We start from the raw sequence: 57,671 nt of genomic DNA, 5'->3' as shown, positions 1-57,671 counted from the left end.
ATGGTCATCCAGAACTTCCAGGTTAGGGATTAAGGCTCTTGCATCAGCCAGTACCATCCCCGCTTCAATTCCTTTATCCATAGCTGCGGCACTGCAAGCTTTCACCACCATTCGCCCGCGTTCTGCAGCGGCCAGTACAAAGGGCTCCCCTTTCAGCTCCGGTTTACGGATAGCGAGTTGATCCGTTGTTAAATGACGGAACCATATCGTAAGGTATCGCCTTGACATACTATCCTGTTTGTTGAATAAAAGTATTTGATGTTGCTACAGTTGTTAAATGGCTAAACCGCCCTGCCGACCATTCCAATTGCCAGCTTCCGGGTTTGCCATTGCGAATCTTTTGCAGTTCTACATTCCAGCGGGGATAACCTACCCCCGGAACACCCGCTTCCAGATTGCTGGCGATAGGACTAATCTCCCAGCGGGAAACAGAGGCAATAGGATTTGTTTTTTGAGGATTGCAACGGTGCAGGAAACCGGTAACCCTGCTTTTTTCTACTGCAAGCTGTAGTCGCCTGGATTCAGTAAGACTGATTTCTTTGAGTTCAGCTACTACTGCAGTCAGGGCGCCACATTTCAGGGATTCTTCGATTGCCCAAAGGACATCCCTTTCGCGCTGCAGGTCTATAAAAATCACCCGGTCCGGAGAGATTCCGAAAGCCTTAAGGCCAGGCGGAAAAAGCTGGCGTCGCGCGCCTATCCAAAGGCAGGTGCCTTCTGTTTTCATTAAATGACTGATCAGGCCAGCCATAAAACCTGTTGTTGCTGCAGATGATGATGCATTGGCGCTCACAAATTCATGTACCGCAGCGGTCGGAAAAATATGGTTAGGAAAGGCTTTTTCCATTGGCCCAAGACCAATATCCGGGCGCCCATGATCTAAAACGGCAGAGAATCCCTGCATTAAAAGGATGTCCTTTTTCAGTTTTTCAATGATCTCACTTTTATTCGCCGCTGCTTCCATCACAATTAATTTTAAAATTAGTACATTTGACACGATTGGTGTCAAATATTTGACACTAATAATAACAATACAAAATGAATACTCAAAAAGTTTTTTTTTCCGCCAATATTAAGTTCCTCCGGGAGCGGAAGAAACTGAGCCAGGAAATGATGGCAGAAAGCCTTGGTATAGGCCGTTCTAAGCTGAATGCACTGGAAAGCGGGCAAACTAAAGCTCCCCAGCCGGAGGACCTCATTAATTGTTCAAATACTTTTAAGATCAGTATAGACAGCCTGCTGAAGGTGGAGCTTTCCAGAATTTCAGAACTCAAACTCCGGGAACTGGAGGCTGGAACCGACATTTATTTACAGGGAGGTCATCTCCGTGTACTGGCGATTACAGTGGATAAGGACAACAAAGAAAATATGGAATATATCCCTGTAAAAGCGAAGGCCGGTTATCAGGCCGGATATAAGGATCCTGAGTTCCTGGCCTCTTTGCCCAGATTTTCGCTTCCCAATCTTCCTGAATCCGGCACTTTCCGGATGTTCCCTACTACGGGTGCTTCCATGTTACCAATTCCGGAAGGTGCTGAAGTGATCTGTAGGTTTGTGGCCGACTGGCAGCATCTAAAAGCCCGCAGCCTTTGCATTGTCGTATTGAAAGGAGAACAGGAATTTGTATTTAAGCAGGTGACGCTTGAAAAAGAAGGAACAATACTGCTGGAATCTTTAAATAAGCTGTTCCAACCTTATCGTGTACCTGTTGCTGAAGTATTGGAATTGTGGCAGTTTCATAGTTACCAGAGCCAGGAAATTCCGGAACAGGAAAACGATCTGATGGAGATTAAGCACATGATCAGCTCATTGCAAAATCAGCTATTGAAAAGCTAACCTTACTTTTTTAAGGTGTCGATGATGTTTTGGTAGCTTTTTTTTGTGAAATTTCAGGACGGCTTTTTTATTTGAAAATTATATATATTTAGCTGAGCATTTCTAACTTAAATTTATTCATGAAATTAATTTTCTTTTTCTCCCTACTCATCGCGATGAGCACTTTGAAAGTTCAGGCCCAGACCAGACAGGATACGCTGGACATCAAAAGAGTAGCACTTGCTTATATTGAGTCTCAGCATACGCCAAATCCCAGGCAAATGCAGGATGCTTTACACCCCCGGGTAGTGAAAAGATCGGTCTTCAAAAACAAGAAGACACAAAAAGATTTTGTTTCTGAATATTCAGCCGAAAACCTGGTCATTCTTGCAGAAACCTATAATACCGCTGGTGATAAGTTCCCAAAAACGCCAAGGAAAGAGATTAAATTACTTGATGTATCTGCCTTAACCGCATCCGTAAAATTAATTGCCGACGAATGGTTTGACTATATGCACATCGTTAAGACAAATGGAGAGTGGAAAATCATCAATGTACTTTGGCAGTACAATAAGATATCAGAACATCAATAGTATATTGATATCTTTATATAACCCGTTTTTTCTTTAGGATTCCAAACCTTGCGTTCTTGAAATCAATGACAACGGTATCCTCAAAAAAGAGTGAATTTCCAACCAGAGCGAAGAGCGCTTCCGACTTATAAAAGTCTTCCAGGAGCGGATTGTCGGAATACCATGCAGCAGGATTTTTTAACTGGACCTTGCCAAGGCATACTTTCGACTTTATCATTCCTTTATAAAAATTTGTCTTTTTACCCCAGGAGCCTGCCACAAGGGAGTCCACAGGAAGTTGAGTTGCGGAGAGCTGCTGCCAGTTTTCCCTGGTCGTTCCCAGATCAAACAAACTCGCTCCGGTATCAAATAATACCCATTTCATCTGATCTGCAATTTTAAGGGGAAGCAACATTCTTCCTTTTTCTAATTTGCAATCGACAAAATCAATCTCCTTTTTCAGGTGGCTATCAAGCGTATCCAAAACACACATTCTGGCGCCTGCATAATCAATGATTAACACTTTATCTTTAGAAAAATCGGCACCAAGGCTTCCAACCAGATTTTCCTTTCCGGTACTCAGGGAATCTTGAGCGATCTTAGATCCATAATTGAGGAAGATCCCTGCATCAGTTTTGATGTTAGGCCCTATTTTCAGGGAAACTGGTTTTAAGGAGGCATGTAAGATTCCTGCAGAAGACCTTCCGGTATCCGGTTTAGCAGGTAATAATGCTTTAACTTCTTCCATGGTCCCGTAATAGCTTGCCAGACTATTTTCATACATTATTGTTGCATCACTTCCCAGGTCAAACTGCAAGAGCATATTCCCTTTTCTATCGTTAAAGGATACAGGTATAGCCATTGCCAGTTTAGCATGATATTTACCATTTATTTTGCTGCCTAACCATTGGAATGGAAACCATGGATAATGACTTGTTTCCGCCTTTTGGGCATAAGATAAATTGATGGTCCATGCCATCAGGAAAGAAAGTAAAAGCTTTTTAATATTGATGCTCATAAAAACCATTCATTATTTAAAAGCAATATACACGAAAAAGTAACCTATTTTATCTTTAGCTCCTCGTTTGTAAGTGCAAAATAAAGGTTCTGAAGCTGATGCACATATTGCAGTTTATAATCCAGCATGGCGATTTCCCCATCCATAGGCTGAAGATTGTCGCCCAGCACGAACTGATGACCATTCTTCTTTTCCAATACATAAGTGATCTCTATCCCCTCTTCATATTCAAATTCGAAACGCTCAAAACCAAACTTAACCACCCATTCTTCTGTCAATAAGATCGGGTCCATCAATCCTGCAGAATCAATATCAGATCCATAAGGGATTTGCTCAGGATGACCATGATCCATTGTATAATTCCCGATTCTTAGTTCAGTCGCTTCCATAATCTGTTCTTTGCCGGCAAAAGTACAATAAATAGTCAACTGTTTTCAGGACGTGACATCTTTATAAAAAAGCCCGGCTGAACTAAATCAACCGGGCTTTCAATGATATCTTTGCAGACTAAATCGGCTTCAATGTAATGCTGCTGATCTCCGGCATAGCTTTGCCAGTGATCCCTGTCGCCTTTAATTCCAGTCTTAGTGATGCTGCTCCTATCGCCTGTTGCGAAACCTCAATCACTCCAGCCTCAACATCTTTAAAACCTGCAGTATTTCCAGCTGGAATGGTATAATTAAGCAAATTACTTTCAAGCTTAAACTGAAGACTTCCAGCCGCATCCCCTGCCGCGAAATAATTGATCATCACCTTATACTTTCCTGGTTTCTGAATTTTCAGATCCCAATACGCATGATCATTTTTATTGGTCCAGAAAGCGATCGTATTCGGTCTGTTTGGATCATGGGTTGATGCTCCTTTTAACTTAATTCCTCCAGTGCCGGTTAGTTTTGCATTGTTCGCATTCAGCACAATACTTCCATCTTTCAGTGAGCTCAGTTGTTGAGCCAGCACGACCGGCTTTCCTTTGATCTCTGTAACAATCACCATTGGTTTAGGCCCGGAAAAATCAGCAGGAAGCTGAATCGTCTTGCCATTGGCACTTGTCTTAACCAGCAATGCTTTTCCTTTAGCCCCTAAGATGTACGCTTTGTTAATCGCGCTGGACAAAGGAAGGTCCAACACTCCATTTGCAGGAGGATTAAAGACTTCGAGGTACAACTTTCCCGGTTTCTGCGTAGCATATCCCCAATCCAGTGATGAAAAAGGGCTAGCCGTAGTGCCGTATACCGCTTCATTATTTACTTTCATCCATGCCCCAATTTCCTTCAGGATCTTTACGCCTTGTTCAGGAATCTGTCCTTCCCCATCCGGACCGATATTTAATAAGAAGTTTCCTCCCTTACTTACCGTCTCCAGGAACAGGTTCATCATCTTATCATAAGATTTCCAGTTCTGATCATGAGCACTATAGCCATAACTTTCATTCATCGTATGACTCACTTCCCAATCCATTCCAGGTAAACCTGCTGGCGGAACATATTTTTCAGGTGTCCCGATATCACCGTTTTTATTTTCCAGGCCATCCCAGAAACGGTTATTCACGATGATACCCGGCTGCCATTTAATCAGGTCTGTAAGAATGCGTTTGGTTCCCCAGGTTTCCCCCTGAGTATCTCTCCCGCTATAGTCCAGCCATAGCACATCCATTTTGCCATAATTCTGTGCCAGCTCTTTCACCTGATCGTACAGGTAATTTTTGTAAACCTCATGGTTCGGTTTCGTTCCCGGCACACGCGGATTATTTCTAAAAGTATGGTAAGAATCAGGATGCTGCCAGTCCAGCAAAGAATAATAGGCACCGGTTTTCAGTCCTGCCTTTTTAAAAGCAGCAACCGTTTCCCCATATAAATCCCTTCCTTTCGGAGAGATGTTTGTCCCCCCTGTGACCGGATTGTTCAAGGAATAAGGAGCTTTACTGTTGAAAATGCTGAAACCTTCATGATGTCTGGAGGTGATCACCATATATTTCATTCCTGCTTCTTTGGCCAGTGCTGCCCATACTTCCGGCTTAAACTTTGCCGCTGTAAACTTTGGCTTTAGGGTTTCGCTATATTCCTTACTCGGAACATTGGCCCAGGTTTCGATCCATTCTGCATAATGCTGAGGGTAGACCTTGCCATTCCAGGAGCCACCGGCAGCGCTATACAATCCCCAATGAATAAAGAGGCCAAACCGGGCTTCCCTAAACCATTTCATTCGCTGGTCTTTGGATGCTTCCCAACCGGGAACTCCTTCATACGGTTTAGATTCCTGAGCGAAGATGGACGTTGCTGTACTGAGCATCAGGATAAAAGATAAAGTGATTTTTTTCATTCTATATTAAGGTTTCATTTGTGGTCATATCACCTGCTAGAAAAATAAAGCTAAATGCTTTGTCTGAGATAATCTGCGAGATGCTAAAATTGTTGAATGTTATGTTGGTAGCGTACAATCAATTTTACAGATCTCCCCTTTTAAATGCTATCTTGCGACTTTTTCAGTAATAATGGACGATAAAATACACCCGAATTTTAAGCTTTCAGCCTATTTAATTTTTGCAGCCATCACTGTTGATGTGATTAGCGGATTCATTCAATGGGGGAAAAACCCAAATTTTGACATGACCGTCACCGCTGAAATGGCCTTAATGTTTATGACCTTCGGATATTTTGCTTTTATTGGAAAAGACTGGATCAAATGGGTCATTTTACTGGCAACGATACTGACCATATTCCCTTTGATTGCGACGTTGAATCAGGAAGCCAATGGGATCAGTTTGTTTTACATTTCTCAATTCTTCTCAAGTCTGTTAAAGTTTAGTGCGTTTATCGTACTGTCGTTGGTGAAGAAAAAACCCTGAATTTCTCCAGGGTCTTTCTATTCTATCTGATCACTGAAGATTTACCATCCAGTCGATTCCAAATTTATCCGTAAACATCCCAAAGCTTTTCGACCAGAATGTTTTGCTCAAAGGCATGGTAATGTTACCTCCTTCAGAGAGCCCGTCGAATATACGTTTGGCTTCTTCTTCCGTTTCAGGCTGAATGGCGATTGAAAAATTGCGCCCTTTTACTGGTGTAGGCATATTTCCCGGTGTATCGCTTCCCATCAAAACCGTATGTTTCCCGATGGGTAAAGCAACGTGCATCAGCTTCTGACTTTCACCTTCTGCAGGTTGATATTCAGCAGGCATTTCCCCGAATCTCATTAGGGTAAGGAACTCTCCTCCAAATACCGATTTATAAAAATTGAATACTTCTTCGCAATTGTCTGCAAAGTTTAGATAAGGATTTAATTCGGCCATGTTTTTCAGTTTTTAGATTAAATTAAACTTGGTTATTTATCAACTAAATTTAGCGGGAATAATATCAACTTTAGCGGTGCGTTTACGACAATTCATCAGGTAAATTGCGACTTGCCTGTTCCTGAAGCAATCGTGCTGCTACGAATTATTTTTCCAACCAATTCAACCCGGAGCATTCAATATATACTTTCGACCGGAAGGCCTCTGGCGATGTAGAAAAAAGATTAAGTTATTTCTCAACGGAATTCGGCGACTCAAAACATTAAAAACAAAGAAGATAAGGTTAGACACCGCTAAACAAGCGGTATTTTATTTAAAATATTTTCATTTTTATTAGGGAGACTAAACAAAAAATGATACCTTCGCGGCCTCTTCAGTTATAAAAAGAAGATGATTCCGTAGCTCAGCTGGTAGAGCATTACACTTTTAATGTAGTGGTCCTGGGTTCGAATCCCAGCGGGATCACAAACAACAGTATCAAAAGAAACTAAAAAACCTGCAAATCAAACGATTGCAGGTTTTTTGTTTTTTTACGGGACATATCAAAACATGCATTAAATCGCCTATAAAATGTACGTCATTAGGCGCATTGTTCTTTACCCTCCCCAGAATTATTTTCAGCTGAGCGAAGAAAAGCTCAAATGTTACACAAAGAAACAGTTAAACCAGGGATATTGGATCTGATCCAAAAACTGATGAAAGATCAACAACTCAAGTCCTTTTATTTTGTCGGTGGTACCGCGCTTTCGCGCAGGGCTGGACATAGGCAATCCATAGATATTGATCTATTCAATTCCTCTGATTTTGATGGAAATCAATTAGCCTTGCATCTGTAACATACTTACAACACCGATGTAAAACATCACAAAAGCAACCTTCGTTTGAAAATAAAAAATAAATTAAATATTTATTTTTTATTTGCTTATTTATATATAATAAATTATATTGCTTAAGAATTCAAGGGGATAGTTTGCTGTTTTATTTAATATCATCATATGTTAACGAAAAGAGATCCTATAAGTAGAAATTATCATGTTATTATAGCTTATTCATTGTATTATTTTATAATGAGTTTCATTACTTACACTTCAGTAAACAAAGCTTTAAATTTACAGTCGTTTAGAATCAATATATTAAAAACAGGTCTGTTTTCTGAAACATCTATATATTATATTTCGATTACAGTAATTGTATTAGAGATTGGTCTTGTCCTGATATTATTCCTTAATAAGAAATTAGGTTTCAGCTTGTTTCTCGTTATGATGTTGTTCTTTACCGGATATATTACTTATTTAAGGCTTAATGGACTCTATGAGGTTTGTGGCTGTGGAGGAATTTTAAATGGATTAAGTTACAGCTATCACTTATTAATTAATCTTTGTCTAATATCGGCGGGGTTGTATTGTTTCAATATTATAAGCAGATCAAAAGATGAAATTTAAGTATACCTGGATAACCTTAATTGTTTTGATTTCATTAGGATTTATTATTGTTGCTAATCTTGGAGCCCGAAATCATCTGCCCAAGTATGTATTTAGCAGAGATTTTAAAGAATCTAAACCATCATTTAAGCTGATTAAGGGAAATGTAAAAGTTAATAATGGAAAGTATACTAATGTAGTTCCGTCTGATAGTTGTATTATTTCTATGGATATCAATTATGAAGTTAATAAACCTTCTTTTATGTTGTACTTAAGTGATTTAAATCTAAATCTGAAGGAGACTTTAGCTTTGAACATACCCCAATATTCAAATATATTATTTGTCACAAATGAAGTGATTTTATATACAAATTCAAATAAATTCTTTGTTTATGATATTATAAAGAAAACGAGTTCAGTTCTTGAATCCGAAGGACTTAGAGTTTCATCATTAATACGTTTGTCCGATTCCAATTTCTTAATGTTCGGCGAAAGAAAGAACAATCATCGTTTTGAAGCAGGCTTCTTTAATTTAAATTTAAAAAGGAATTTAGAGATACTTCCGGTTAAAATATTAGAAGTTAATCAACTTACCAGAGCATCTGTGAACGGGCTGAGATATAGTGGTGCATTTACAAAAAGTGTTGACAAAGACCATATTCTTTACTATTGCAAAAAGTATTCTGGAATATTTTTATTTGATAAGAACGGGAAATTCTTTAAAGATTTTCACACAAAAGATCACGCTCCATTACCAGAAATAATAACCAGTAAAAACGGCACCAGTTATTATAAGAGAGGTAAAACTTTTACAGGAACCAATGCCGTGATAATGGAAGATAATTATATTAAGGTATTCTCCACCAGATCAGCCGAGAAGGATGACATCGTAATAGATAGTTATTCTACGAAAAATTATTCTTACCTATTCAGTCAGAAGTTGCATTTTGATGGTAAGAATTGTACAGATATTACCTCTGTAACAGCATTTAAGGATAAGATAATCATATCCTTTGATACTTCCCTTGCATCATTTAATATGTCGCGATAAATAGATGATTTCAATTAACCTTTAAAATTTAAACAAAATGAAAAAGTATTTAAAAATCACATTTGTTATGGCAGGACTTGCTGTCGCAGTAATCTGTAATGTTAAACCGGTAAATGCTCAGTCGACAAACCAGGCTAGTTTTGGTGGCAGCTGTATTGGTGACCGTAATTATGATTGTGGAGAAACTTCAACCGGTACAAAATTATACGGTACCTGGACTGAACAACAAACCTCTTAGTAATCACTTTTGTAGCTTTCCTTCTTTGGAAAGCTACTCTTAATAATTATCTATGAGAATACTTTACCTGCTTTTTCTTTTAGTAGTACCTCCTATTTTAAATACATCACACGCCTTCGCCCAATCTGTTGCTAAGTTGTCAGGAAAGATTACGATTGAGAATTTAACGATTCCAAATGTAATTGTCCAGCTGAAAATAGGCTCAGATAAGTATCACACATTAACTAATAATAATGGGGGCTTTATTTTTGAAAATTCTAGACTCTCTGATGTTGACACAGCTTTTGTTACAGTCCGGTATTTAGGATATAAAACAATTACCCGTGAGATTCTCAGATCTGAATTTGCAGTTCCCATTGATATTAAATTGACAGAGACAGATCAGGCTCAGTTGAAGGAAGTCGTTATAACAGGATCTAACCGGCAGAACAACGCTTATAAATCAACCTATAAAATTGACCATCGGAATTTTATCAAAAATGCTAAAGCCAATTCTGTTTTAGAGACTTTACCTAATTTATCCGTTCAGAATGATGAGATATTTGTTGAGGGCAATAGTAAAGCTTTGATTCTTATTAATGGAGTACAGGCTTCACCTATTGAGTTACGTACAATCGATGCGGAGGATGTTGACAGGGTTGAAATTATTTCGAACCCTACAACAGCTATGAGTACAGAGCATATAGGCTCTTTAATTAATGTTATACTTAAGAAGAAGAAAGGTTCCTTTGTAAAAGGAGTTATAGATGGTTCCATTGGAATACGGAATAATTACTATTCGACATTTCCTTCGTTATCTTATAAGAGCGGTGCATTCCTGGTGAAATCTTACTTCTCTAAAATTTATAATGAACAACTTATAGAAACTGAGCTGGAAAGAGCGCAGTCTAATGTTTTTTATAATGAAATCAGCGAAAGGAGGCCCAAAGGTGGACAATATTCATTTAATACCAGAATAAACTATGATCTGTCAAAGAAAACTGCACTAAATATGGTTTATGATATGGGAGGATATAGTTTCAATTCTTTGACTAGCGGCAGCTATATTACTCAGGCATCAAATGAGTTTATGACCTTTTTTAACCGGGCGAAAGAAAAACAAAACAGGATAACCCTAGGGCCAATTTTAACATATAATGTTAATTCGAACAATACCTTAACTTTTAAGGGGAAATTCTTCAAATATGATAATATTGATAATTATAATTTTATAAATGAACTAAATAATCTTGGGAAGAATGAAATTAAGTCTTCTACCAGAGAGGTATCCGGTGAATTTAATTTAGATAATAAAGAAGTGAAACTAGGCGATCTTAAAGTTGATTTTTATTCAGGCCTAAAGTATATCAATAGAAACTTCGATTTTAATACAGGAAATATAAAACAGTCCATATATAGTCTTTTCTCTGAGATGAATACAGACTTTAGCAGCAAGATTTCTTTTAATTTAGGACTTGATATTGAGAATACAGACAACAAAGGAGTGAATATAGATCAGAATTATTACAATCTTCTGCCTACGGTAAATTTGGTCTATCATTTTGCTAATAAACAGGATTTGAAATTTGGCTATTCAAGAAGAATGATCCGGCCAGGCGCTTACAATTTAAATGATGATTTGGTATATATTAATCCAGGACTCGCAAGAAAGGGAAATAACCAACTAAAAGCACAAATCCGAGATTATTATTCCATCACCTTTAATAAGGCATCTAAAATAAGTAATTTAAGTCTAAAGCTGTATAATGAACAAATTAAGAATGGCATCATTGAAACCTATACACAACAAGGTGATATTTTAGTCAATTCAATGGAAAATGTATCAAGATCTGACTCTTATGGATTGAATGTTGGATTTAGAACAAAACTCTTTAGGATTATCATGGCCAATTTTAATTCGGGCGTAGATTACAACACATTTGAAACTGATGCTTCAAATGTATTAGTAAATAGTAATAGTGGCTTTACGTTTAGAAATTCATTTAACTTAAGAACTAATATGCTGAAAAATAAGCTGACTGTTATTTTTTCAGGGTACAATACAACACCAGCTTATACCTTAATAAATAAGACAATTTCTTATCCTTCATTAAATTTAGAGATTGAGCGCAATTTTTTCAAAGACAAACTAAATGCACGGATAGGATATAGAGATATGTTTGCGCTGAACACAGTTAGGAAAATTTCCAGCAATTATGACAACTTCAGACAATTAATAAACAATCATAATAAAACCACCAACATTGTCTTTTCATTGGCTTATAACTTCGGAAAGGTATTCAATGACCGCATGAATAGCAGGGAAATTGAGAATAGTGACATCATTATTAAATGAGGTCTTCTCATGAAAGTATTTATTTTTCCACCCCAACAAGACAGTCATATGGATGGCCTGAATCAAGAGACCTACCAAATATTCAAATATGGAGCAATCAGAAAACAAACGACGGGCAATTATGCTGATTGCCCGTCGTTTGTTGTGACTAATTAGTTGGATTTTGTGTTAATTTTCCTGGATAGGAATTAATAGCACTTTGAGGAATGTAGTAAACAACTCTGAAATCGGTCGCCAATATACTTGTTGTTTGATTCTGAGGACCGGGATATTGACGGTCAAGAGACTTTCCGTTACGGAATACATCAAAACTGCGCTCTGCCTGATAGGCCAGTTCCAATTGCCTTTCTTTATCAATCAAATCTCCTGCATTTGCAGCAGTTAAAGTAGTATATCCACCGCCAACAATAGACCGTGTTCTGATCCTGTTTAAATCGTCTAGTGCCGAGGTATAATTTTGCAATTTAGCATAGGCTTCTGCCCTGTTCAGATACACTTCACCCAGCCTGCTGATCACCGGAGAATGCAATTGAGAGTCTTCTCCTTCACGGGAACATTTTACAATATAAAACTGAGGATAAACACGATTTAAGGTAATTAAATAGTCGATTACCCCGGTGTAAGTTTTACCATTTTTGTAATTTATGCTATAAATTTCCTGTGCGGCATCAACCGGCGTTAGCGTGTACACGTCTTTGCGTTCTTTACAGGTAATTGTACCTCCGCTTCTTGTTACAGTATCCTGAGCATAGTTCAATGTATTTCCGTTATCATCTTTAATAAATCTGAAGACTTCGGTATAGGCTCCTCCAGCACTTTTTGTGTAGGTAGGTTCGATAAACGCAGCCCTGGCATCTACTATTTTGTATTTATCTGGTCTCCAGTCATTTCTACCGGTTTCATTTAACAGGCCAATGTATTTTGCACTCGCATACATTTCTCCCCAGCCCATTCCACCAATATTTGAATACATTCCGCCAACACCATAATAATGATCGAAACCTGAAAATTCTGAAGCTACACGTTTAATGGCGAAAATTGTTTCTTTGTTATTTTCAGGGGTAAAGGTATTGTATTTCATGAACTCAGCTCTCGACAACAAGCTATATTTGGATGTAGCACCAATTACTTTATCCGCATAGTCTACAGATAGCTGTGCATAAGTCCGGTTGGGATTTTCATAAGTTCCGCTCATATAAAGATAAACTCTGGAAAGGATAGCCTGAGCAGCTTCTTTAGAAGCATAAATAGGGCCTCTGTTTACTGAAATCAACGTTTCAGCCTTTTTTAAGTCCGAAATCACCTGCTCATAGGTTTCTTTAACAGTTGCTCTGTCCGGTAATGTTAAATCAATTACATTAGGCGGAGTGCCGTTAACAATTGGTACTCCTAAATTGGTTTCAGGGCTTTGATAGTAAGGGCGTCCGTAGGCACGAACCAGATAGAAATACATCAACCCGCGCACAAAGTAACATTCACCCAACTTACTATCCATGGCTGCACTTTTACCTTGCGGAATCATATTAATGATATTAGAAGCCTGTGCCACTGCTTTATAACCGCTATCCCAAAAAGTGGTTAACCTGCTATTATTTGGCGTTCTGGCAAAGGAGACAAATTCGTAGAATGCATCTGTGGATGAGCCTCTGATCATCATGTTGTCGCCCGCGTACTCACCTAAACGGTGCATAGGATCAGACCAGGCTTTAAGCTGGCCATACACTCCGTTCAGTAAGCCATCTATAGCTTCTTCCGGGCTTTTATCTATTTTTTCAGATTCCATTGATCCGAAAGGCGTTCTATCAACCTTACAGGATGACAGGGCTATTGTCGCAAAAATTATAGCTAATATTTTTTTCATTTTTTTATACTCTTTAGAATGAAACGTTAAGTCCTAACATGAATTTCCTTGCCATAGGGTAAACAGCAGGGCCTGTAGTAAACAGAATCGCATTGTTATCTTCTTTAACAGGTATTTCCGGATCAACCCCCGAATATTTTGTGATCACAAATAAATTCTCTCCAGACACATACACTCTTAAATTCCTGACTTTATATTTTTTCAAATCGAAATTATATCCCAGGGCCAATGAACGCATTCTAAAAAAATCATTGCTTTCAAGATAACGTGAAGAGGTAGAATTTCCCTTATCCTGGTTATTGTATCGGGCTATAGGATGGGTTGCATTGTCTCCAGGTTTCTGCCATCTGCTCCAGCCATCCACTAATCTCATTTGGTTCCTGTCTGTATAGGTTCCATCCGAATCGTATTCCTGGCGGGAATAATTATAGACCTTACCTCCAACTGAGTATCCAAATACCGCATTAAAATCAAATTTTTTCCATGTTAAGGCAGTAGTAATGCCCCCAAATAGGTCAGGCGAAGCTTTGTCCAGCTTTTCCTCAGTAGCTTGTGCGTAGGTAGATGTTTTTGTCCTTTCTATTTCCTTACCGTTTGCGTCTCTTGTAACTTTATACCACATTGGCAAACCATTATCGGGATTAACACCTGCCCATTCCCTTAAATAGTAAGTATCCACAGGTAAGCCAATTTGTAAAACTCTGCTGGCAGAACCCGCTAATCCCAGGTCATCACCTATGATGACTGGTTTGGCCGAATAGCTGCCATCCGGGTTCCTGGTTTTGTAGAGGTCTGTAAGCTTATTGATATTGTGCCCAACATTTACATCCAGGCTCCACAACAAGTCATTGGTACGGATAATATCACCACCTAACGCTATTTCGATCCCTTTATTTTTCATTTTGCCCACGTTTTGCCAGATCCGGGTTACGCCCGTTAAGCCTGAAATAGGCACATTGTACAAAACGTTATCCGTATTTTTAACATAATAGTCTACTGTTAACCGGGCCCTGTTGTTAAAGGCATTCACATCTAAACCTAAACCGCTGGTATAGGTTTCTTCCCAAGTCAGGTTTTTGTTGCCAATCTGGCTGATCAAAAGGCCTGGAATTCCATTATAACCGGCGGATGGATTTACCGAATATAAATTGTATTGAGGGTACAGGGCGGAAGGACGGTTACCTACTGTACCATAGGCTGCCCGAAGTTTAAGCGTATTGATGTGGCCAACATTAAACCAATCTTCGCGATGGATATTCCAACCACCGCTAATGGAGAAGAAATCACCGTATTTTTTACCAAAATTTGAAGCACCATCCCTGCGAAGAGATACCTGCGCCAGGTATTTGCCATCATACGAATAATTGGAATTAAAAAGATAGGATTGCACTGCCCATTCGTCTATTCCCCCTTTGGTCCTTTCAGGTTTTGAGACCACATCCAGCACCTCGAAGCCTGGTACCAGGCCTGTTCCGTAGACATCTAATGTTTTACTTCTGTAATCATTAAACTCGTAACCTGCCAGGGCACTTACACTATGTTTCCCCCATGAATCGTTATAACGTAAGATTTGGTTGGTATAACGACGGGTATATTCAGATCTGTAATCTGTGATGCGACCGTTTACGCTTATTCCACCGTTTGAACGGGGGTCAGTATAACCACTGGCGGAGTACGTGTTGAACCGATAGTTGTTAACTGAAGAGAAAGTGAATTTTTTTGATAATTTGATGTCAAAATCAAAATTACCCATAAACTCATAATTGGTATTGGCAGCATGGTCCCATTGCAAATCGTATAAATAGTTCGTATTTACACTATTTACCCAGGTACTGGAACGGTGGCCGACTAAATTCCCATTGGCATCATAAGCGCTGTCCCAGGGAAGATTGGAATACATTGAAGTTACAGAGTATTGTTGATCGTTCACTGCGCGACGGGAACCCACTATGGAAGGCTTAACGGTTAACCATTCAAAAGGCTTGTAAGTGGTGTTTAACCTAAAGTTGTACCGTTCGTAATCGTATCCTTTGACAGGCCCTGATTCATCATAAAGGCCAACCGACAGGTAGGATTGCAGTTTTTCAGTTCCTCCACGTAAGGAGATGTTGTGATTTTGGTTAAAGCCATTTCTGGTCGCTACTTTCCACCAGTCGAAATTACTGTTGCGCAAATCTGCATTCCAGCGCGGAAAGCTAATGGTATTTGCGTTGGCGAAAGAAGAGAAGTAATCATACAATTCGGCTCCGTTCATCACTTTTAAGTTCCCATTGGTAAGCTGGGTAAAACCTGCTCTTGAAGCGACCTCTACAGTCATTTCTCCTGATTTGGCTCTTTTAGTGGTTACAATGATCACACCATTGGCACCCTGGGAACCGTAAATTGCAGTTGACGCGGCATCTTTTAATACCGTAATGGACTCGATATCCTCTGAATTTACTTCGCCCGGGCTGGAGCCCACGATTACCCCATCGATGACCCAAAGTGGACTGGTGGTACCATTCAGCGTAGCCTGACCACGGATGATCACCGCACCTGCAGTTCCTGGTTTTCCCGAACCAGGCGCAACGAACACACCTGGTGCTTTACCGGCAAGCATATTTTGTACGTTTGGCGAGGTAATGTTTTTTAGCTTGTCTCCGCCAATGGTATTCAAAGCTCCGGTAAGACTTTCCTTTTTCTGGACGCTGTAACCCACAACGACCAGCTCGCCCAATAGTTCAGGTGCTTCGCTTAGGATGATGTTTCCTAACGAAGGGCCGGTAACCGTAACTTGCTGAGGAGTAAAACCGATAGAACTGACTGTTAATATTTCGCCAACATTTGCTTCTATACTGAAAGTCCCCATGTTGCTGGTAGAGGTAACCCTGCTGGTCCCTTTTACAGTTACCGTAGCGCCCGGAATAGGACTACCACTTGCGTCTTTAACAGTGCCTGAAACCGTCTGTCTGATCATGGTTTCATCTGCCACCCAATTTTTTAGGGGTGTACTCAGAATTTTATTTACGGCAATGGTTTTGCCCTGAATATTATAGGTTAACGACAGGTCTTTTAATACCTGTTGCAATATGGTACTGATAGAACTTTCGTTGATATTAACATCAATGTTTTTTAGTCCTTTGAGGTCTTCGGTCTTGTAGAAAAAAGTATAGTCAGACTGTTTTTCAATTGCCGTTAAAACCTCGGTAAGTTGTACAGATTTCAAATTTAATCTGATGGTTTGAGAAAAAGTTTTGGCGTTTGTAATCGTTGAGATACAAATGGTTAGTATGGTCACAGCAGTCATCATCGCAAAAAAATGGCTAAAAGTATTTTTCCCTTTTAGATGCGGTGGCTGATGGTTTCTTTTTTGGTTAGTTTTTTGTTTCATGTGAAATAAAAATTTCAGGATTAAACGATTTGTTCGTAGTTGGTTTGTTGGCGCAGTTTACTGCATGAATTGGCTGGTCAGTTGTTTCGCATAGCGTTTGGTTTAGGTTTATATATTATTGAATTATCAATTTGTTGTCTTCTGTCAACTGGTATCTGACACGGGTTGCACCCAGTATTTTTAAGGCTTGTCGTAACGTTAAATCCTTTTGTATTTTTCCGGTAAAAGTGCCGGGAGGCTTGGTTCCTTCGTATATGACCTGAATGTTGTACCATCTGGCCAGTTCCAGCATTACATCGCCTATACTTGCCTGGTTAAAATGGAACAAATTGTTTTTCCAGGCTAAAATATCATCCGAGTTTACATTGTTGATGAGTAGTACCTGCTCAGAATCCGGCTGGCTAACAGCTTGCTGGTTGGGTTGCAATAAAAACTTCCGTTTCCCGGTACTTAATTTTATGCTGCCCTCCAGCAGGGTAGTTTTGTAGCTGCCATTATCAGCGTAAGTGTTGATATTGAAATGTGTTCCTAAAACTTCGATAGTGGTCTTTGAATTTTCGATGTTGACGAGGAATGGTTGCTGTGCATTTTTTGCGACTTCGAAATAAACTTCTCCGGATATGGTCACTGCTCTGTTCTTTCCGTTAAAGGCTATCGGATACTCAATGCTACTGGCGGCATTTAACCAAACTTTAGTGCCATCTGACAGGCTGAGCTGGTATTTCCGTCCTAAAGGCGTCCGGATACTATTGAGGCTGTTCTCCGCAGATTTTTTACCATCTAAATAAACCACCTGCCCATTACTGACTTTAATTTTTGAACCGTCATGACTGAGGATCTCCTTACTGCTGCCCGTACTGTCCAGTAAAACTTCCCTTCCGTCTGACAGTATCAATACCGCCCCGGTTTGCCCGGGCTGGACATCTTTCTGCTTTACATCGGCTATATTTGTCTGGTTGATGCCCTCCTTAAAATTTTGATAAAACAAATAAGAGCCGATCACTAGCATAACTGCAGCTGCGACACTGTATTTCAACCATCTTGTTCCTGGATGTTTAGCAATTGTGGTGACCTGAGGGTGCTTATCCAGAGATAAGATCTGGTTAACTTTGGCTTTGATTTCAGTTTCATCAATACTGATATCCTCATTTTCAGGTGCTGTAAAAGTATTTATGGTTTCGGTGAGCAGGGCAATCACTTCTTCATTCCCGGTTTTGTCAATAAGCTGAGACAGTTCCACAGTTTCTTCAACAGACAACGTATGGTTATAATATCCCTGTAATAAATCGAGGATTCTTTGTTTGTACACTTGGTTAGTTTTTAGTTTCGTAGGGTTTTCATCGCAATTATTAGGTATGAATACACTTTTTCGAACTACTACTATCCGGGGTAAGTTTTTTTTTACAAAAGTTCTAAAATGAGCAGAATGCTGAGATGGATGCCATAGCCAGATTTAGAAAGATCCTGGCGTATAGATTTTAGGGCTACCGTAAGGGTATTGTAAACGGTATTGATGGAGATATTTAGTTTTATTGCAATTTCCAGTGGGCTCAGCCCCTCCTCTCTGCTTAAAAGGTATATAGTTCTGCGTTGATGAGGCAGCCCCCGAACAGCCTGGTTAACTATTGCTTTTATTTCGGCAATTTCCAGGTGCTTTGGTGTCAATGTTTGCGCGTCAGTTTCCAGGGATGACTTTAATCTGTCGGCCTTTGTTTTGATATGAAGTTCTTTTCTGATCTGGGTTAATGCTTCCGTACTCACCACCTTATAAATCCAGGCTTGAAAATTCTCTATTTCCATTAACCTATCTCTATTGAGCCATACCCTTAAGAAGGCTTCCTGTAAAATATCTAAAGTTGACTCTTCCTGACCTTGGACGGTTTTTAGTAGAAATTTGTGTAGTTTTTGATAATAAAGTGTATATAAAACTTCAAATGCTTTTTCATTTCCATCGGCAACTGCACGAATAAGGTCTGACTCGATAATTTTTACTTTAGTCATTAAAGTGTTACACTTTTTATAGTGGACGAATATAGTTAAATTTCATGTCTGTACACATTGATGGCTTTTCCCTATGCTGATTATATTACCTTTGAATGGTATCCAATTGTAAGTACTTTGTAATTCAGTTCTTCTATTTGTGATGTCTATTGTATTATCTGATCATATCATCAACGCAATTTTTATATCGAAAATCGTGAAGAAAACACAGAACTATTATGTAAAAAATATCAATAAAGTATTGGACTATATTGATGTTCATATTGAGCATTCTTTTTCCCTGGAAGAGTTGGCGGCAATAACATCGTTTTCCAAGTTTCATTTTCACAGGATATTTCAGTCACTCATCGGAGAATCTGTTTTTCAGTACATAATGAGAATTCGTCTGGAAAAATGCGCCTCTAATATGATTTTGGAGCCAGATAGAAAATTATCCAACATAGCGCTTCAATATGGTTTCTCCGATCTTTCCATTTTTTCCAGACATTTTAAGAAACATTTTAACAGGTCTCCCTCATTATTTCGGGATCAATCCGAAAAAAATAGCAATAACAGTCAAACGGATAGCAATATTCAACGTATCAATGGTAAAGCCGACCTCTATTTTTGTTCAGATTTAAAAACAATTAAATGGACAAATTATATGGAAATTATTAAAAATGTTGAAGTACAGCATCTTTCTGAAATGACAGTTGCCTATGTCAGAAATTTTGGACCATATGTTGGAAAAAGCTTTTCTTATGAAAAAAGCCGGAACGACCTATTTGCCTGGTCTGCAGCAAAAGGTGTGATGCAAGATCCTAATTTCAAATATCTCATTCTTTATCACGACAATCCCAATGTGGCACTTAACGACAATCTTAGAATGAGCTTGTGTGTTACTATATCTGATGATACTGAAACAGATGGGGCAATTGGCAAAATGAAAATCAATGCAGGTATGTACCTGGTATGTGATTGTGAGCTGTCAGCTCCAGACTTCGGTAAGGTTTGGGAATGGATTTACGGAGAATGGTTCCCTAACAATCATTATATACCTGACGACAGTCCTTATTTTGAGCTTTATAAAGAACAACCTGAGACAGAGATTCTAAAAGTTTCTTTCTGCATTCCGGTAAAAATTAAGACCCTCTAAAATTCTATCCGATTTTAAATTATAGAAACAAACGCTAAATGATCAGGTGCTTAACCCGTTAAACAACTTGAGTCACAATGACCTCCAGATTACTTTTGTTAACCTTAAATCAGTTGATTATGAAAACGAGTTTCAGTCTGCTTTCTACCTGAAAAAGTCAAAGGAATAAAGTAAAGGTACTGTTCCTGTTTATTTAAGAATTACGGTTAAGGCACCTGGGCAAAGTAAGAAAAGTGCACGCCACCAATGTGCTATCAAACACCTTAAAAACTTAGGAAAGATGATCTGTATTTGTGTAAATAACACATGGGTCTGCAGCGCGGCCGTCTTTGGTTACGAATTGAAATCCAAAGATATGCATCGCAATTACCTGACAGCAGATGAACGACAAAGAATTGCACACTTCTAATCAAAAAACCTCAAAAACTCTTTGGCATAGCACAAATTATTTCTAATTTTATATTAAGACACAAACAAACCACAACAAATGAAACAAAATTTTAGTATGATTCTACTCAGGACCGTAATAATCCTGGGCTTACCCTTTATTTTTTTAGGAAGTTCAACAGAAAAAACCTCACCTATTCCAAAATGGAAACAACTTTTCGACGGAAAAAGTCTTAAAGGCTGGAATATTAAGATCAGAAAACACGATCTTAATGACAATTTCGGTAATACCTTTCAAGTTCAGGATGGAAATATCCAGGTAAGGTACGGACAATACACTGATTTTGACGGGCAATTTGGACACCTGTTTTATAAAAGCCCTTACTCCTATTACCTCATCGGTGTAGAATACCGCTTTGTTGGAGATCAGGTAAAAGGCGGACCTGGCTGGGCATTCCGTAACAGCGGCATTATGATTCACGGACAGGATCCGGTAACAATGCAAAAGGATCAGGAATTCCCGAACTCTATTGAAGTTCAACTATTAGGCGGATCTGATAATGGCGATCGGTCTACAGCAAATTTATGTACTCCAGGCACTCAGTTTGTAAAAGACGGCAAAGTGATTAAAGCGCATTGCATCGAATCGAACTCCAAAACATTTCGGGGAGATCAGTGGGTACGTGTAGAAGTATTGGCATTGGGAGATTCCCTGATCGCACATTATGTAAACGGAGAGGAAGTACTACGTTATAACAGACCGCAACTTGACGCCGTTGGAGGTGCAGCAGAAGGCACACTGCTTAAAGGCGGTAGCATTTCTCTTCAAAGTGAAAGCCATCCTATAGATTTCAGAAAAGTTGAAATCATAAATTTAGAAAAATATGCAAAAGATCCTGCCAAGCTACAAGAAGTTGTACAAAAACTAATGGCAGAAAAAAGAACCGCAAAACAATAACACAAACCAAACTTCATCGTACACACAAATGATTAAATTTACATTAGGTATCATCTATTCCACATTTTTTTTTCTGGGATTACATAACTTTTTCGACAAACCTGCAGGCCCGGCCGTTGCTCCACCTGAATTAACCATTACCCCATTTTCCGGACCAGAGGTTACCCCTAGCCCAGCTTGTCTGGCTGTAGCCCCTACAGGTGAAGTATTTGTAGGTATAGACATGATCGGATCGCTGGGTAAAGATCCGGGCAAAGGAAGAATCCTTAAACTCATTGACCAGAACAATGATGGAAAAATGGATCAGCATGTTGAATTTGCAACAGTCGACAATCCACGCGGCATCATTGCCAAGGGAGACCAGGTCTTTGTATTACACACTACTTTCTCCAAAGAAACAGGCAAAGCTACAGGAATGGCACTGGTTGTTTTTGAAGACAAGGATGGAGATGGAAAAGCAGATGGCCCATCAAAACCCTTAATTGAAAACCTGAGTAATACAAAATATATTCAGGAACGCGGTACCGACCATGCCACCAATGGCATCAGAATGGGTATTGATGGCTGGATTTACATTGCTGTAGGTGATTTTGGCTTCCACAATGCCACCGACCGCTCAGGCAAAAAGCTAACCATGCTTGGTGGCGGCATTGTGCGTGTACGTCCAGATGGCACAGAGATGGAAGTCTATACCCATGGTACCCGTAACGTATATGACGTTGCCATTGACCCTTACATGAATGTCTTCACCAGAGAAAACACCAATGATGGCGGAGGTTGGAACGTTCGTTTCTCACACCATATTCAATCCGGAGAATATGGTTACCCTCTATTATTTCAACATTTTACAGATGAAATGTTGCCAGCCCTTGCAGATTTAGGTGGTGGTTCGGGTACCGGGGCTTTATTTATGGATGAACCCAACTGGCCGGAAAAATATAACAATGTTCCAATGATGGCCGACTGGGGCCGTAGCATGCTCTATATTCACCGGGTTACAACCGATGGACCAACTTTTACCCAAAAGGAAGAAGACTTCATTAAACTCCCACAGATTACAGATTTGGACGTTGACGGATCTGGCAGACTTTACCTTTCGGCATGGGATGGTGCTGGTTATTCGGGTAGTCCAACTAAAGGATACATCGTCCGTGCAGTGCCAAAGAACTGGACTTATAAGGAATTTCCAAATTTGACAAAAGCTTCGGTTAAACAGTTGGCCGAATTGTTGAAATCAGCAAGTGCAGTTGCGCGTTTAAGTGCTTCTCAGGAGCTCATCTCCCGCCCAGCCAAACAAACAGCAAAAGCCTCCTTAAAAGTAGCTTCAGACCAAGAACTACCTTTATACGCTCGTGTAGCCGCGATCTTTACCTACGCACAGGCTATGGGAGAAAATTCAATCCCTGCTTTGGTACAGCTCAGCCAGGATGAATCTATCAGGGAATTTGCATTACGCGCGCTTACAGACCGTAAAAACTATCTGGAAAAAGTCCCTGTTGAACCCTTCTTATCAGGGCTAAAAGATCCTTCTGTACGCGTTCAGGCCATAGCTGCAATTGGTTTAGGCCGACTGGAACGTAAAGACGCAGCTGCAGCATTATTGCAAACCAAAACCCCTGCTTCGTTTGTAGCGCCTGAGAAAGACATTGAAGGCCCTCATGCTACACCAAATTCTGCCATTGTCCTGCCTCATTTAGCAGTTCAGGCACTAGTTAGGATGAACGCAGAGGAGGCTTGCATAGCTGCAATTAGCACTGAGAATTCCAGTCTTGCACTTTGGGCATTGCGTTATATGCACAGCAAAAAAACTGTTGATGGACTAATTTCTGCTTACAATCAATCCAAAAATGAGAACGTAAGAAAACAAATCCTGATCACTTTATCTCGTCTTTATAGAAAGGAATCTGCTTATGACGCTTCCTGGTGGTGGGGAACCAGACCAGATTCTCATGGTCCATATTATAAAACGGAGCTTTGGGAATCCTCTCCTGCTATCGAAAGCTTTTTAATAGAAGAATCGAAAAAAGCAGGTATCAATGGAAAACCATTCTTTGCTGATCTGAATGAGCGCCACCGCATGGACATTGCAGCCTTTGCTGTAGCCGAAAAACTTGCTGCTGCCGAAGAGCCTAAAGTTGACCTGGAGAAAATTAAAAACAAAAAGGGTCAGGTTGGAAAATCATCTATTGAAGATGTGCTGCTGGCCATCGCTAAACTGGAAGGTGATCCGGTTAAAGGTAAAGCTTTATTTACCAGTCAGGGTTGCATTGCCTGTCATAGCATTAATAAGGGCGAGAAAATGAAAGGGCCTTTTATGGGACAGGTCGGTTCAATTATGAATCGTGAACAGATTGCCGAATCTATCCTTAAACCCAACGCCTCTATTTCCCAAGGATTTGCTACCGTAATGATCTCTGCTAAAGGAGACAAAACGTATATGGGCTTTATTACCGAAGAGACAGCCACAAAAGTGGTCATGCGTAACATTGCAGGAGAAGTGTTTAACATCAAAGCAGCGGATATTCTTTCCCGCAAAGAAATGGACACTTCGATGATGCCTGCAGGCCTTGCCAATTCTTTGTCTTATGAGGAACTTGCATCACTGGTTACATTTCTATCTCAGCAAAAAAAATAACGCCGTTATTAAAAACGTAACATTTAAAAATGCCCCCAAAGTGAAGTCTAACTTTTTTGGGGGCATTTTTTTTGAACAAATCCAGAAACGTTAAATAAAATTCAAAACGTAACCTTTTCCTCAATTACATAGTCAAACAAATGCTGATTTGAAATCAATTGACTGTAAATATGAAAAAAACTGTATTCATCTTCACCTGCATTATGATCTCCATTTCTGTTTCCTCTGCACAAGAACTGAAACATAAAATGGCATTAGCTCATGAGTCTGTTAAGCTGCAAACTGATCACATTTTTAACAAGCTGGTTAAAATCAGGAGAGATCTTCATGAAAATCCAGAATTGGCAGGTAATGAAATACGGACCAAAAAAATCATCACACAATATTTACTTGACTTAGGACTTGAAGTGGATACCAATATTTATGGTCATGGCGTTGTAGGTATTCTAAGGGGAAGTAGAAAGGGAAAAAAAATCGCCTGGAGATCAGATATGGATGCCCTAGCTAATGATTTTGCTGATGAAGTTACTTTCAAGTCGAAAAACAAAGGTGTTCAGCACGGTTGTGGCCACGATATACACATGGCAATTGGACTGGGAATAGCTGAAGTTCTTTCAAAAAATAAAGCATCTTTAAATGGAACCGTATATTTTATATTTCAACCGGAAGAAGAAACCTTTATTGGCGCAAAAGCGATGATTAATGACGGTCTATTTTCCAAAATAAAGCCCGACGAGATTTATGGCTTGCATGTCTCTGCATTACCGGTTGGACAAATAATGGTCAAACCAAATGAGATGTTTGCCTATCAGAAAAGCGTACGAATTCAATTAAAAAATGAATTATCGAAAGAGGAAGCAAAGGCATTAACAAAAAAAATACGCAGTTTTCTACTACGTGTAACGAGCAACAGCAAGCCCTGGGAAATACAACATATGAGTGACCCCAAAATCGGACTGATGAACCCCAATACAATTTTTAAGGATTACCTGTTTATGGATGAGAATTTCAGCATTCATTCTAAAAATGACATCCTCTTCCTGCAAGCGTATTTATACGAGACGGATCCATCTAAGCTGAAAGACATCCTTCCTAAAATTAAACAGGCAATAGAAGAAAACAGTTATAAAGACCAACTGCTTTCCATTTCATATGTACAAGACAATCCGACGGTGATCAATAATGAAACGTTAACAAACATCGCATCAAAAACCCTCGAAAATATTTATGGAAAAGATGTAGTCACTACAGATTATGGTCAGGTTCCATATTTTAATGATGACTTTGCTTATTTTCAACAAAAAATACCCGGTGTTTACTTCTTTCTTGGGGGATCCAACATTGAAAAAGGAATTATTGCAATGAATCACGCACCGAACTTCCAAGTTGATCAAGAAAGCATTAGAACCGGGGTGAAATGTTTTTCGTCGCTAATCCTGGAGCGGCTGAATGGGAGCTCAATCATCGAAAAATAATTGCTTTTAGTACACAAAAATTGTAAATTGGACCATGTCTGATTCGCTTTACGAAAACAAAAATAGCTTTTACACCACTACTCTTCTACCTTTAACAGCAGAAGACAAGCAGGTAATCAAAAAGACGATAAATAATTATTATCAGGCCAATAATTTACTGATACCTGTTTTAATTTTAGTTTTTTTCCTTGGATTATGGTATTTTATCATCAGCCTGATCCTTGTCATTTTATATAACGTATCTGTTTTTTCTACCAACAAAAAAAATGAACAATCATTAAATAACCCGAAGGTTATACTCACCGGAAAAATCACCAAAAAGGAGCCTCCCGGGGATGGGACCTACATTTATTTAGGTCAGGAATGCTTTGAAATCACCTATGCAAATGTGACTTTCCCGGTTGAGGTGGGCGATACGGTTTCTCTTCATTATTCGCAATTCGATACGAAAGAAAGAGGTGTTCTTCTTGACGTAGAAAAGGAGAATTTACCAAGCCCATAAATCAAATGACCTATGGGCTTGTGTATGATGTTTACCTATATCGCATCCATTAACAGAGATACTGAAATTGTCGGATTGCCAAGTACTTTGAGCGGAACGGTGTCCCCATACATTTCTTTATTGTTCGGTTCTACACGGATGCTGAGTAAACCGCCTGTTACCGCAGCGAGCGGTAACCTGAAGTCAAAATGGACCTTTGGTATTTTCATACAATTGGAACATTTTTCTACTTCGTCCGGCTGGAAAAAGACAGACTTGTCCAGCACCTCCTCATTTCTGAGCAGGTACACCTTGAAAGTACCCGGAATCTTGGTTCTGTCCAGATCAGTCACCCGCACATTGACTTCCTGATCATCCGCCGTAAACGTACGTGCCATCCCTAGAAACAAGTGTTTGTTTGCCTGCGCCTGTGGCAGATCCAAAGTCATAGATTCATACGAAACATCGAAATTCGTGGCCAGATCTATAGTAAATTCTGCAGTCAGATCATCCCTTTTCAAGGTTTGTGCCCATGGGTTCATCTTACCCAGTGCAGCATTGGTAAACACGAGATAGCTGGAACTGGTTTTGTTTTTAATGGTTTTCATGAAACCATCAACGGTTTGAGCATCGTTATTGGCCTGCCATATCCACCACATTCTGTCCAGGTTGCAATGGTAAAACCAAAAGATGGGATCAAAAGCGGAAACATTTTGCTTACTCATCGTATCGCCTGTCGCATCGTGTCCGGAATCATGGCCCGATATGAAGTCGAGACTGGGCGTACCGTCAAGCAAACCATTGAAGTTGTCCCACCATACTTCCGTTTGCGCATTGGCATAGTACTTCATGACATCCGCATTGAAGTTGTTCATAATGGTCCGGGCATCGTAACGGTTTGTCTGGTAACCCGCTTTGTAATTGGGATTGGTACTTCCTGAGGCGGTACCGATGTCAATTGGCAAAGTATAGGAACCAAAGGGTGCGGCATACATCCAGTCGGGCAGCAGCTCATTAAAGTCCCAATAAGGCAGTGTTACCTCTTCGCAGCCCTCAATTGAACGCAGGCAATTTTCAAATGCCCACATCTGAACCCTGTGCCATGGCTGAAAACCCGGATCGTGATGCTGGCAGAATGCAAGCGGCAATCCGTGTATTGCTGCATTCTGAAAATATCCATTCAAATCATCGGTACCAAGATTCATGATTCCGATGAAAGCGGTTTTCAACTTTTCCAGTTCTTCGGCAGTCAGCGAGGTGAGGCTTTTCCTTACCCTGCCTGTTACCGGAGTGGCAGACATTTTTAGGAACGCCTTATTTTGATGTTCTGGTTCTCCTTCAGGATATCCGGCTACCATCCAGGCTAAAAAACTGCTGATCATTTCTTTGGACCATGGTGTTCCCGGATCCATCGGCATACGCCCTTGTGCATCTGGCGGTAAGGATACACGTTGATAAATATCCGGAGCATGGCTCACTACGAATGAATAGCTGCTCAGGTCGAATCCCCTGATGCTCCGCATTTGTGCAATATCAAAAGCGGTAAAATAATTTTTGACTTCCCCGTGCCATGTAGGCGCCTGGGCAATTTGTGAGGGTGTTAACATGATAAAAGGTGTTTTGAAAGCGTATAACTCTTTTGTTGGTTTAAATTTATTAATTACAATGTAAAAACCATATTTTTTATTTACCAAATATTATTTCCTTCTATTGATTGCGAATAATAATGCCGAAGAAATCAGGAAGAACCCATTGGCACAAACCAGCAGGCCACAGCTTTTTGAAGTTCCTTATGGTCCGGATCTTTTCCAGAAGCCCAGGCGACAATCCCGTCAGGGCGTATCAGTACCGCCCTCAGACCTAACTGCTCCTTTGCCCGGCCTGAAACATACTTCATTTGATCACCATACTCATCCGCCAAAGCTTTTAGTGATGCATTCCCATCAAAGTCAAGCAGCATCCCCCGGCCATCCTGCATCAGCTCTCCAAGCATGGTTCCCGCTTCCAACTCAAAATTGGGTACGCTATGACCTGTCAGCGGATGATTGCCAGGGAGATGATAATGTGTAAAAACACCCCAAACCCGTCCTGCGAAATAGGTTGCACCATCGCGCGTATTTATAAGATCCCGGACAATGGCATTTAGCGCAAAGGCAGCAGGATCCGGCTTCATGATGGCAACCTGGGCACGCGACCAATCCAACACCTGTGCGCCAACCGGATACCGTTCAGTTTCGTAACTATCCAGCAAGCCCTCCGGTGCTTTCTTTTGGATGACTGCTGCGAGTTTCCAGCCAAGGTTCATTGCATCACCCAGCCCAAGGTTAAGCCCCTGACCTCCCAGTGGCGCGTGAATATGTGCGGCATCGCCAGCTAAAAGCACCCTTTTGTCGCGGTAGGTTGTGGCCTGCCTTGCACGGTCAGTCCAGCTGGTTGCGAGATGCAGTGAAGTAATCGTAACGTCGGTATTCGAGATGCGGCGTAACAAATTCTGAACGTGTTCAAGCGTAACAGGCTTCCCCGATTGATGAAATGCCCCGGCATCGAAATCCTGCATGATCAGGTAATTCGGCTGCGATAGCATATACATACCTGCTGATGTGAGGTTTCTGCCAGGGCTGAGCTTCTCCGGGTCGGCAATAGTCACCTGAGTAGAGTAACCCGTAAATTCCGGTTCTGTACCAGCGAATTCAAAACCGCCGGTCTTGCGAACAATACTGCGGCTTCCATCACAGCCTGCGAGCCATTTACTTTGGAAAGAATGACCATCCGACTGAACAGTTAGCCCAAACTCATTTTGATGAAAGTTAGTAATGGCAAGGCCGCGCCTGATCACTACGCCCAGGGCTTCTGCCCGACTGGTCAGTATGATTTCCAATTCCTCCATTTCAGAAATCAAACTCACATCTGTCGCACTTGGAAGGCGGTATTTCCACTGTGACAGATCAATATGGTTAAAACTAAATGGAATGCCTGCAAAATGTCCTCCCAGACGTTGCGGCTCTGATAATTGTCCCGCTGCAGCGGAGCTGACATGAGGGCTTTTAATGCGTTTGTGCAGTTGTAGTTCATTTAGCAAACCGCGGCGGTAAAGTGCGTCAATAGTAGGTGCCGAAAGCCCCCGTATTCCGAAAGGAATCTGCTTTAACGGCGATTTCGGATGCGCTTCCTTTTCCAGTATCAGGACTGAACATTTGGCCAGGGCCAACTCACAGGCGAGGAAAAGACCTACTGGTCCTGCGCCGGAAATGATGACATCGTAAATAAAATGATTTGCTATGGATTTCTTCTCCTTAAGTGTTGTTTTCATATTGAATAATTGAAACACAAAACTCAGGAATACGCCTGCACTAGGCTTGTATAAATGCGACAAAATTACTGTTCAGCACCTGTTTTCCTTTCTTTGCTTTTCTTGCAAATGCCGCAGGTGTGCTGCCGCTGTAACGCTTAAATTCCCTGCTGAGGTGGGATTGATCCGTATAACCCAGCTCATGAGCTAAACCTGCGAGGTTTGATTCAGGATAAAGCCACAATTGGTTTCGTACCTGCTCGAAACGCATCAGACCAGACACATCTTTAACCGTATGACCGGAAGATTGCTTGAAGTTTCTTTCCAGTGTACGAACCGTTGTATGGGCCGCCTCCGCTACCTGGCTTACCGGCATCCTACCCTTTGCTTCATTTAACGCAACTCCTGCTTTGAAGAGCATACTGTCAATAGCAACCCGAGATCGTGCATCCAGAAAATATGCTTTCACCTGAGCCAGCGCTTCATCTATCCTGCCGGCAAGCATCAACTTACTTAAGCCAGGTTGAAGCTGAGTAACAGGATGCTCAAATATGCGTACTCCCTCTTTATCGGAAGGCAAGCCGAGCAAGTCAAAGACCGTCCAGGGAAAACACCTGATCCCAATGATTTCTAAGCGATTTTCCATGTAAAAAATAGCAGGCTGATTGAGCAGGCCCATCATAAATGGTGATGGCAACGGTTGCAACACTCCGTTATTAGAAATGCTGCAATTACCTCCAAAATGAAAGATAATTTCAGCATAGCCATCAGGTTGTACCTCAAAAGCAGATGCTGATGCTTCCGAATCTCTTCTATTGTGCCAAAAACACTTTATGGTATCCCGTAGTGCTTCAGGAGGTTCAAATTCTTGATGCTGCATATGGAAAGATAGGAATATTTGTGTTTTATACCGCCGAATAACACGAATTGCTACCTATAGTTGTTCATAACAACCATAAGTAGCGTAAATACAACCATAAGTTTCTGTATTTTTTTGATTCTGAAAATCCATCCGAATACCTTTGCAGTATCAAATAAATAAATAAATAGAAGGACGATGTTAAATACAAAAATGATTGGCAGTAGAATTGCCGGCGTACGAAAGAAAATGAATATGTCTCAGACCCAGCTTGCTCAGCGCCTATTCATCAGTCCACAGGCAGTCGGCAAGTGGGAACGCGGAGAATCCATGCCGGACATTACCACTTTTAACCGTCTCGCAGAAATTTTGAACGTTGATCTTAACCATTTTTCAGACAGCTTCCGGTCTGAGGTCACAGAGGAGACCATTCCTGAACCTCTGGCGAAACCATCCGATGAATTGCCATCTTCCGGCAAACAGGAGAAAAAGCCTGCATGGGATATGTCATACGGAAACTGGGTAGACGCTGACTTTTCCGGGTTGAAAAATCTCAATGAAAAATTCAGTTCTTCCAATATGCAACGCTGCAAATTCATCGGGTCAGATTTATCAGGGCTTCTTCTTAAAAGCAATAACCTTGATGGCTGTGACTTCTCCGGTTCTGACATCAGTAGCAGTCAGATTCAGACTTCCAGTTTAGACAATAATCTGTTTAAGGAGAGTTCCCTGAAACAAGCTAAATTTTTAAGAAGCCATGTCAGAAGCTGTGACTTCTCCGGTTCCGATATCAGCGGCAGTCATATTCAAAGTTCCCATCTTGGCAACAACCTATTTAAAGGCAGTTCCCTGAAAGCCGCTGAATTTTTAAAAAGCCATATCAAGAGTTGCGATTTCTCCGGCGCCGATTTCAGCGGAGTAAATTTTAAATCCAGCGCCTTTCAGCAAAACACAGTGGCAAACGCAGTGTGGAACCGCAGCGCTTTTATCGATACGCAGATTGACGACATCGTTTTCGATGGTATACTGGAGGACTGTTATTTTGAAAACTGCGTTTTTAACTGGGTCAAGTTCCAGAATGCAACACTCACCAATACCTTCTTTAAAAACAACAGGTTTAAACGCATGAAGTTTACAGACTGTCAGGCAGATCGGATCACCTACGAATTCCTCAGGAGCGGAAAAGCAGATTTAACCGGCATCACCTTATTAACCTCATAATGGAGGTGCTGCTATTTTTTATCGCTTTGCTGATACTCCTCAAAAGCGGCCTTCGTAACTTTTTCTCCCAAGAGGTAGTAGCTTTCGAAAAGAATGCTTCCATCGGGTTTGTACATGTGCGAAACACCGTGTCGTTTACCCTTTTCATAGGTGGCATCCATACTTTTTTTGCCCTGAGCATAAGTAGTTGACAAACCATTTTGCAAATCGTCCTTATAATTGTTTTCTGTTATGATTTTACCATTATTAAAAACACGGTGAGCACCATTTCGCAAATCATTTTCATAATAAGCCTCTGTAGTCAGCTGATCTCCGGAATAGGTTAAAGACAAACCATGTTTTTTACCAGCCTTATATCCTGATTTATTAATGATTTTGCTCCCCTTATACATTTCGCTTGTGCCATCTTGCTTACCGTCTTTATATTCCTGACGTAACCAAACGTTGTTATCACTATCGTAATTTTCCTTTAAGCCATTGCGTACCCCATTTTTATAGTGGAGTTTACATTCCATTCTTCCTCCCTGGGTGTACCAGAAAGCCTCTCCCGTAATGAATCCTTTGTTAATGGTATATAAAGCAAAACCACCTTCATCAGCAGGGATTTTATACTGGCCCTGCAATGGTTTATCATTTAAAGACAGGATCATTTCAGTACTATCCCTGTTGTAGGTTTTCAGCAGGTGTTCCCATTTAATTTCTTCAGGCAACTGCGCAAAAACATTTGCAGTCAGACCAAGAAAAACAAAAGTACAACTGAGTGTTTTAACAATTTTTTGATGGATTTTCATGTTTTTATAGGTTATAAGACCAACAGGCCGAAATCTCTTAAATTATAAATTGGATCTGAATACCAGAACAATTCAAAATGTTCCATGGTGGATTCAAAATCTGTTTTAATTTCCTGGAATGTATACACCTGGGTATTGGAAACGGCTATTTTCTGTAGGATGGAAACCAACCATTCTCCTTCATTTTTATTCGTCTGGACATCAAAGCTTTCCTTTTTGTCATGAAAAGTCAGGATGGTCATTTCCAAAGGCTTGTTCTTTTTATATTTTGTAAAGCCTTCCGCATCCGGCTTCCCTCCCAGCCAAACCACTTTAGCCGTTGGTTTGGTATTGAACTTACTTTCTTCCCTTATCGCTTTTTCAATAAAATCAGGAGGAACCGTTGTTTTTGGTATCTTAAAATCAAACCAATCCTGCAATTTATAATCGAAGCAAATGCCATGCATAAAATTGAAAAGCGATTTCTTTAAGCCAAAACTAAATTTATCATGATCTATCCCTGTTTTATCGGTATAGTTGATGTCATTATTGGCAAAGGTTCCGATCACCTCAGTTTCTTTTACTACGCCAAATCGCTCCGGATGCATGCCTACAGGACTATGTGCAGTCATGGCAAACTGATGCCAGAAACCAGATTGTAAAACCCCTGCTTCAAACAATTGTCTCACCATTTCCAGGCTGTCTACCGTTTCCTGAATCGTCTGCGTTGGATATCCATACATCAAATAAGCATGGACCAATACCCCTGCTTCCGTAAAATTCCGGGTCACCTGAGCTACCTGTTCCACTGTTACTCCTTTATCAATTAGTTTTAATAACCGATCTGATGCAACCTCTAAACCGCCGGAAACAGCGATACAGCCTGACGCTTTAAGTAAAATACACAGATCTCTGGTAAAGCTTTTCTCAAACCGGATATTTGTCCACCAGGTGACCGATATTTTTCTTCTTAAAATTTCCAGTGCAACTTCCCTCATCAGAGCGGGTGGAGCTGCTTCGTCTACAAAATGAAATCCGTTTTGTCCCGTTTTTTCGCTCAGCTCTTCAATACGGTCTACAATCAGTTTAGCTGCAACAGGTTCATAAACTTTAATATAATCCAAAGAAATATCACAAAATGTACATTTCCCCCAATAACAACCATGCGCCATCGTCAATTTGTTCCAACGGCCGTCGCTCCACATCCGATGCATTGGGTTTACGATTTCTATCACCGAGATATACCGGTCCAACAGGAGATCACTATAGTCTGGCGTCCCTACATCAAACTGCTTATAATCACTTCTTAAAGCATCATTTCTATAGGTCACTTCTCCATTCTCCAATAAAAAAGTTCTTTTATACAGATGAAAGTCCCCGCCTTTTGTGATCGAATTATAGATCAGCTCAATAGGTAATTCCCCATCATCGAGAGAGATAAAATCAAAAAATTCAAATACCCTTTTATCAGAAACAGAACGTAATTCTGTATTTGGAAAACCGCCTCCCATGGATACTTTAATCTCAGGATACTTTCTTTTCACATATTGTGCGCATCGGAAGGCAGCATACAAATTTCCTGGAAAAGGAACAGAAATGATCAACAACCTGGGCTGGATAACAGCAATTTTTGCTTCTAAAATCTTTATCAGAATATGATCCATATAGGTATACTCTTTATTCAAAGCTTCATAAAGCTCATCAAATGAGTTTGCACTCCGACCTAATCTTTCCGCATAACGACTAAAACCAAAATTCGGGTCAATACATTCAATGATAAAATCTGAAATATCCTCCAGGTATAATGTTGCCAAATGTTTAGCTTTATCCTGAGTTCCCATTGCACCAAATGCCCAATCCAGTTCTTCTAATTCCGAAAACCTGGATGCTTCGGGTAAAAAGTCTTCCTGACAAATTTGTAAAGCCAGGGTTGGGTTTTTGCCTTGTAAAAAGGCAATAACAGCATCAATGGTCTTGATATATTCGTCTTTTAAAGCAATAATCCGTTTTGCGTTCCCACTTCTTGACTGACCCGGACTTTTTTCCGCATAAGAGAAAAGATCTTGCAAACCTTTCCTTGAAAACAAAGCCAAAATCACCTCTATACCTAAATCAGCCTGAGTGGAAGAAATATCTTTGGTGTTCAAAAAACCTTTGATATAGGCAGTTGCAGGATACGGGGTATTCAGTTGGGTAAAGGGAGGCGTAACAAGGAAAAGATCTGTTTTCAAAATGGAATTGTATTTCCTGACAAAAATATCCATAATTATGTTAGCATCCGACCTTATCAAATGATATTTTTTTCAGCTAGTTATCATAAGCAGGGAGTTCAGGCAGAACATCATCCCATGTTTTCCTGAGCTTCTGCATCCCTGGCGTTCTAAAAAACGCTGGAAGAATAATCTTTTTATCTTTCACAATGAGGCTAAAGAAAACATCTGTACTGACTTTTACGCGGTTCAGCTTCCTCGACTTCCAACCGCTGCTTTCTGCGAAAATTTGGTATAAAAATCTGTTAAATGTTTCATCCTGTATCGAAGAGGAGATATTGATATTTGATAAACTATCATTCTCGTTAATTTTAAAACCCATAATGACCCATTGATCCTTAAGAGGAGATTTGTACTTACCGTTAATGGAGTCCAACAACAGCTCATAGATATTTTTTGCAGGGCTTCCCTCTTTGTATTCCCATAATTCATGCGGTTCCGTACCATAGCCACTTTCTCCCTTAGAAAAGTCAAGTGCTTCATTCGCGTAAAATTTACGGAGTACAATTCTCGGATAGTCGTAATAGAACAGACTTCCCATCACTAAAGAGTTCTCATAGCCCTTAATAAAATTGCCATCCTTAAAAGTTTCGGTGGTCATGGTTTTCTGAAAAATGGGACTGAATAAACTCCATTTTTCATTCATTTTACCATCCTTGACTGTACCCCTGGCCTCATAAGAATCCGGTTGTTTAAACCCGGAAACAAGAATTTTAACTTTGCCATTGCCATTGATAACCAATGGACCGCCAGTTTTTGAATAAGCTTCCTTTATCAGCATATTGCCATTGTCAAATTCAATTACCTCCGAGAGTTTACCATCAGGATAATAATACTTCCATGTTCCGGTTCTTATGTCATCCTTATAACTCCCTTCTTCCTTAAGAACGCCATTACTATAAAAATAAGCAGCGCTGCCGTTGAGGTAGTTATTTAGCATTGTACTTTTAAAGACTAAATTTCCATTATGATCGTAGTCCCTGAAGTCGTTCATCACGTTCATAAAAACCGGATCTCTTTTTCCAATCCTTACAAATTTCGCCTCTTTTTTACCTACAACGATGCCTACAGCGTTGTAGTAGACCTTTAAACTGTCGTCCTTAGAAATCTCAAAAAAATCACCTATTTTAAGACTTTCCTGCGCCTTTAAATTTGTACTGCCTGCAAGTAGCAACAGTATCCATATTTTTCCACAAACTTTCATTGCCCTGAACCTGTAATCGTAAATATTTATCTTCATAATTTCTGTTATCGTACTATTCTATTTCGCCCAGAAAGGTCTGCCAAACTTCTTTTGAGTTCCCCCCGAATGTTTTAGAATCTTTGGTCAGATACACCCTTTGCGACAAATTCAACTCGCTCTTCTTACCATCATTTAAAACCTTAACCGTATAAGTGGTTTGCCAGCTATCCGGCTCTATCTGCTGACTGCTAATTTCCCCGACTTCAAATTTTAAAGAAGGGGTATTTTCGATTTGACTGATCAATAAAGAAAGCGGCAGGCTATTTTTGCCATTTGACGCGATATCCTTCATTAAAACCTCCTTATTTTTAAACAAAAAAAGAATATTTAACCTGACTTCGTTTTTTAGCTCTTTTGAAACTGAAACATCAGAAAGCAGTTGTAGATATTGGTAAAAATCTTCGATTTTAGTTTTTGCGCTTTCCTGATATGCCGCCAATACAGGTGCGGAGAAATTAGCTTTCAGCCCTTTTACATTTTTTACCGTATTTGCTTGTTGAGCTTTAGCAAATAAGCCTGCAGACAGCAAAATGACCAATAGAATTATTCTGTTCACCTTATTATTGTTTAATTCTTATAAAATAAATCTCACCTGTATCCTTGCTCTTGATTTCGATTATTTTCATTCGTTTCAAGCTACTTGTTGGTATGGTCAATTTTTGAGAAAACTCTCTTTTATTAAAATATTCAGCTCCCAAATCGTCTCTCAGCATGATGAGCACTTCCAAATCATCCGACAGGATTTTATTGAGCTGGTTTTTTCGGGTTTGCCAGTCTTTGATATCCGACAGCATAAATGCCTTCAGCATCATTGCATAATCATCTGGTTTTAAATCCACTTCTGCAGGCAATGTATCTTTAACTTTTGCAGCAACAAAGTTGATGACCTTCTTTTTATAAAATGGACTGGTTATTTCTATGTTGTAATTTTTACCAGATGAATTGTCGATATGAACCTGACCATCTTTTACTGTTAAAACCTGCTTTGCTGTACCTTGAACTTTAAGGACCTTTACTTCATCATTTTTTATCTTTTGATTGGTAAATTCATTCTTTAGCTCGATCGTTTGTTTACCGGAATCCGCTTTTTCATAAAATTTCAAATACCAAACACCAACAAGGACCATTATTGCCAGTAAAGCGATTCCGCTGATCATCTTAAAATCAATTTTAGATGGAGGTATTTCCTCATCAGGCTTTTTATACTGAAACAATAGCTCGTCCCAGCCGGAAAGACCTACAAATACGGCAAGTATATCTAACATCCCCTTTCTGGGGACTTTGTGATTTATATCTGGTTTCAAATGGGTATAAATCCATTTTTCACTGATAGATTGCTTACATTCCTGTTCAATTAACCCGATCAGATTTTGGATATCCTGCGAACTAAAGCTATTCCACGTTCCCCGAAAAAACGGATAGTGTTCCTGGTATTTCAAAAGCACCATTTCTTTCAATCGCTTAAAAGTATCTAGTTCGGTCATATATCGGTAGCGTCAAAATTAGCTGAGTGCAGCTATAAACCACAGCAAATGTGCTGTAAAAGCACTGTAAATTTACTTAAAATATTTACAGTAAACTGCCAGTTAGTTTGCTAAAGCTATGTTTAAACGCAAATGTAATATTGCAGCACAAAATTTAAACATACAGCAATGAGAACATTCTTTTTAACAACCACAACATTGGTTACAGCGCTTTTTAATTGTGCATTGGCACAACACAGCGGCAACGCCAATTACAGCAACAGCAATTACCAAAGCAAACGGATTAATGCTATTCAAACCACCAGCAGCAATGCGAATGAAATGACAATTACCATTAAAGGCATTTACAATGAGAAGGCCAGTTCGCAAATTGCCACATTTAGTGTTTTACAATTGGGCAAAACCGCAAAAGAGGCAAGCGATTTAATCAACGAAAGAATTAAAAATGCGACCAATGAACTGAAGACGATCAATCAGCACATCAGCATCGCAATCGACATGATTTCTTTTGTACCTACCTATGGCTATGCGGTAGAAAAAAAGATTTTTAATCCGAAAACATATAACGAAACCCCTTCCGGATTTGAATTGAGGAAAAACATTATTGTGAAATATAGCAACAACAGTGATTTAGATCAGATTGTAGCCATTTGCAGTAAATACGAAATTTACGATTTGGTGAAAGTCAATTACATCAGCAGCAATTACGACCTGATTAGAACGCAAATGCAGAAAAAAGCATTGGAACAACTTAAAGTGCAGCTGGGTAGATATTCATTAATGATGAATACAGATCTGAACAAAAAAGAAAAAACGCTGCAGGAAGGGTTCAGTACCTCCTATCCGATGGAAAATTATAGAAATTACCAGGCCTATGCTAAAGCGAGTATCCACCCGGGCCAAAAAGATGAAGTAAACGATGTCGCGAAAAACACCACGCAATATTATAACGGCGTAGTGCCAAACGAGCACCAATTTATCTTTAACGCCGATGTCGTTGAACCGACCATCCAACTCTTTTACGAACTTACCGTTAACATAAAATTGAAAGAAGACCAATTGCCCAAAAACACCATCGTCAAAAACAACAGGTATTACATTATTACCCCCAAAGGTGACATCAAACCCTTAAACTTATAACAAAATTAATTCCACTTAACGCCCCCCTGCAATCACATGGTTAGCAGGGGTTTTACATTCAAATAAAGGCAATACTGACCATTGCCTTTATAATTTTAATTTCCTGAAGAGGTCAGTTCTCCGCCTTAGCTTAATGCCAGTTAATTGCCGCCACCAAAATTCGGACTATTTTTATCAAACCATAACCGCTGCGTGCTCAGCACCTGTAGTTCTTTGTTTCCCGGTGTAAATCCCTGCTCCTGCTGTGCTTTGAGCCAGTTCTCATTGTTGGTACCAACAGGCGGCTCATCCAGCGCATATCTTCTTGGAATGGGCTCATTCCAGGCATTTCGTGCGTAATAGGCTGAACTATTTTTTGGATAGCCTGTTCTTCTGCAAAAAGTAAACGCTTCGTTTGCCAGTCTGTAAAAATTGAGGTATTCCTGAATATAGATTCGCTCCAGGTCATTGCTTCCGTTAAACCTGACACCTGGCTGATTCAGATAAGCTGCTATTTCCGCATCTCCATTCCCTTCAAATCCGGTAGCAGAAACGGCATTTACCGCGATCTTATTCATCGTTTTTATAGAAGAAGTGACCCCTTTTTTATACCAGTCTTCTGCACTTCCTTTCGTATCAAAGCCCGCACCATAGCCCTTTTGAACAAATTCCGCGATATAAAAACAAGTTTCCGCATAAGTCACCATATAATCCAGCATCTTACCTGTTGTATTGCTGCCATAGCGGGGTGCAAAAAACTTCTTATTGATCGTACTCATCAATTTGTAAGAAACCGATGCACTTACAGGAAATGCGTTTTTATAATACGTGGCTACCGCAGGATCCGTGGTCCAGTCGGCCGGACCACCCTGATACATGATTAAAGGATCATTTAAATTGATAAAAGAAGGAAGCGTTTTGCCGTTTGCAACCAGAACATCCTTAAAGTTGCCCAGCAAATCATTTGGACTAAAATAAATTTTCAGACGGGGATCATTGTTAGATTTCAGAAAATTGACAATCGACGAAGTGCCAAATCTTGGACTTCTGTAGTCGATATCATTACCTATCGGATTATGCTCAGGTTTATCATAAACAAACTGCCCCGCGTCATCATTATCTATAGGACCTGTAGCATCTGTCATCACTTCCTTAAAAATCCTTTTGGCTATTTCCAGATCCTGCTTTTCGTAACGTACCGCAATTCTGAGCTTCAAGGTATTCGCCAGTTTTGCCCAGTTTACCCAGACATTTTTGTAAAAGAAGTCTGCTGCACCAAAATTTACCTGATCGCTGCCTCCTGCTTTTAAATCTGCCAATGAAGCATCCAACTCCTTCAACCAGGTATCGTACAATGCTTTTTGGTTATCGTAAACAGGTTTAAAATTATTGTCCACCCTACCCTGTATGGCCTGAGAATAAGGTATAGAACCGTTCATATCCGTCACTTTCAAACCATGTAGAATTTGAACGATATAGGTAACCGCATTAATATTTTTATACCTGTCTTTATCCGCTCTCGTGGCCACCTCATTCCGGATCGCAAAAAGGTTAGGCAGAATACTATTATAATAAGTACGATAGCGGCTGTTGATGTTTGTAGATAACTCATAGGGATCGGTGGTTAGGTGCTGTGTATAACGAAGCAATTGCTCCAGGTTTTCCCAAATCCATTCTGTCCCCTGATAACTTTCCAGGTTTTCTACAGAATAGCTGAATAGCGCATTGATATCCGGCTTGGTCACTACACTTGGATTGGTATTCGTTTCTGCAAAGTTCTTTTTGCAGGAGAAATTGCATAAAGTAAAACCGGACAGTAAAACGATGGCCAGTTTTTTTGTGATATGATTGATGTGGTTCATAACCTTTTTTTTAGAGTGATAAATTAAAATCCAGCTTTTAATGTCAGGCCAAAATAGCGCGTCATAGGAGGTACAAAGCCATCCTCCCTGTTCACAGACGTCTTGGTCGTACTGTTTGAAGCCGGATTGATATTGTTTGGCAAGGAATTATACAGATAGAAGAGGTCTCTTCCGATCAGGCTGATGCCAAGGTTGCTCATTTTTAATTTAGCGGCAAAAGCAGGAGAAAACTGAAAATTCAAGGCCACTTGTCTCAGTGATACCCAGGAGTTTTCGACCACCCAATAATCACCAACAGCAGTAGAGAAAGAGCCCAGGCGGTAATTGTATTGAGGCAAGTGTGTAGGTTCAACAAAGCCTTTTTCATACGCTTCCTGATAAGTCATTCCCCCAACATTTACAATCGTGTTATTGGCCTGTGTTACCGTTTGTCCATTGTCAAAAACCCCATCCGGAATAATTCCATCATCATAAGTTTTTCCATCATATTTACTCGTCCATACAATTCCCCCGTGATCTTTATCCCGGCCTTGCAGCGAATTTTCAAAGATCCCGGTATGCGTACCATAACGCTGAGAGGTGACTACCATATCCCCTCCGATTTTGGCATCTACCAAAATATTTAAAGAGAAACCTTTATAACGAAAAGTATTGTCTATGCTACCACGAAATTTCGCATTGATGTCACCCACATCCTGCCATTGATTGCTTCTCTGCGGAAATCCTGCACGGGCATCGGAACGCCAGGCCAAAACAGTTTTACCATTGTTAGGGCTGGCAACCGGATTACCGTTAGCATCTGTAGCCTGAAAACTTTTGGAATGGATTTTCGTGCGGATGATTCCATAAGCCCCGCCCACTTTTGCAAAAGGGATCTGGTCGTTATTTGCATCCCCTTCGTTCTGTAAAGCATAATAATCGATATCCCCATAAAGCTCGATGATCTTATTCCGGTTACGGGAATAGGTTAAGGTGGTATTCCATTCAAAATTATTGTTTTTCACAGGAGTTCCGGTCAGGCTCAGTTCTATACCTGAATTTTGAATATTTCCTGCATTTACCAGGATATTATTTACGCCTGTTTCCGGTGCGGCAGGAATATAGGTACCCTGGTTTTTATTATTGTCGATATAATAAGTCGCATCAAGTCCCAGCCTGTTTTTAAAAAACTTGAGCTCCGCCCCTATTTCTTTTCCTATTTTGCGCAATGGTTTTATGTTTTTATCAACGGCAAAGCTTTGTCCGTTTGCGTCAACCAGATAGGTCAGCATTGGATTATTATTTCCACCAGCTGTAGAAAAACCGGTTAACCTATATCCGGGGTTGATCACAAAGGCATCAACATCCCCTCCCAATACCGTTAAGTTTGCCCTTAGCTTACCGAAGCTAAACCATTGTGGCATTTTAAATGTTTCGGAGAATATCCAGGATAAACTTACTGCCGGGTAGCTAAAGAATGGATTTCCTGTTGCATTGGTATACACTAAAGCTGAGGACCAGTCGCCACGATAGGTAGCCTGCAGGTACAACTGATTCTTATAGGAGAAGTCGGCACTCGCATAAATGGAGTTAAATGTTTTTCTCGCTCCTGTTCCTCCTGTTGAGATTTGCGGTTTCCGGGAGTTGTCCAGAAAATAATTAGCCGGGAAGACCAGCCCACCGTCTGTTTGTGCATCACTTACAGTTTGTGTATATCCCTGAATTTCTCCACCTACAAAGCCGTTAAAACTGAAATCCTTAGTGATTTCCTTATTAAACATGGCCATCATTTTCAAAAAATAGCTCTGTTTGTTCTTTTGTATCAGCTGATACCGACCCCCGCTCGTGTTATCAGAACCGGTAAAATTATAACCCTGTCCCAATTCTTTACTCTCATTTTTAGTGTTCAGGTTGATAAAATTACCTTCTGCCTGTACGCTCACCCAATCTTTAAGTTTGGCATTAATCGTTAAGCGGCCTCTGACCATTTGTTCATTCTGATAATAGTTATTTTCAAATAATCGAAACCAATAATCAGCTCCCGGGACAAAGTTTGTTTCTGCAGCATCATAGACTTTAGGTACCCCTCCGAGGCTACTGGTATATTTTGCCTGCTGCATCCAGTATTTCGTATCATAATTTCTCGGGAAGATCCAGATATAGTTATTCAAGCCCAAATTAGGTGGATTTTCACCACGAAGGGCGGAATAATCCACTCCCGCATCCACACTAATTGCATCATTGATTTTATAAGTAGACCTTAGCGAAAACGCGTTTTTATTCAGCTTATTTCTTAGGTTAAAGCCTTCCGACTGGTTACGGGAGTAGGAAAATCTGAAAGTCGCCTTTTCAGTACCTCCATCAATCGCAATATTGGTCAGGTAGCCTTTACCCGTTTGAAAAGCATCCAGATAATTATTAGGCACTGCTTTATAAGTAGTCATGGTGCCATCGTAGTTTAAAACCTGCTGGTTTGCAAAGCGCGGCCCCCAGTTCTCCAATTCCCGGTTTTTCTGAGGATCAATGTAAGGTTGCCCACTGGCATTTGTAGGAAAGACTTTAGTGTCCCAATCCTGACCAGTTTTATAGCCCGGGTCTCTCGTGTCCGTAAAGAAATTACCGACGGTACCGCCGCCAAATTCATTTTGAAAATCCGGACCTCTGTAGGGTTGCTGAATATTGAAAGACTGAGAAACGGATATGCCCAGGCCTTTATTCAGTTTTCCTTTTTTGGTCGTGATCAGTACCACACCATTTATTGCCCTGAGGCCATACAATGCAGCAGCTGACGAACCTTTTAATATAGATACACTCTCAAAGTCGTCCATATTCAGGTTCTTAATGTCATTTCCGAAATCTCTCCCCCCGGTCGACACATCATTATCGATGATGACCCCATCTACCACAAAAATAGGTTGATTGTTGGTGCCAAACGTAGAATTCCCCCTAATGAGGATTCTGGCATTTCCAGCCAGACCACCTGCACTTTGATCGATACTAACCCCGGTAGCCTTACCCTGCAAGGCATTTATAGGATTAACTTCGTTCGTACTGGAAAGATCCGAACCCTTGATCTCTGTAATGGCATAGCCCAGGTTGCGCTTTTCCTTTTTTATCCCCAGAGCGGTAACCACCACTTCACCTAAAGACTGAGCGTCTTCATTTAGTGTCACATTCACCGTTGATAATGCCCCGACAATTACCTCTTTAGGGATTAGTCCAACGGAGCTAAAAATTAAAGTACTTCCTTGTTTAACGTTAATAGAAAAAGCACCATTCGCGTCACTTGATGTGCCGTTCCTCGTGCCTTTTTCCGTGACACTTACCCCTGGGATAGGTTGTCCGGACTGATCAGTTATTTTTCCTTTGATTGTATTCTGAGCAAATGTTGACAGTGCTAAGAAACAAAGCAGCAAAATGCTGAAGCATTTAATGTACAGTGGTTTCATATGGCTTGGTTTAGGTTGAATTTTCTGGCGATTTAAGCACCGGTTCGTTGACCTGGATTTTTTATTTCATTGAGCGGAAACGTTTGGTTACTTTAATTTAAGTATTTATTTCCGAAAGTTGCCCTCAATCGCTACACAATCGGTAACACATTTTCAGGCAACAGGAATAAATCAATCCTCCACTTTGAGCATGCTGAGACATTTTTAGGCCTGATTTAGCTGCTCTTTTAAATTCCCGGCAAAAACACGATCACCTAATTATTAAATAATGTTATTTTTTTGAAAAAGACATACAAGATCTATTCATGCAATTACAGCTTATGCCTCAAATTGTATCCTGGCCAGATACCATCCGTATTACACCTATGAAAACGAAACTGTTTCTTTTACTGATTTTTGAACCCCTGTACCAGCGGCCAATGCCTAAAACAACAGCATCTCCAGAACAATAAATATTTTTGAAAATACCGATATTTTTGGGGAACCATGTCAGCGCTGTTGATGACCATGAAAATCCTGAATTGGTGTAAACTAAAACAACAGTTCCGGTTTTATCAAAATATAATATAAATTTAGAAAATTAATTTCCCGCAGCATCCCTTGAAGAGCAGCTTAGTCTTCAATTGACAAATGCAGTATATTATCCGCTAGAAAACTCAATAATCCCTATAAAGCAACAAATATCATGACTGACATCGATTACCTGGCCATCAACAAACAATCCTGGAATAACAGAACGGACGCGCATTTAAAATCTGCATTCTACGACCTTGATGGTTTTTTAAAAGGAAAATCTTCGCTCAATGATATTGAATTAAATCTACTGGGCAACATTGAAGGGAAATCGATTCTGCATTTACAATGTCATTTCGGACAGGATACCATTTCTTTAAACAGGCTTGGAGCAGAAGTTACGGGAGTTGACCTTTCAGATAAAGCCATAGAAAGTGCAAAACACCTCGCAAGCCAAATGAATTCGACAGCCAAATTCGTTTGTTGCGACATTTACGACCTGCCCAATCATTTAGACCAAAAGTTCGATATCGTTTTTACGAGCTATGGAACAATAGGCTGGCTGCCCGATCTGCAGCAATGGGGGAAACTCATCTCGAATTATCTGAAACCAAACGGACGATTCGTATTCGTAGAATTCCATCCTGTGGTATGGATGTTTGATGATAATTTTGAGACCGTTGCTTACAATTACTTCAACTCAGGACCGATTCTGGAAACTGAAAGCGGAACTTATGCTGACCGGGATGCCGAAATCAACCAGCAATATGTGTGCTGGAACCACGGCATGGCTGAGGTCTTGAGCAGTTTAATTACAAATGGACTTGAGATCAATGCTTTCCGGGAATTCGATTATTCACCATACAATTGTTTTAATAAAACCATCGAGTTTGAACCTAAAAAATATAGAATCGAACATTTAAACGATAAAATACCGATGGTTTACGCCATTGAAGCAAGGAAGAAATAATACCAAATTCGTTCCTTTAAATACCTAAACTATATTCATTAAACCGCTGATCAATTCCGGTACATCACATTTTAACCTGCTGCATCCCGTTCAGTTTAAAACACACTGTCCACATTTGAACAATTGAACTCCGAACAAAAATCACAATAACCTCATTATCAATTACTTATTTGTGGCATTTACATTGAAATACAGCATCCAAATTATTAAAATATGGATCGTGAAATTTCAGCTGCACAACAAGCCAGACGTAAAACCAAAATATACATCACCGGGCTGATTATCCTGGTTGCTATCGCTCTTGGATTTATTCAATTTAAAAACATTGTTCAACCTTCAATCAAGCGCAATGCTTTCCGCACATCAATTGCGGAATCAGGCCTGATCGAAGCCACTGTTCCCGCCTCGGGTATCATTACTCCGGAGTATGAGGTTACGATCAGCTCTCCGGTAAATGCCAGGATTGAACAGGTGCTGTTTAATGCCGGTGAAAAAGTCCTTACCGGGCAATCTATTTTGCGCCTGAATAAAGAATCCTCCTTACTCGCATTTGAAAAATTAAATGAGGAGCAGCATGTAAACCGCAACAAAATAAACCAGTTATCGCTGGGGCTTCAGAAAAGCCTTGATGAATTAAAGACACAATACGCCATTAAAGAAATGAAGATCAGCAGTCTGGAAACAGCACTATCTCATGAACAATCCCTGTTGAATATTGGTGGAAGTACGGACGAAAACGTTAAGCAAGCCCGTCTGACATTGAAGGTTGCCCAAATGGAATTGACACAAATCAAAAATCAGATTAACAACCAGAAGGCAATGATGCAGGCCGACCTGAAAAGTCTGGGTTATGAAATCAACATCCGTGAAAAGGACATCAAAGGTATCAGCGATAAACTGAAAAACGCCTCCATTTCTTCGCCCGGAAACGGCGTGATCACCTGGGTAAACAACAAAATCGGATCAGAAATTAACGAAGGTGAAGAACTGGTCCGTATTGCAGATCTAAGCAGTTTTAAAGTCGAAGCAAGTATTTCTGACACCTATGCCGATGAAGTCAAAACAGGCAGGACCGCCATCGTAAGAATCAACAAAACCGACCTGCGTGGAAACATCAGCAACGTGCAGCCGGCAGTTGAAAATGGTACCGTAAAGTTCTCCGTCAGCCTCAGCAACAAAAATTCAAAATTGCTGCGCGCCAATTTAAAGGCCGACGTTTTTGTAATTACCTCCTACAAAGAGCACACAATAAGGGTAAAAAATGGCCCTGCTTTTAACGGCTCCGAAGAACAAAAAGTGTTTGTACTGGAAGGTGAAAATGCCCATTCCCGTAAGGTAAAAATCGGTGAAAGCAATTCAGATTATATAGAGATCCGATCAGGCATTAAAGCTGGTGAAAGCGTCATCATATCGGACATGCAGGATTTTATCCACCTCCAAAAAGTCAAGATCAAATAATTAACGTTAAAAAAAAACACAAAATGTTCAAGTCGATATTATTACTTGCCCAGCTCCTTATGCCGGCGCCTGCAGAACGCCAGGTGCTCAGCGATACGATAAAACTAAACCTGAATGACGTGATCCTGATCGCAAAGGAACATTCAACTGCTGCCGTACAGGCGTTAACTATCCGGGAAAATCAGTACTGGCAATATAAAACCTTTAAATCAAATTATAGTCCGCAGTTAATACTGGATGGAACATTGCCTCAGTTCAGCAAGACCAATATACCAGTCATACAACCCGACGGAACAGTCGAATTTAAGCCGGTAACCAATGACAATTCACAATTGAATCTGGGGCTGACACAAAATATTGGTTTAACAGGCGGACAAGTGTTCCTGAAGTCTAATGTATTGCGGTTTTCAGATTTCGACCGTAAGCAAACCCGTTACAATGGAAATCCTTTTATAATCGGCATAAACCAACCTCTATTTGCATTCAATGCATTGTCCTGGGACAAGAAAATCGAACCCTTGCGCTATGAGGAATCGCTCAAAAAATATAGAGAAGATATGGAAGTGGTTGGCCGGGATGCATCAGAACTATTCTTCAGCCTGCTTATCGCACAGATCAATAGAGATATCGCAGCCAAAAATCTGTCAAATAACGAAACCATTTACAAAATCGGCGAAGGAAAAGCAGCCTTGGGAAGGCTATCTAAAGATGAGTTGCTGCGATTGAAGCTTGGGGTATTAAACGCAAGAAAAGCGGTGGCACAGGCAAATGTGGATGCGGAGACTTCAGACCTTCAGTTGAAGTCTTTTATAGGTTTTTCTGCCGCAAATCAAATTCAGCTCCTCCTTCCCGAAAATTTGCTAAGCCTGGAGGTAGACAAAGAAATTGCCGTTCAACAAGCGAAAAATAACCGTCAGAAAGCGATTGAATTTAAACGGGCATTGCTGGAGGCGGATAAAGAAATTGCAAAAGCAAAAGGAGAAAATGGATTAAAAGTCAACCTTTTCGGAAGCTTCGGATTAACAAATGTGGCCAGCCAACTCCCGGGAATTTACAGCAATCCTAAAGACCAGCAGGAAATCCGTCTGGGTTTTCAAGTCCCTATCCTCGACTGGGGGCGTTCCGCTTCGAGAATTAAAACGGCACAGTCAAACCGGAAACTCGTTGAGGCGAACGTAAAACAGGCGCAGATCAATTTCGAGCAGGAGATTTATACGACCCTCAGGCAGCTGACCATGATCAAGGAACAAATGCAAACCAATGCAGAAGCCGATTTAACGGCGAATGAGCGCTTTGAAATCGCAAAGAAAAGGTATTTCCTCAACGACCTCAGCATCACCGATCTCAATATCGCCCTGCAGGAAAAAGACCAGGCACGCCGGGATTACATCTTTTCTTTGAAAAGCTTCTGGAATGCCTATTTCAATATCAGGGTATTGACGCTTTATGACTTTACAACAAATAAAAAAATATAAAAACTAAACCAACAACACATGAAAATCCTAATTCTTTTAATGGCAAGCCTCTTAAGCTACCATGTTTCCTCCGCCCAATGCACCAAAAACCTGCTGTTGAAAGATAAAGCAAGCCTGAGCCTGGCCGGTGAAAATGGAAAATTAATGGTGACATTTAGGCCACCGGGAGCAGTGCTTCAATTTCATATAGCTGAGCTCAAAATTATTGATTAATAAATTCTCAAACCGAATCAAGATGATACAATTATCGAACATAGAAAAAGTTTACCGTACCAAAACCATAGAAACTATTGCCCTCAACAATATAAATATCAACATCACCAGAGGTGAATTTGTAGCCATTATGGGTCCTTCGGGTTGTGGAAAAAGTACCTTATTAAATATAATGGGATTATTAGATGCCCCTACCGGAGGTTCTATCATCATGGATGATCAGCAGGTGACGGCCCTGAGCCGTAAAAAGCTCGCACTCTTCAGAAACCTGAAACTTGGATTTATCTTTCAAAGTTATCACCTGATCAATGACCTTTCGGTGATAGACAATGTAGAACTTCCACTACTATATCGCAAAGGCATTTCAGGTACTGAGCGACGCAAAAGAGCGTTGGAGGCACTGGAAAAAGTAGGTTTAAGTGCCCGGACCAAACATTATCCCAATCAGCTTTCAGGCGGACAGCGACAGCGTGTGGCCATTGCGCGCGCCATTATTGGCAATCCGGAAATCATACTCGCAGATGAGCCCACCGGAAACCTGGACAGTGCGATGGGTGAAGAGGTCATGAATTTAATGCTGCAGCTGAACAAAACTGACGGAACAACCATCGTTATGGTTACCCATGATGAGCTAATGGCAAAAAAAACACAGCGCATCATCCACTTCTTTGACGGGCAACAAGTAAGCTAACCAGTCCAAACTTAAATATCATGCTAAAGAACTATATAAAACTCACTTTTAAAGTAATGCTCCGCAAGAAGTATTATACCGCACTCACGTTGCTGGGAATAAGTCTGACCATAATGATCATCACCGTATTTGCCTCCTTTATCGATCAGATTATCAGTGCCAATCCGCCGGAAATTAACCGCGACAGAACATTGATATTAGATAAAATATCCGTTTATAAGGATGGTAAAAAGACAGATGCCACGCCAAGCATCAGCTTCCTTCAAAAAAACATAAAGGACCTGCAGCGTATAGAAACCATCTCCTATTTTACAAGCAGGGAGTTCATTTCTTTTCTCAACGGAAAAACTACCGGACATGCCCTGAAATTCACGGACGAAAACTTCTGGAAAATAACAGATTTTGAATTTACTGAAGGCAAAGCATTCCATGTTAATGAGGTAAAAAATGGCGCCAGGGTTGCAGTAATCAACGAAAAAACAAAAGCCTATTTCTTTAACGAAAATGAAGCATTGGGTAAAACATTCCCAATACAGGGGCTATCCTATACTGTGATCGGCGTGGTAAAATCGGCCTCCCCTTTCAGCAAAGTCTATGCAGATGTTTATGTCCCCTACACCACAGACATCAATATTCAGCTCACAGAGAAGGCCGTTGAAGGAACCTATAACGCCATACTTTTGGCAAAAACGAATGATTTAAGAAAGGTACGTGCGGAGCTGAGGGCACGTATGAAAATAAAAAATACCGTTTCAGCTGCCGACTCTGTAAAAGTACAAGCCTTTACCTCCCTGGAGCAATTTTCTAAAAGCAGTTCTTTTAACGACGATGAACCTGAATACGGAAAAACCGCAATTGTGGTGGGCATTGTATTGGCCCTATTCCTGCTGATTCCGACAATCAGCCTGGTGAACATTAACGTGACCCGCATTGGTGAGCGGGCAGAAGAGATTGGTGTACGTAAATCCTTCGGTGCAACTTCCGGAAACCTGGTGAAGCAGCTGGTGATTGAAAACATCATCATCACCTTAATCGGCGGATTGATAGGTCTGGGTTTATCGGTTTATGCTTCACAATTATTGGTGCATTTCATCAACACATTCGACCCTTTATTCAAAATGCCCACCGACAGTTTTATCATCAGCTGGCGGGTGTTTGGATTCTGTCTTTTCAGCTGTCTTTTACTCGGTTTGATCTCAGGAGTTTACCCCGCCTGGAAAATGTCCCGTATGAATGTTATTTATGCCTTGAAAGGAGGAAACAACCTATGATTTTACATTTGTTTAAAATGATTATGAACCGGAAGAAACAACATTTCTTCCTATTGCTCCAGCTGTTTGTCACCTTTACCGCGCTGTTTCTTTGTATGGGATTGAATTTGAAGAAATTCAGCAATTACTTCCAGCCCTTAGGATACCGCTATGAAAATGCCTGGGTACTGGCACTTGATTTTCAAAACATGCCAGAGGAAAAGAAATCAGCATATAGCCAACTGATTAAAGAGAAACTTCAGTCTATTCAGGAAATAGAGCTGGTAAGTGCCACTGAGGTTGTGCCCTTCCAACAATGGGGCGTATCAAAAAAGATAACCTACCACAAGCAGACCAGTACTGCTTTGGGATTTGAAGTAGATGAGCATTATCCCGATGTGCTGGATATGAAGTTAGTGGAAGGAAGGTGGTTTAAAGCCACTGATTACGCTTTAAATACCATTCCGGTTGTGTTGACTAAAGACCTGGCTGAGCGGGATTTTAAGCATGAAAGTCCTGTTGGGAAGACCATATTAATAGCGGATAAACCTGCACTGATCGTCGGTGTGTCGGAAACGTTCCGGGAAAATACCTCGGCAAATCTAAGTCCCGGATTTTTCTTCCCACTACAAACAACCGCAACAAAGTACCTTCTTAAATCAAAAAGTGCAGGTAACTTCCAATTGCTGGAAGATAAAATCAGGAAAGCGATAAACTCGGTCGGCAATACTGAAATTCTAATCAAGCAAAATATATCGTTAACCCTGATCCAAAAATTCGCACAAAAAACGGACTATATTCAATTGGGTGTAACGTTAATTGTATTTTCCTTTTTGTTGATCAATGTATTCCTTGGCGTTTCCGGGGTATTTAGTTACAACCTGTCTAAACGTAAAGCCGAAATTGCCCTGCGTGTCATCATGGGAGCCAGTCCGGCAGCGATATTGAAGCAATTTCTTGGAGAATCCATGGTTCTTACTACCTTAGGTATTTTACCGGGTGTGTTGATCGCTGTTCAATTATTAATTATGCAATATTTAGAACCCTATACAGACGGGTACTATGGCGCCATAAGTATTGGCTGTTCTGCTTTATTTATCTATATATTGATGTTAAGCTGTGCTTTCTATCCCAGTTTAAAAGCAGCAAGGCTTAACCCATCTGATGCTTTACATGAAGAATAACCTCATTTAAATATTTAATATGATTCTTATTATTGATGACGATATAGCGGTGTGTGCTTCATTGAGTCTCCTGTTAAAACAAAACGGCTTCAAATCCATAAAGGCGAACGGCCCGGAGGAGGCGCTAAAACATCTTAAAGAAAAACCGATAGCTGCCGTGTTGCTGGACATGAACTTTTCTATGGAAACAACAGGAGAAGATGGCCTGGCTATGCTTCAGCAAATTAAAAAATCAAACCCTATGCTGCCCGTCATTTTAATGACGGGTTGGGGCTCTATCAAACTGGCAGTTGAGGGAATGAAGTCCGGAGCCACAGATTTCATCAATAAGCCCTGGGATAACGACTATCTGATCCATGCCTTAAAAACAGCGCTGGATTTATCTGCTGAACAGGATACGCCAGCTACCTTAACCAGAAAAAAGCTGAATGAAAAATATGGTTTTGAGAACATTGTAGGCGAAGATCCTCAGCTTTTAGAAGTACTCCAGACCATTGCAAGGGTTAGCCGTACGGATGCTTCAGTATTGATTATTGGCGAAAGTGGTACCGGGAAAGAGCTGGTAGCAGAAGCGATTCACGAAAATAGCCCCCGCAAACACAAGGCATTTGTAAAGGTGAACCTTGGAGGGATTTCTTCCAGTTTATTTGAAAGCGAAATGTTTGGACACAAACGCGGAGCTTTCACCGATGCACGCAACGACAGGATCGGGCGGTTTGAGCTGGCCGATAAAGGCACTATTTTTCTGGATGAAATAGGTGATTTAGACTTAAACAGCCAGGTGAAACTGTTGCGGGTATTACAAGACCGGAAATATGAGGTGCTCGGCGACAGCCGTACACGGACTGTTGATCTCCGTGTGGTTTGCGCCACCAATCGTGATTTACGCGAAATGATAGCCGGAAACAAGTTTAGGGAGGATTTGTATTACCGCATAAACCTGATCATCATCCGGCTTCCTCCACTTCGGGAGCGGGCAGATGACATCCCGATTCTGGCAAATTACTTCCTTAAAAACCTGAAGGAAATTTACAACAGGCCTAAGTTACAAATTGATAAAAAAACCTTTAACTGGTTAAAGTCGCTCCCCCTTCCCGGTAATATCCGGGAACTTAAAAACCTGATTGAACGTACGGTCTTACTCAGCGAAGCAGATCTGCTGGAAATAAAGGACTTTGAGCAGCACCTTGAAGCGCAGAGATTGTCAAATACCCCATTAACCCTTCCCGCCGTAGGAACGCTGTCTATCGATGAAATGGAGCTTTCAATGATCAGAAATGCGATGAATTTCTATCAAAACAACATCAGTAAAGTGGCCAAAACACTGGGATTGAGCAGAGGTACTTTATATCGAAAACTGGAAAAATATAATATCCCTTATGAAACTCAAAACTAAAGTTTTACTATTGGCAATTGCCATTCATGCGATATTTATCTACATTCTTAGCCAGCTTTATACGGTAAACAGAAATGCATTCCTGATTGCCGAGGCTTCGGTTTTCATCTCCCTGATCCTGACCTATCTATTGTACCGTGCAGTAAGCCGTCCTTTTGACACCATCTCTTCCGGGATTGCCTCTTTGAAGGATAAAGACTTTAGCGCTAAATTGAATAAAACCGGTCATCGGGAAATGGATGAATTGATTTACGTGTACAACCTGATGATCGAACAGTTAAGACAGGAGCGTTTGCTGCAGGTAGAGAAAAGCTCATTCCTGGAAAAATTGATTGAGGCCTCTCCTTCCGGAATTATCATATTCGGATTCGATGGAAGTATTGCTTCAATAAATCCGGCGGCAGAGGAAATCGTTGGCCTACAGCGAAGTGCTATTTTGGGAAAGCCCATAAACCAGGTCAGCGGCAGACTGCCGGAGCTGCTCTCTCAACTGGAAACCAATGCGCCTAAAGTAGTTAACCTGAACGGAATAAAATCTTACAAATGCCATAAGGCAACATTTACAGACCAGGGATATACCAGAACATTTATTACGATAGAAGAACTAACGGCTGAAATCTATACCAAAGAAAAAAATGCTTATGAAAAGGTAATTAAGATGATGTCGCACGAAGTGAACAATTCAATCGGCGCCATCAACTCTCTTTTAAACAGCTGCTTAAACTACAAACATCAATTAAACGACGAGGATCAGGAAGACTACATGACGGCTTTAGCGATTTCCATCAACCGCAACAATGGCCTCAGTGATTTGATGTCGAATTTTGCAAGGGTAATCCGGATTCCTGAACCGGTACGGCATCAGATTGAATTGATTTCAGTCCTTCGTTCCGTGGCTTTATTGATGGAGCCGGAAGCCCGGAAAAAAGAGGTCAACTGGCAATGGGAAACGGATGCGGCATCATTTGAAACATTTGCTGATGCCCAGCAATTGGAACAGGTGTTTATCAATATCCTGAAAAATGCGATAGAGGCCGTGAATCCATCAGGAACAATACGGATTCAAACCTGCTCATCCACTAAATCCATTTCTATTGCCAACACCGGCAGCCCAATTACAAACGAGGTCAGTCAGCAGCTCTTCTCTCCTTTCTTCAGCACCAAAAAGAACGGACAAGGTATTGGCCTGATGTTAACCAGAGAAATCCTGTACAACCACAACTTTAAGTTCTCTTTAGAAAACACTGAGGAATGGACCGAATTTAAAATACATGTTCATTAAGCCATTACTGCAACTATTTCCAACACCTGTCGTCCCAATTGTTCCTCCCCTCTGAGCTCCGCTTCTTTTAAGATCTCCGCTGGTCTCAGACTTTTAGAGAATAACTTCCAGGCAATATCAGGGGAAATTTTCACCGTTGCATTTGCCTCAGGATGAGTATCCTTGTTCAGCACCCATTCCTTCTCCCCCTTGACAATATTCCATTGTCCGCCGATTTCACTCGTTACAATTAAAGAAACAACAGTGCCCTGCTTTGCGGCCATATCTCTAAAAGTATAAGGGAAAGCATACATAAATGTATCGATAAAAGGGTAATACAATTCTTTTGTCATCAATCCTGGTTTACCAAGGGCATCCCTGATTTGTTGCTGATGCAAAAATTTTTCCGTGTATTCTCTGGCAATATGAAACCAATTGGCCGAGCTTTCCTGTCCGGCCCAGGCGACCGGGAATACGGCATTTCCAAATGGATCAAGCGACTGAAGATGTGCTAAATATTGCGGTCCCGTCGATTCTAAGAGAAATGTCAACACTTTAGGGCTAAGCCTTTGTGCCGCATTTGTCCAGGTCATATTCATATGATTGAGGTAAGCAGTCAGCTCCCCGTAAGTATTGATATTTTCCGCTTTAGCACCGAAATAGCCGTCTCTTGAGGCAGATAATGTCCTTAAATTACCATCCAGCAGATGAGCGGCAACATCTTTAACCTTCCAGAGCCTTGCTACCGTCTGCGCGTTCCATTCCACATCGGTTAAAGCGTTCAGCAAGTTGATCAGCATTTTGTCCAACAGGGGGAACAAATGCAAAGTTTCAATTTCTACCACTTTCTCCATATCAAAATCATGTTTTTCATGGTTTCACAAACTCGCTTTCTGCTATCTTACCAAAGCTTTTCTGTTCTTCATCCCACAAATAAGCTTTATAATATCGCTTCTCGGATTCAGCCGCTTCCTTACAAACTGCAGAAATAAACAACCTGCTGTCTGGCACCATCAATGCGGCATCTTCCATAAAAAAGCAGGAGTTCTCTTCTCCTAAAGGCAGGGCATAAATCTTCCCATCCCTTACATCCACCATAAACCCTAAAACGCAACCTGCGCCGCAACCAAAGACAACCGAAACGTAATGCCCGGCAAAATCAACTGCTTCGTTTTTATAACCTTCGGTGATTCTCGTTTTGAAAGTCTTTGCCTCCGGATAACTTTGCCAATCAATTGCAGCCTTACCTGAACTAACAGGCGCCTCCGTCTGATACTTCTTAAAATCGATACTGTCGAGCACTTTGGAGGAACTTTCATTGCTGGTGTCTGAGACCGGGCTTTCGACAGGAACAGGTTTTACGGTGTCTGCTACTACAATATCCATTTCGGTGCGGTCTGCCTTAGGCGGATTACTGTCAGTTGTTGAAGTTTTATTTTTGCAGGCACTGGCAAGGCCGATGACCGTGAATAGCAGTGGTAATATGCCTCTAAATTTCATAAGGAGGAAACATTTTATTTAAAACGCAGGCAATATCGTCTAAAAAATTATTAAAAGATGTTTTCAGTAGATTTATCGCTGTAAATTCAGAAAATGTGAGCTTAAAAAAATGCCCCCAATCTTTAATAGAATTGGGGGCATCATCACTTTATTGCCAACCTCCACCTAAGTCCCTGTAAAAATGGACGACGGCGTTTAGTTGTTCTTTTCTCGTTTCTATCAGTTCGAGTTTAGATTCCAACGCGTCTCTTTGCGTCATCAGCACTTCAAAATAATTCACCCTTGCAGATTTGAACAAGTCATTTGAAACAACGATTGACCTGTCCAGTGTATCCACTTGCTGCGATTTCAGGCCATACCCTTTTTCCAGGTTACTGATTTTGGAAAGCTGGTTAGAAACCTCGAGGTAGGCATTCAGAATCGTACGCTCATAGTTATACATGGCCTGAAGCTGCCTTGCATTGGCGCTACTGAACTCTGCTTTGATCGCATTTCTGTTGATCAGCGGCCCGGCGATATCTCCGGCAAGCGAATAAAGCACCGATTCGGGAAACTTTAAAAAGTAGGACGGCTTAAATGCCTGTAAACCCACCGCCGCAGAAATATCCAGGGAGGGATAAAATTCTGCTCTTGCCACTTTCACATCCAGCTTTGCAGCAGTCAATTCCAGTTCCGCCTGTTTGATATCCGGACGGTTGGCCAGCAATTGCGAAGGAATACCTGAATGGACTGCCGAAGGCAACAAGCTTAAGAAATTTCCTTTATTCCGCTTGATCTCCTGCGGATACCGGCCGAGTAAAAAGTTAATCCTGTTCTCCGTTTCTTTTATTTTTTGAAGAATCTCAAACTCCATACTTTTTGAAGTGAGCACTTCTGCCTGAAACTTCTGCACCGCTAATTCCGTAGCACGGGATGCTTCTTTCTGAACTTTGACAATCTCCAATGCATTTTTTTGCAGTTCAATGTTCTGTTTTACAATTTCCAGTTGATTATCCTGGGCCAGCAATTCGTAATAAGCATCTGCAACTTCTGCGATTAGATTAGTGACGACAAAGTTCTTGCCCTCCACGGTTGATAAATACCTGCTGATCGCCGCTTTCTTAGCATTGCGGAGTTTCTTCCAGATGTCTACCTCCCAATTCGCATGAATGGCTAAAGTATAATCCATCAGTGGATCCGGCATTGCTTTACCCGGAACAATTTCGGTAGAAGCATCCCCTGCCCCCTGGCTGGTGTATCTCCCTACTTTTTCGACACCAATACCCGCTCCTACACCAACGTGGGGTAACAAATCCCCCTTCTTCACACGGATATCGTTCTTTGCGATTTCGATCTCCTGCAAAGTGATCATCAGCTCCTGATTGTTTTTCAAGGCCGTATCGATCAAATCAACCAGATTTTGATCCTTAAAAAAGCTGCGCCATGGCATGGCCGATATATTGGTGGTATCCGACGCGCTTTGACCGTACGTCCCTGGAACAGTTAATTTTGCCGCCGGTGTCACAACCGCCGGAACCTTACAGCCTGCTATTGCCAGACCTATACCCAATACAAACAGGCATCGGTTTAAATTCAGTTTATACATTGTGATCGATTTCTTCTGTTAATGGATTTTCTTCTTCATTTTTAACAAGCTTGTGTTTCTCTGCGATTCTGGCGAATATATAATACAATCCAGGGATGATCAGCACCCCGCAAATTGTTCCTAAAAGCATCCCACCTGCCGCAGCAGAACCGATGGTCCGGTTCCCTATTTTACCAGGACCAGAGGCGAATACCAATGGGATCAATCCGGCAATAAAGGCAAAGGAAGTCATCAGGATCGGGCGGAACCTAACCACTGCACCTTCTATCGCCGCTTCCAGGACTGTTGCCCCTGCACGATGCTTCTGAACCGCAAACTCCACGATCAATACCGCATTCTTACCTAGCAAACCAATCAGCATCACGAAGGCGACCTGCGCATAGATGTTGTTCTCCAGGCCACATATTTTCAGCAACAGAAAGGCGCCGAAAATTCCACATGGAAGGGAAAGAATTACGGACAAAGGCAGGATGAAACTTTCATACTGTGCGGCCAGGATCAGGTACACAAATCCCAGACAGATCAGGAAGATATAAATCGCTTCATTACCACGGGATACCTCATCTTTGGAAATCCCTGCCCAATCGA

General features: G+C 40.7%; 48 protein-coding genes and 1 tRNA gene (2 of these 49 only partly in view). 25 read left to right on the top strand and 24 right to left on the bottom strand.

Features of this window, described 5'->3' with window-relative positions:
- Both BLQ87_RS03785 and BLQ87_RS03780 read right to left on the bottom strand, forming a co-directional pair.
- On the bottom strand, positions 1 to 228 hold the beginning of the coding sequence (locus BLQ87_RS03785) for a Y-family DNA polymerase (protein WP_074604774.1). Its footprint begins 1,269 nt before the window's first position; the window shows 228 of its 1,497 coding nt (coding positions 1-228); its start codon is at positions 226 to 228; the stop codon falls past the left edge of the window.
- A gap of 1 nt (position 229) precedes the next feature.
- Positions 230 to 997: an ImuA family protein gene (locus tag BLQ87_RS03780; RefSeq protein ID WP_245723788.1), complete on the bottom strand. Its 768-nt coding sequence runs from the start codon at positions 995 to 997 to the stop codon at positions 230 to 232.
- 41 nt (positions 998 to 1,038) lie between these two features.
- Between BLQ87_RS03780 and BLQ87_RS03775 the strand changes: the two genes are divergently transcribed.
- On the top strand, positions 1,039 to 1,836 hold the full coding sequence (locus BLQ87_RS03775) for an XRE family transcriptional regulator (RefSeq protein ID WP_074604772.1): 798 nt from the start codon (positions 1,039 to 1,041) through the stop codon (positions 1,834 to 1,836).
- 119 nt (positions 1,837 to 1,955) lie between these two features.
- Positions 1,956 to 2,408 carry a nuclear transport factor 2 family protein gene (locus BLQ87_RS03770; protein ID WP_074604771.1) on the top strand — a complete coding sequence of 151 codons (453 nt, stop codon included), beginning with the start codon at positions 1,956 to 1,958 and terminating at the stop codon, positions 2,406 to 2,408.
- Positions 2,409 to 2,421: 13 nt separating this feature from the next.
- On the opposite strand, the gene BLQ87_RS03765 is transcribed toward BLQ87_RS03770, so the two are convergent.
- The 3 genes from BLQ87_RS03765 to BLQ87_RS03755 all read right to left on the bottom strand — a co-directional run bounded on the left by BLQ87_RS03765 (position 2,422) and on the right by BLQ87_RS03755 (position 5,724).
- Complete coding sequence (locus BLQ87_RS03765; RefSeq protein WP_074604770.1) at positions 2,422 to 3,405, bottom strand: hypothetical protein; 984 nt, start codon at positions 3,403 to 3,405, stop codon at positions 2,422 to 2,424.
- A gap of 44 nt (positions 3,406 to 3,449) precedes the next feature.
- Complete coding sequence (locus BLQ87_RS03760; RefSeq protein WP_143010327.1) at positions 3,450 to 3,794, bottom strand: hypothetical protein; 345 nt, start codon at positions 3,792 to 3,794, stop codon at positions 3,450 to 3,452.
- A 118-nt stretch (positions 3,795 to 3,912) separates the two neighbouring features.
- Positions 3,913 to 5,724, bottom strand: a complete 1,812-nt coding sequence (locus BLQ87_RS03755) for an alpha-L-fucosidase (RefSeq protein ID WP_074604768.1) — start codon at positions 5,722 to 5,724, stop codon at positions 3,913 to 3,915.
- A 172-nt stretch (positions 5,725 to 5,896) separates the two neighbouring features.
- On the opposite strand from BLQ87_RS03755, the gene BLQ87_RS03750 reads away from it, so the two are divergent.
- The gene (locus BLQ87_RS03750; RefSeq protein ID WP_074604767.1) at positions 5,897 to 6,250 is read left to right on the top strand and encodes a hypothetical protein; all 354 of its coding nucleotides are present in this window, start codon (positions 5,897 to 5,899) and stop codon (positions 6,248 to 6,250) included.
- 30 nt (positions 6,251 to 6,280) lie between these two features.
- On the opposite strand, the gene BLQ87_RS03745 is transcribed toward BLQ87_RS03750, so the two are convergent.
- On the bottom strand, positions 6,281 to 6,694 hold the full coding sequence (locus BLQ87_RS03745; protein WP_074604766.1) for a VOC family protein: 414 nt from the start codon (positions 6,692 to 6,694) through the stop codon (positions 6,281 to 6,283).
- A 392-nt stretch (positions 6,695 to 7,086) separates the two neighbouring features.
- Between BLQ87_RS03745 and BLQ87_RS03740 the strand changes: the two genes are divergently transcribed.
- The 6 genes from BLQ87_RS03740 to BLQ87_RS03715 all read left to right on the top strand — a co-directional run bounded on the left by BLQ87_RS03740 (position 7,087) and on the right by BLQ87_RS03715 (position 11,739).
- Positions 7,087 to 7,159, top strand: a tRNA-Lys gene (locus tag BLQ87_RS03740).
- 176 nt (positions 7,160 to 7,335) lie between these two features.
- Entirely contained in the window at positions 7,336 to 7,530 is a 195-nt protein-coding gene (locus BLQ87_RS03735; RefSeq protein WP_074604765.1) for a nucleotidyl transferase AbiEii/AbiGii toxin family protein, read from the top strand.
- 159 nt (positions 7,531 to 7,689) lie between these two features.
- On the top strand, positions 7,690 to 8,136 hold the full coding sequence (locus BLQ87_RS34230) for a MauE/DoxX family redox-associated membrane protein (RefSeq protein WP_074604764.1): 447 nt from the start codon (positions 7,690 to 7,692) through the stop codon (positions 8,134 to 8,136).
- Positions 8,126 to 9,166, top strand: coding sequence for a hypothetical protein (locus BLQ87_RS03725; RefSeq protein ID WP_074604763.1), 1,041 nt, complete (start codon positions 8,126 to 8,128; stop codon positions 9,164 to 9,166). Before BLQ87_RS34230 ends, BLQ87_RS03725 begins: the two co-directional genes overlap by 11 nt.
- Before the next feature lie 37 nt (positions 9,167 to 9,203).
- Positions 9,204 to 9,404 carry a hypothetical protein gene (locus BLQ87_RS03720; protein WP_074604762.1) on the top strand — a complete coding sequence of 67 codons (201 nt, stop codon included), beginning with the start codon at positions 9,204 to 9,206 and terminating at the stop codon, positions 9,402 to 9,404.
- 52 nt (positions 9,405 to 9,456) lie between these two features.
- Positions 9,457 to 11,739, top strand: coding sequence for a TonB-dependent receptor (locus BLQ87_RS03715; RefSeq protein ID WP_083361667.1), 2,283 nt, complete (start codon positions 9,457 to 9,459; stop codon positions 11,737 to 11,739).
- A gap of 148 nt (positions 11,740 to 11,887) precedes the next feature.
- On the opposite strand, the gene BLQ87_RS03710 is transcribed toward BLQ87_RS03715, so the two are convergent.
- The 4 genes from BLQ87_RS03710 to BLQ87_RS03695 form a co-directional block, all read right to left on the bottom strand.
- On the bottom strand, positions 11,888 to 13,600 hold the full coding sequence (locus BLQ87_RS03710; RefSeq protein ID WP_074604760.1) for a RagB/SusD family nutrient uptake outer membrane protein: 1,713 nt from the start codon (positions 13,598 to 13,600) through the stop codon (positions 11,888 to 11,890).
- Positions 13,601 to 13,613: 13 nt separating this feature from the next.
- Positions 13,614 to 16,970, bottom strand: a complete 3,357-nt coding sequence (locus BLQ87_RS03705) for a SusC/RagA family TonB-linked outer membrane protein (protein ID WP_216857761.1) — start codon at positions 16,968 to 16,970, stop codon at positions 13,614 to 13,616.
- A 115-nt stretch (positions 16,971 to 17,085) separates the two neighbouring features.
- The gene (locus BLQ87_RS03700) at positions 17,086 to 18,279 is read right to left on the bottom strand and encodes a FecR family protein (RefSeq protein WP_143010326.1); all 1,194 of its coding nucleotides are present in this window, start codon (positions 18,277 to 18,279) and stop codon (positions 17,086 to 17,088) included.
- Positions 18,280 to 18,371: 92 nt separating this feature from the next.
- Entirely contained in the window at positions 18,372 to 18,971 is a 600-nt protein-coding gene (locus BLQ87_RS03695) for an RNA polymerase sigma factor (RefSeq protein ID WP_074604758.1), read from the bottom strand.
- A 196-nt stretch (positions 18,972 to 19,167) separates the two neighbouring features.
- Between BLQ87_RS03695 and BLQ87_RS03690 the strand changes: the two genes are divergently transcribed.
- The 5 genes from BLQ87_RS03690 (at position 19,168) to BLQ87_RS03670 (ending at position 26,063) form a co-directional block, all read left to right on the top strand.
- Positions 19,168 to 20,106: an AraC family transcriptional regulator gene (locus tag BLQ87_RS03690; RefSeq protein WP_172664805.1), complete on the top strand. Its 939-nt coding sequence runs from the start codon at positions 19,168 to 19,170 to the stop codon at positions 20,104 to 20,106.
- A 487-nt stretch (positions 20,107 to 20,593) separates the two neighbouring features.
- Positions 20,594 to 21,451 (top strand): 3-keto-disaccharide hydrolase, encoded by an 858-nt coding sequence (locus BLQ87_RS03685; RefSeq protein ID WP_074604756.1) that lies wholly within the window; start codon positions 20,594 to 20,596, stop codon positions 21,449 to 21,451.
- 28 nt (positions 21,452 to 21,479) lie between these two features.
- Entirely contained in the window at positions 21,480 to 24,086 is a 2,607-nt protein-coding gene (locus tag BLQ87_RS03680) for a DUF7133 domain-containing protein (protein WP_074604755.1), read from the top strand.
- A 170-nt stretch (positions 24,087 to 24,256) separates the two neighbouring features.
- Positions 24,257 to 25,561, top strand: a complete 1,305-nt coding sequence (locus BLQ87_RS03675; protein WP_074604754.1) for a M20 metallopeptidase family protein — start codon at positions 24,257 to 24,259, stop codon at positions 25,559 to 25,561.
- A gap of 34 nt (positions 25,562 to 25,595) precedes the next feature.
- Complete coding sequence (locus BLQ87_RS03670) at positions 25,596 to 26,063, top strand: hypothetical protein (protein WP_074604753.1); 468 nt, start codon at positions 25,596 to 25,598, stop codon at positions 26,061 to 26,063.
- 35 nt (positions 26,064 to 26,098) lie between these two features.
- Here BLQ87_RS03670 and BLQ87_RS03665 read toward each other — a convergent pair whose 3' ends face one another.
- The 3 genes from BLQ87_RS03665 to BLQ87_RS03655 all read right to left on the bottom strand — a co-directional run bounded on the left by BLQ87_RS03665 (position 26,099) and on the right by BLQ87_RS03655 (position 30,211).
- Positions 26,099 to 27,649, bottom strand: a complete 1,551-nt coding sequence (locus BLQ87_RS03665; RefSeq protein ID WP_074604936.1) for a tyrosinase family protein — start codon at positions 27,647 to 27,649, stop codon at positions 26,099 to 26,101.
- A gap of 131 nt (positions 27,650 to 27,780) precedes the next feature.
- The gene (locus BLQ87_RS03660) at positions 27,781 to 29,352 is read right to left on the bottom strand and encodes an FAD-dependent monooxygenase (RefSeq protein ID WP_074604752.1); all 1,572 of its coding nucleotides are present in this window, start codon (positions 29,350 to 29,352) and stop codon (positions 27,781 to 27,783) included.
- Between the two features lie 40 nt (positions 29,353 to 29,392).
- Positions 29,393 to 30,211: a helix-turn-helix domain-containing protein gene (locus BLQ87_RS03655; protein WP_074604751.1), complete on the bottom strand. Its 819-nt coding sequence runs from the start codon at positions 30,209 to 30,211 to the stop codon at positions 29,393 to 29,395.
- Positions 30,212 to 30,388: 177 nt separating this feature from the next.
- On the opposite strand from BLQ87_RS03655, the gene BLQ87_RS03650 reads away from it, so the two are divergent.
- A complete protein-coding gene (locus BLQ87_RS03650; protein WP_074604750.1) occupies positions 30,389 to 31,411 on the top strand; it encodes a pentapeptide repeat-containing protein in 1,023 nt (340 codons plus the stop codon).
- Between the two features lie 11 nt (positions 31,412 to 31,422).
- On the opposite strand, the gene BLQ87_RS03645 is transcribed toward BLQ87_RS03650, so the two are convergent.
- The 5 genes from BLQ87_RS03645 to BLQ87_RS03625 are packed head-to-tail and all read right to left on the bottom strand — an operon-like array spanning position 31,423 to position 37,178.
- Entirely contained in the window at positions 31,423 to 32,202 is a 780-nt protein-coding gene (locus BLQ87_RS03645) for a toxin-antitoxin system YwqK family antitoxin (RefSeq protein ID WP_074604749.1), read from the bottom strand.
- A gap of 11 nt (positions 32,203 to 32,213) precedes the next feature.
- Positions 32,214 to 34,445: a B12-binding domain-containing radical SAM protein gene (locus tag BLQ87_RS03640; protein WP_216857760.1), complete on the bottom strand. Its 2,232-nt coding sequence runs from the start codon at positions 34,443 to 34,445 to the stop codon at positions 32,214 to 32,216.
- A gap of 43 nt (positions 34,446 to 34,488) precedes the next feature.
- Complete coding sequence (locus tag BLQ87_RS03635; protein WP_083361665.1) at positions 34,489 to 35,691, bottom strand: toxin-antitoxin system YwqK family antitoxin; 1,203 nt, start codon at positions 35,689 to 35,691, stop codon at positions 34,489 to 34,491.
- A gap of 16 nt (positions 35,692 to 35,707) precedes the next feature.
- The gene (locus BLQ87_RS03630; protein ID WP_143010325.1) at positions 35,708 to 36,250 is read right to left on the bottom strand and encodes a hypothetical protein; all 543 of its coding nucleotides are present in this window, start codon (positions 36,248 to 36,250) and stop codon (positions 35,708 to 35,710) included.
- 4 nt (positions 36,251 to 36,254) lie between these two features.
- Entirely contained in the window at positions 36,255 to 37,178 is a 924-nt protein-coding gene (locus tag BLQ87_RS03625) for a hypothetical protein (protein WP_074604746.1), read from the bottom strand.
- Positions 37,179 to 37,346: 168 nt separating this feature from the next.
- On the opposite strand from BLQ87_RS03625, the gene BLQ87_RS03620 reads away from it, so the two are divergent.
- Positions 37,347 to 38,318, top strand: a complete 972-nt coding sequence (locus BLQ87_RS03620) for an SIMPL domain-containing protein (RefSeq protein ID WP_074604745.1) — start codon at positions 37,347 to 37,349, stop codon at positions 38,316 to 38,318.
- Between the two features lie 140 nt (positions 38,319 to 38,458).
- Here the strand turns inward: BLQ87_RS03620 and BLQ87_RS03615 are convergent, their stop codons facing one another.
- Both BLQ87_RS03615 and BLQ87_RS03610 read right to left on the bottom strand, forming a co-directional pair.
- On the bottom strand, positions 38,459 to 40,159 hold the full coding sequence (locus BLQ87_RS03615) for a SusD/RagB family nutrient-binding outer membrane lipoprotein (RefSeq protein ID WP_143010324.1): 1,701 nt from the start codon (positions 40,157 to 40,159) through the stop codon (positions 38,459 to 38,461).
- 23 nt (positions 40,160 to 40,182) lie between these two features.
- On the bottom strand, positions 40,183 to 43,587 hold the full coding sequence (locus BLQ87_RS03610) for a SusC/RagA family TonB-linked outer membrane protein (RefSeq protein WP_074604744.1): 3,405 nt from the start codon (positions 43,585 to 43,587) through the stop codon (positions 40,183 to 40,185).
- A gap of 685 nt (positions 43,588 to 44,272) precedes the next feature.
- Here BLQ87_RS03610 and BLQ87_RS03605 point away from each other — a divergent pair.
- From BLQ87_RS03605 to BLQ87_RS03565, 9 genes are all read left to right on the top strand, one after another.
- The gene (locus BLQ87_RS03605) at positions 44,273 to 45,070 is read left to right on the top strand and encodes a class I SAM-dependent methyltransferase (protein WP_074604743.1); all 798 of its coding nucleotides are present in this window, start codon (positions 44,273 to 44,275) and stop codon (positions 45,068 to 45,070) included.
- 213 nt (positions 45,071 to 45,283) lie between these two features.
- Positions 45,284 to 46,528 carry an efflux RND transporter periplasmic adaptor subunit gene (locus BLQ87_RS03600; protein WP_074604742.1) on the top strand — a complete coding sequence of 415 codons (1,245 nt, stop codon included), beginning with the start codon at positions 45,284 to 45,286 and terminating at the stop codon, positions 46,526 to 46,528.
- A 23-nt stretch (positions 46,529 to 46,551) separates the two neighbouring features.
- Positions 46,552 to 48,003, top strand: coding sequence for a TolC family protein (locus tag BLQ87_RS03595; RefSeq protein ID WP_074604741.1), 1,452 nt, complete (start codon positions 46,552 to 46,554; stop codon positions 48,001 to 48,003).
- Between the two features lie 18 nt (positions 48,004 to 48,021).
- A complete protein-coding gene (locus BLQ87_RS03590; protein ID WP_074604740.1) occupies positions 48,022 to 48,216 on the top strand; it encodes a hypothetical protein in 195 nt (64 codons plus the stop codon).
- 22 nt (positions 48,217 to 48,238) lie between these two features.
- Entirely contained in the window at positions 48,239 to 48,907 is a 669-nt protein-coding gene (locus BLQ87_RS03585; RefSeq protein ID WP_074604739.1) for an ABC transporter ATP-binding protein, read from the top strand.
- Between the two features lie 20 nt (positions 48,908 to 48,927).
- The gene (locus BLQ87_RS03580; protein WP_083361663.1) at positions 48,928 to 50,178 is read left to right on the top strand and encodes an ABC transporter permease; all 1,251 of its coding nucleotides are present in this window, start codon (positions 48,928 to 48,930) and stop codon (positions 50,176 to 50,178) included.
- A 23-nt stretch (positions 50,179 to 50,201) separates the two neighbouring features.
- Positions 50,202 to 51,341, top strand: a complete 1,140-nt coding sequence (locus BLQ87_RS03575; RefSeq protein WP_172664804.1) for an ABC transporter permease — start codon at positions 50,202 to 50,204, stop codon at positions 51,339 to 51,341.
- A gap of 19 nt (positions 51,342 to 51,360) precedes the next feature.
- Positions 51,361 to 52,737, top strand: a complete 1,377-nt coding sequence (locus BLQ87_RS03570) for a sigma-54-dependent transcriptional regulator (protein WP_074604736.1) — start codon at positions 51,361 to 51,363, stop codon at positions 52,735 to 52,737.
- Positions 52,721 to 54,019, top strand: a complete 1,299-nt coding sequence (locus BLQ87_RS03565; protein ID WP_074604735.1) for a sensor histidine kinase — start codon at positions 52,721 to 52,723, stop codon at positions 54,017 to 54,019. Before BLQ87_RS03570 ends, BLQ87_RS03565 begins: the two co-directional genes overlap by 17 nt.
- Here BLQ87_RS03565 and BLQ87_RS03560 read toward each other — a convergent pair.
- The 4 genes from BLQ87_RS03560 to BLQ87_RS03545 form a co-directional block, all read right to left on the bottom strand.
- Positions 54,016 to 54,852, bottom strand: a complete 837-nt coding sequence (locus BLQ87_RS03560; protein WP_074604734.1) for a maleylpyruvate isomerase N-terminal domain-containing protein — start codon at positions 54,850 to 54,852, stop codon at positions 54,016 to 54,018. The genes BLQ87_RS03565 and BLQ87_RS03560 overlap by 4 nt on opposite strands.
- A 16-nt stretch (positions 54,853 to 54,868) precedes the next feature.
- Complete coding sequence (locus tag BLQ87_RS03555; RefSeq protein ID WP_074604733.1) at positions 54,869 to 55,498, bottom strand: hypothetical protein; 630 nt, start codon at positions 55,496 to 55,498, stop codon at positions 54,869 to 54,871.
- Positions 55,499 to 55,646: 148 nt separating this feature from the next.
- Entirely contained in the window at positions 55,647 to 57,083 is a 1,437-nt protein-coding gene (locus BLQ87_RS03550; RefSeq protein WP_074604732.1) for a TolC family protein, read from the bottom strand.
- Positions 57,076 to 57,671 carry the 3' end of an efflux RND transporter permease subunit gene (locus BLQ87_RS03545; protein WP_074604731.1) on the bottom strand. Its footprint extends 2,569 nt past the window's final position, so only the last 596 of its 3,165 coding nucleotides appear in the window; the start codon falls outside the window, past its right edge; its stop codon occupies positions 57,076 to 57,078. The genes BLQ87_RS03550 and BLQ87_RS03545 overlap by 8 nt, the downstream gene beginning before the upstream one ends.

It is taken from the genome of Pedobacter steynii, assembly GCF_900103665.1.
GTDB lineage: Bacteria > Bacteroidota > Bacteroidia > Sphingobacteriales > Sphingobacteriaceae > Pedobacter > Pedobacter steynii.
The sequence above is the reverse complement of the archived record's forward strand: the minus strand, read 5'-3'. Positions and strand labels throughout refer to the sequence as shown.

Coding starts and splice junctions, on each gene's coding strand:
- BLQ87_RS03715 (WP_083361667.1), top strand. CDS start 9,457: ATGAGAATACTTTACCTGCTTTTTCTTTTAGTAGTACCTCCTATTTTA.
- BLQ87_RS03705 (WP_216857761.1), bottom strand. CDS start 16,970: ATGAAACAAAAAACTAACCAAAAAAGAAACCATCAGCCACCGCATCTA.
- BLQ87_RS03665 (WP_074604936.1), bottom strand. CDS start 27,649: ATGTTAACACCCTCACAAATTGCCCAGGCGCCTACATGGCACGGGGAA.
- BLQ87_RS03770 (WP_074604771.1), top strand. CDS start 1,956: ATGAAATTAATTTTCTTTTTCTCCCTACTCATCGCGATGAGCACTTTG.
- BLQ87_RS03640 (WP_216857760.1), bottom strand. CDS start 34,445: ATGGATATTTTTGTCAGGAAATACAATTCCATTTTGAAAACAGATCTT.
- BLQ87_RS03605 (WP_074604743.1), top strand. CDS start 44,273: ATGACTGACATCGATTACCTGGCCATCAACAAACAATCCTGGAATAAC.
- BLQ87_RS03650 (WP_074604750.1), top strand. CDS start 30,389: ATGTTAAATACAAAAATGATTGGCAGTAGAATTGCCGGCGTACGAAAG.
- BLQ87_RS03565 (WP_074604735.1), top strand. CDS start 52,721: ATGAAACTCAAAACTAAAGTTTTACTATTGGCAATTGCCATTCATGCG.
- BLQ87_RS03585 (WP_074604739.1), top strand. CDS start 48,239: ATGATACAATTATCGAACATAGAAAAAGTTTACCGTACCAAAACCATA.
- BLQ87_RS03735 (WP_074604765.1), top strand. CDS start 7,336: ATGTTACACAAAGAAACAGTTAAACCAGGGATATTGGATCTGATCCAA.
- BLQ87_RS03755 (WP_074604768.1), bottom strand. CDS start 5,724: ATGAAAAAAATCACTTTATCTTTTATCCTGATGCTCAGTACAGCAACG.
- BLQ87_RS03575 (WP_172664804.1), top strand. CDS start 50,202: ATGAACCGGAAGAAACAACATTTCTTCCTATTGCTCCAGCTGTTTGTC.
- BLQ87_RS03595 (WP_074604741.1), top strand. CDS start 46,552: ATGTTCAAGTCGATATTATTACTTGCCCAGCTCCTTATGCCGGCGCCT.
- BLQ87_RS03685 (WP_074604756.1), top strand. CDS start 20,594: ATGAAACAAAATTTTAGTATGATTCTACTCAGGACCGTAATAATCCTG.
- BLQ87_RS03775 (WP_074604772.1), top strand. CDS start 1,039: ATGAATACTCAAAAAGTTTTTTTTTCCGCCAATATTAAGTTCCTCCGG.
- BLQ87_RS03725 (WP_074604763.1), top strand. CDS start 8,126: ATGAAATTTAAGTATACCTGGATAACCTTAATTGTTTTGATTTCATTA.
- BLQ87_RS03620 (WP_074604745.1), top strand. CDS start 37,347: ATGAGAACATTCTTTTTAACAACCACAACATTGGTTACAGCGCTTTTT.
- BLQ87_RS03765 (WP_074604770.1), bottom strand. CDS start 3,405: ATGAGCATCAATATTAAAAAGCTTTTACTTTCTTTCCTGATGGCATGG.
- BLQ87_RS03655 (WP_074604751.1), bottom strand. CDS start 30,211: ATGCAGCATCAAGAATTTGAACCTCCTGAAGCACTACGGGATACCATA.
- BLQ87_RS03610 (WP_074604744.1), bottom strand. CDS start 43,587: ATGAAACCACTGTACATTAAATGCTTCAGCATTTTGCTGCTTTGTTTC.
- BLQ87_RS03580 (WP_083361663.1), top strand. CDS start 48,928: ATGCTAAAGAACTATATAAAACTCACTTTTAAAGTAATGCTCCGCAAG.
- BLQ87_RS03660 (WP_074604752.1), bottom strand. CDS start 29,352: ATGAAAACAACACTTAAGGAGAAGAAATCCATAGCAAATCATTTTATT.
- BLQ87_RS03600 (WP_074604742.1), top strand. CDS start 45,284: ATGGATCGTGAAATTTCAGCTGCACAACAAGCCAGACGTAAAACCAAA.
- BLQ87_RS03615 (WP_143010324.1), bottom strand. CDS start 40,159: ATGAACCACATCAATCATATCACAAAAAAACTGGCCATCGTTTTACTG.
- BLQ87_RS03570 (WP_074604736.1), top strand. CDS start 51,361: ATGATTCTTATTATTGATGACGATATAGCGGTGTGTGCTTCATTGAGT.
- BLQ87_RS03670 (WP_074604753.1), top strand. CDS start 25,596: ATGTCTGATTCGCTTTACGAAAACAAAAATAGCTTTTACACCACTACT.
- BLQ87_RS03760 (WP_143010327.1), bottom strand. CDS start 3,794: ATGGAAGCGACTGAACTAAGAATCGGGAATTATACAATGGATCATGGT.
- BLQ87_RS03710 (WP_074604760.1), bottom strand. CDS start 13,600: ATGAAAAAAATATTAGCTATAATTTTTGCGACAATAGCCCTGTCATCC.
- BLQ87_RS03695 (WP_074604758.1), bottom strand. CDS start 18,971: ATGACTAAAGTAAAAATTATCGAGTCAGACCTTATTCGTGCAGTTGCC.
- BLQ87_RS03590 (WP_074604740.1), top strand. CDS start 48,022: ATGAAAATCCTAATTCTTTTAATGGCAAGCCTCTTAAGCTACCATGTT.
- BLQ87_RS03635 (WP_083361665.1), bottom strand. CDS start 35,691: ATGAAGATAAATATTTACGATTACAGGTTCAGGGCAATGAAAGTTTGT.
- BLQ87_RS03645 (WP_074604749.1), bottom strand. CDS start 32,202: ATGAAAATCCATCAAAAAATTGTTAAAACACTCAGTTGTACTTTTGTT.
- BLQ87_RS03720 (WP_074604762.1), top strand. CDS start 9,204: ATGAAAAAGTATTTAAAAATCACATTTGTTATGGCAGGACTTGCTGTC.
- BLQ87_RS03625 (WP_074604746.1), bottom strand. CDS start 37,178: ATGACCGAACTAGATACTTTTAAGCGATTGAAAGAAATGGTGCTTTTG.
- BLQ87_RS03555 (WP_074604733.1), bottom strand. CDS start 55,498: ATGAAATTTAGAGGCATATTACCACTGCTATTCACGGTCATCGGCCTT.
- BLQ87_RS03745 (WP_074604766.1), bottom strand. CDS start 6,694: ATGGCCGAATTAAATCCTTATCTAAACTTTGCAGACAATTGCGAAGAA.
- BLQ87_RS34230 (WP_074604764.1), top strand. CDS start 7,690: ATGTTAACGAAAAGAGATCCTATAAGTAGAAATTATCATGTTATTATA.
- BLQ87_RS03550 (WP_074604732.1), bottom strand. CDS start 57,083: ATGTATAAACTGAATTTAAACCGATGCCTGTTTGTATTGGGTATAGGT.
- BLQ87_RS03675 (WP_074604754.1), top strand. CDS start 24,257: ATGAAAAAAACTGTATTCATCTTCACCTGCATTATGATCTCCATTTCT.
- BLQ87_RS03560 (WP_074604734.1), bottom strand. CDS start 54,852: ATGGAGAAAGTGGTAGAAATTGAAACTTTGCATTTGTTCCCCCTGTTG.
- BLQ87_RS03750 (WP_074604767.1), top strand. CDS start 5,897: ATGGACGATAAAATACACCCGAATTTTAAGCTTTCAGCCTATTTAATT.
- BLQ87_RS03680 (WP_074604755.1), top strand. CDS start 21,480: ATGATTAAATTTACATTAGGTATCATCTATTCCACATTTTTTTTTCTG.